General features: G+C 64.5%; 44 protein-coding genes, 2 tRNA genes and 1 pseudogene (2 of these 47 cut by a window edge). 25 read left to right on the top strand and 22 right to left on the bottom strand.

What is annotated here, in order from left to right:
- The 3 genes in view from CXZ05_RS10855 to pknB are tightly spaced (at most 48 nt apart) and all read left to right on the top strand, a layout consistent with a single transcriptional unit that may run on beyond the window.
- Positions 1-832, top strand: partial view of a penicillin-binding protein 2 gene (locus tag CXZ05_RS10855; protein WP_102972610.1) — the 3' portion only. It extends 623 nt beyond the left edge of the window; 832 of the gene's 1,455 nt are visible here — the last part of the coding sequence; its start codon lies off the left edge, out of view; its stop codon occupies positions 830-832.
- The gene (locus CXZ05_RS10850; protein ID WP_102972609.1) at positions 829-2,703 is read left to right on the top strand and encodes a protein kinase; all 1,875 of its coding nucleotides are present in this window, start codon (positions 829-831) and stop codon (positions 2,701-2,703) included. Before CXZ05_RS10855 ends, CXZ05_RS10850 begins: the two co-directional genes overlap by 4 nt.
- Before the next feature lie 48 nt (positions 2,704-2,751).
- Positions 2,752-4,647, top strand: coding sequence for a Stk1 family PASTA domain-containing Ser/Thr kinase (pknB, locus tag CXZ05_RS10845; RefSeq protein ID WP_258006539.1), 1,896 nt, complete (start codon positions 2,752-2,754; stop codon positions 4,645-4,647).
- 18 nt (positions 4,648-4,665) lie between these two features.
- On the opposite strand, the gene CXZ05_RS10840 is transcribed toward pknB, so the two are convergent.
- Both CXZ05_RS10840 and CXZ05_RS10835 read right to left on the bottom strand, forming a co-directional pair.
- Positions 4,666-5,307: an aminodeoxychorismate/anthranilate synthase component II gene (locus tag CXZ05_RS10840; protein ID WP_102972607.1), complete on the bottom strand. Its 642-nt coding sequence runs from the start codon at positions 5,305-5,307 to the stop codon at positions 4,666-4,668.
- 169 nt (positions 5,308-5,476) lie between these two features.
- Positions 5,477-6,277, bottom strand: coding sequence for a class E sortase (locus tag CXZ05_RS10835; protein WP_102972606.1), 801 nt, complete (start codon positions 6,275-6,277; stop codon positions 5,477-5,479).
- A 172-nt stretch (positions 6,278-6,449) separates the two neighbouring features.
- On the opposite strand from CXZ05_RS10835, the gene CXZ05_RS10830 reads away from it, so the two are divergent.
- On the top strand, positions 6,450-6,701 hold the full coding sequence (locus tag CXZ05_RS10830; protein WP_102972605.1) for a cell division protein CrgA: 252 nt from the start codon (positions 6,450-6,452) through the stop codon (positions 6,699-6,701).
- Positions 6,702-6,711: 10 nt separating this feature from the next.
- Positions 6,712-7,308 (top strand): DNA-3-methyladenine glycosylase I, encoded by a 597-nt coding sequence (locus CXZ05_RS10825; RefSeq protein WP_102972604.1) that lies wholly within the window; start codon positions 6,712-6,714, stop codon positions 7,306-7,308.
- A gap of 195 nt (positions 7,309-7,503) precedes the next feature.
- On the opposite strand, the gene CXZ05_RS10820 is transcribed toward CXZ05_RS10825, so the two are convergent.
- The 3 genes from CXZ05_RS10820 to CXZ05_RS10810 all read right to left on the bottom strand — a co-directional run bounded on the left by CXZ05_RS10820 (position 7,504) and on the right by CXZ05_RS10810 (position 10,000).
- Positions 7,504-7,971 carry a carboxymuconolactone decarboxylase family protein gene (locus CXZ05_RS10820; RefSeq protein WP_102972603.1) on the bottom strand — a complete coding sequence of 156 codons (468 nt, stop codon included), beginning with the start codon at positions 7,969-7,971 and terminating at the stop codon, positions 7,504-7,506.
- Positions 7,972-8,568: 597 nt separating this feature from the next.
- The gene (locus CXZ05_RS10815) at positions 8,569-9,450 is read right to left on the bottom strand and encodes a rhomboid family intramembrane serine protease (RefSeq protein ID WP_102972602.1); all 882 of its coding nucleotides are present in this window, start codon (positions 9,448-9,450) and stop codon (positions 8,569-8,571) included.
- A 4-nt stretch (positions 9,451-9,454) separates the two neighbouring features.
- Positions 9,455-10,000, bottom strand: a complete 546-nt coding sequence (locus CXZ05_RS10810) for a peptidylprolyl isomerase (protein WP_102972601.1) — start codon at positions 9,998-10,000, stop codon at positions 9,455-9,457.
- A 156-nt stretch (positions 10,001-10,156) separates the two neighbouring features.
- On the opposite strand from CXZ05_RS10810, the gene CXZ05_RS10805 reads away from it, so the two are divergent.
- Both CXZ05_RS10805 and CXZ05_RS10800 read left to right on the top strand, forming a co-directional pair.
- Positions 10,157-11,122, top strand: a complete 966-nt coding sequence (locus CXZ05_RS10805; protein WP_102972600.1) for a hypothetical protein — start codon at positions 10,157-10,159, stop codon at positions 11,120-11,122.
- Between the two features lie 143 nt (positions 11,123-11,265).
- Positions 11,266-12,138 (top strand): glycosyltransferase family 2 protein, encoded by an 873-nt coding sequence (locus CXZ05_RS10800; RefSeq protein ID WP_102972635.1) that lies wholly within the window; start codon positions 11,266-11,268, stop codon positions 12,136-12,138.
- A gap of 22 nt (positions 12,139-12,160) precedes the next feature.
- Here CXZ05_RS10800 and CXZ05_RS10795 read toward each other — a convergent pair whose 3' ends face one another.
- From CXZ05_RS10795 to dnaA, 12 genes and pseudogenes are all read right to left on the bottom strand, one after another.
- A complete protein-coding gene (locus CXZ05_RS10795) occupies positions 12,161-13,084 on the bottom strand; it encodes a DMT family transporter (RefSeq protein WP_102972599.1) in 924 nt (307 codons plus the stop codon).
- Between the two features lie 108 nt (positions 13,085-13,192).
- Positions 13,193-13,268: transfer RNA gene (locus CXZ05_RS10790), tRNA-Ala, on the bottom strand.
- Positions 13,269-13,339: 71 nt separating this feature from the next.
- On the bottom strand, positions 13,340-13,459 hold the full coding sequence (locus tag CXZ05_RS23275; RefSeq protein WP_219726545.1) for a DLW-39 family protein: 120 nt from the start codon (positions 13,457-13,459) through the stop codon (positions 13,340-13,342).
- Positions 13,460-13,529: 70 nt separating this feature from the next.
- Positions 13,530-13,603, bottom strand: a tRNA-Ile gene (locus CXZ05_RS10785).
- A gap of 98 nt (positions 13,604-13,701) precedes the next feature.
- Complete coding sequence (locus CXZ05_RS10780; protein WP_102972598.1) at positions 13,702-14,349, bottom strand: DUF3566 domain-containing protein; 648 nt, start codon at positions 14,347-14,349, stop codon at positions 13,702-13,704.
- On the bottom strand, positions 14,346-17,081 hold the full coding sequence (gyrA, locus tag CXZ05_RS10775) for a DNA gyrase subunit A (protein ID WP_102972597.1): 2,736 nt from the start codon (positions 17,079-17,081) through the stop codon (positions 14,346-14,348). Before gyrA ends, CXZ05_RS10780 begins: the two co-directional genes overlap by 4 nt.
- Before the next feature lie 58 nt (positions 17,082-17,139).
- Positions 17,140-19,230 (bottom strand): DNA topoisomerase (ATP-hydrolyzing) subunit B, encoded by a 2,091-nt coding sequence (gene gyrB, locus CXZ05_RS10770; RefSeq protein ID WP_102972596.1) that lies wholly within the window; start codon positions 19,228-19,230, stop codon positions 17,140-17,142.
- Positions 19,231-19,591: 361 nt separating this feature from the next.
- Positions 19,592-20,149 carry a DUF721 domain-containing protein gene (locus CXZ05_RS10765; RefSeq protein WP_102972595.1) on the bottom strand — a complete coding sequence of 186 codons (558 nt, stop codon included), beginning with the start codon at positions 20,147-20,149 and terminating at the stop codon, positions 19,592-19,594.
- Positions 20,136-21,338, bottom strand: coding sequence for a DNA replication/repair protein RecF (gene recF, locus CXZ05_RS10760; RefSeq protein WP_102972594.1), 1,203 nt, complete (start codon positions 21,336-21,338; stop codon positions 20,136-20,138). Before recF ends, CXZ05_RS10765 begins: the two co-directional genes overlap by 14 nt.
- Positions 21,338-22,249 (bottom strand): annotated as a pseudogene (gene gnd, locus CXZ05_RS10755) (phosphogluconate dehydrogenase (NAD(+)-dependent, decarboxylating)); the annotation flags it as partial. The pseudogene gnd and the gene recF, both read right to left, overlap by 1 nt.
- Before the next feature lie 25 nt (positions 22,250-22,274).
- A complete protein-coding gene (dnaN, locus tag CXZ05_RS10750; protein WP_102972592.1) occupies positions 22,275-23,399 on the bottom strand; it encodes a DNA polymerase III subunit beta in 1,125 nt (374 codons plus the stop codon).
- A gap of 536 nt (positions 23,400-23,935) precedes the next feature.
- Entirely contained in the window at positions 23,936-25,357 is a 1,422-nt protein-coding gene (dnaA, locus tag CXZ05_RS10745; protein ID WP_102972591.1) for a chromosomal replication initiator protein DnaA, read from the bottom strand.
- A gap of 473 nt (positions 25,358-25,830) precedes the next feature.
- Between dnaA and rpmH the strand changes: the two genes are divergently transcribed.
- The 8 genes from rpmH to CXZ05_RS10705 all read left to right on the top strand — a co-directional run bounded on the left by rpmH (position 25,831) and on the right by CXZ05_RS10705 (position 31,601).
- Complete coding sequence (gene rpmH, locus CXZ05_RS10740; RefSeq protein WP_003800212.1) at positions 25,831-25,968, top strand: 50S ribosomal protein L34; 138 nt, start codon at positions 25,831-25,833, stop codon at positions 25,966-25,968.
- 40 nt (positions 25,969-26,008) lie between these two features.
- Positions 26,009-26,434 carry a ribonuclease P protein component gene (gene rnpA, locus CXZ05_RS10735; protein ID WP_102972590.1) on the top strand — a complete coding sequence of 142 codons (426 nt, stop codon included), beginning with the start codon at positions 26,009-26,011 and terminating at the stop codon, positions 26,432-26,434.
- Entirely contained in the window at positions 26,427-26,822 is a 396-nt protein-coding gene (gene yidD / locus CXZ05_RS10730; RefSeq protein WP_102972589.1) for a membrane protein insertion efficiency factor YidD, read from the top strand. Before rnpA ends, yidD begins: the two co-directional genes overlap by 8 nt.
- 16 nt (positions 26,823-26,838) lie before the next feature.
- Positions 26,839-27,819 carry a membrane protein insertase YidC gene (yidC, locus tag CXZ05_RS10725; RefSeq protein WP_102972588.1) on the top strand — a complete coding sequence of 327 codons (981 nt, stop codon included), beginning with the start codon at positions 26,839-26,841 and terminating at the stop codon, positions 27,817-27,819.
- Positions 27,819-28,382 carry a R3H domain-containing nucleic acid-binding protein gene (locus tag CXZ05_RS10720; RefSeq protein ID WP_102972587.1) on the top strand — a complete coding sequence of 188 codons (564 nt, stop codon included), beginning with the start codon at positions 27,819-27,821 and terminating at the stop codon, positions 28,380-28,382. The genes yidC and CXZ05_RS10720 overlap by 1 nt, the downstream gene beginning before the upstream one ends.
- A gap of 19 nt (positions 28,383-28,401) precedes the next feature.
- Positions 28,402-29,052 carry a 16S rRNA (guanine(527)-N(7))-methyltransferase RsmG gene (rsmG, locus tag CXZ05_RS10715; protein ID WP_102972586.1) on the top strand — a complete coding sequence of 217 codons (651 nt, stop codon included), beginning with the start codon at positions 28,402-28,404 and terminating at the stop codon, positions 29,050-29,052.
- An 85-nt stretch (positions 29,053-29,137) separates the two neighbouring features.
- Positions 29,138-30,190: a ParA family protein gene (locus CXZ05_RS10710; RefSeq protein ID WP_102972585.1), complete on the top strand. Its 1,053-nt coding sequence runs from the start codon at positions 29,138-29,140 to the stop codon at positions 30,188-30,190.
- A 67-nt stretch (positions 30,191-30,257) separates the two neighbouring features.
- Positions 30,258-31,601, top strand: a complete 1,344-nt coding sequence (locus CXZ05_RS10705; RefSeq protein WP_102972584.1) for a ParB/RepB/Spo0J family partition protein — start codon at positions 30,258-30,260, stop codon at positions 31,599-31,601.
- A 6,101-nt stretch (positions 31,602-37,702) separates the two neighbouring features.
- On the opposite strand, the gene trxA is transcribed toward CXZ05_RS10705, so the two are convergent.
- The 5 genes from trxA to CXZ05_RS10680 all read right to left on the bottom strand — a co-directional run bounded on the left by trxA (position 37,703) and on the right by CXZ05_RS10680 (position 43,949).
- Positions 37,703-38,029, bottom strand: coding sequence for a thioredoxin (trxA, locus tag CXZ05_RS10700; protein WP_102972583.1), 327 nt, complete (start codon positions 38,027-38,029; stop codon positions 37,703-37,705).
- A gap of 38 nt (positions 38,030-38,067) precedes the next feature.
- Complete coding sequence (trxB, locus tag CXZ05_RS10695) at positions 38,068-39,024, bottom strand: thioredoxin-disulfide reductase (protein WP_102972582.1); 957 nt, start codon at positions 39,022-39,024, stop codon at positions 38,068-38,070.
- Positions 39,025-39,302: 278 nt separating this feature from the next.
- Complete coding sequence (locus CXZ05_RS10690; RefSeq protein WP_102972581.1) at positions 39,303-41,015, bottom strand: ABC transporter substrate-binding protein; 1,713 nt, start codon at positions 41,013-41,015, stop codon at positions 39,303-39,305.
- 171 nt (positions 41,016-41,186) lie between these two features.
- Positions 41,187-43,328, bottom strand: a complete 2,142-nt coding sequence (murJ, locus tag CXZ05_RS10685; RefSeq protein WP_102972580.1) for a murein biosynthesis integral membrane protein MurJ — start codon at positions 43,326-43,328, stop codon at positions 41,187-41,189.
- 72 nt (positions 43,329-43,400) lie between these two features.
- Positions 43,401-43,949 (bottom strand): NUDIX hydrolase, encoded by a 549-nt coding sequence (locus tag CXZ05_RS10680; protein ID WP_374754647.1) that lies wholly within the window; start codon positions 43,947-43,949, stop codon positions 43,401-43,403.
- A gap of 147 nt (positions 43,950-44,096) precedes the next feature.
- Between CXZ05_RS10680 and CXZ05_RS10675 the strand changes: the two genes are divergently transcribed.
- The 10 genes from CXZ05_RS10675 to CXZ05_RS10635 all read left to right on the top strand — a co-directional run.
- Complete coding sequence (locus CXZ05_RS10675; protein WP_102972579.1) at positions 44,097-45,608, top strand: CCA tRNA nucleotidyltransferase; 1,512 nt, start codon at positions 44,097-44,099, stop codon at positions 45,606-45,608.
- Entirely contained in the window at positions 45,605-46,186 is a 582-nt protein-coding gene (locus CXZ05_RS10670) for a histidine phosphatase family protein (RefSeq protein ID WP_102972578.1), read from the top strand. Before CXZ05_RS10675 ends, CXZ05_RS10670 begins: the two co-directional genes overlap by 4 nt.
- Positions 46,187-46,773: 587 nt before the next feature.
- Positions 46,774-46,947, top strand: coding sequence for a hypothetical protein (locus CXZ05_RS23100; protein ID WP_180987356.1), 174 nt, complete (start codon positions 46,774-46,776; stop codon positions 46,945-46,947).
- A 142-nt stretch (positions 46,948-47,089) separates the two neighbouring features.
- The gene (locus CXZ05_RS10665; RefSeq protein WP_180987355.1) at positions 47,090-48,559 is read left to right on the top strand and encodes a glycosyltransferase family 87 protein; all 1,470 of its coding nucleotides are present in this window, start codon (positions 47,090-47,092) and stop codon (positions 48,557-48,559) included.
- Positions 48,552-49,991, top strand: a complete 1,440-nt coding sequence (locus CXZ05_RS10660; protein ID WP_102972577.1) for an NAD(P)/FAD-dependent oxidoreductase — start codon at positions 48,552-48,554, stop codon at positions 49,989-49,991. Before CXZ05_RS10665 ends, CXZ05_RS10660 begins: the two co-directional genes overlap by 8 nt.
- A 91-nt stretch (positions 49,992-50,082) precedes the next feature.
- The gene (locus CXZ05_RS10655) at positions 50,083-52,068 is read left to right on the top strand and encodes a penicillin-binding transpeptidase domain-containing protein (protein ID WP_102972576.1); all 1,986 of its coding nucleotides are present in this window, start codon (positions 50,083-50,085) and stop codon (positions 52,066-52,068) included.
- 135 nt (positions 52,069-52,203) lie between these two features.
- Entirely contained in the window at positions 52,204-53,886 is a 1,683-nt protein-coding gene (locus CXZ05_RS10650; RefSeq protein WP_102972575.1) for an ABC-F family ATP-binding cassette domain-containing protein, read from the top strand.
- 60 nt (positions 53,887-53,946) lie between these two features.
- Positions 53,947-55,143 (top strand): MFS transporter, encoded by a 1,197-nt coding sequence (locus CXZ05_RS10645; RefSeq protein WP_102972574.1) that lies wholly within the window; start codon positions 53,947-53,949, stop codon positions 55,141-55,143.
- A 63-nt stretch (positions 55,144-55,206) separates the two neighbouring features.
- Positions 55,207-56,709: a bifunctional phosphatase PAP2/diacylglycerol kinase family protein gene (locus CXZ05_RS10640; RefSeq protein WP_102972573.1), complete on the top strand. Its 1,503-nt coding sequence runs from the start codon at positions 55,207-55,209 to the stop codon at positions 56,707-56,709.
- A gap of 143 nt (positions 56,710-56,852) precedes the next feature.
- Positions 56,853-57,671 carry the 5' portion of an ABC transporter ATP-binding protein gene (locus tag CXZ05_RS10635; RefSeq protein ID WP_102972572.1) on the top strand. The gene runs 126 nt beyond the window's last position, so the window shows 819 of its 945 coding nt (coding positions 1-819); it begins with the start codon at positions 56,853-56,855; its stop codon lies off the right edge, out of view.

Raw genomic sequence — 57,671 nt, 5'->3', positions numbered from 1 at the left:
GGTCAGCGGCCCCACGGGTGCGCTGCTGGCACCGGGCTCGGTTTTCAAGCTGGTGGACACGGCAGCTGCCCTGAACTCCGGCAAGTACAACGCCGACAGCGTGTTGCCCAACCCGGCCCAGATGAGCTTCCCGGGCATCCAGTACCAGCTGCCCAACTACGCCGGCGGCAACTGCTACACCCGGAACACCGCGAGTTTCGCGTTCGCGCTGCAGCAGTCCTGCAACACGCCCTTCGCCAGTATTGCCCGCGATCTCGGGGAAAACGCGATAGCCCAGCAGGCCAGCAAGTTCGGCTTCAATTCAGGCCTCGGCGACCAGCTCAAGCTGGACTACGCCCCCAGCGTCTTCCCCTCGGACCTCGACGACGCCGGACTGGCGCAGTCCGCCATCGGCCAGCGTGACGTCCGTGCGACGCCGCTCCAGATCGCGCTGATGACCTCGGCCATTGCCAACAGCGGAGTGCAGATGGCTCCGAACCTGATCAAGGCCGTACGTTCACCGGACCTCCGCGTGATCGACGAACCGAAGCCGGTGGCTTTGCGGACCTCGACGACGCCGGAGATCGCCGGGCAGATCACCGACTGGATGACCAGCGTGGTCAGCGAGGGCATCGGCTCCGGCGCAGCCGTCCCGGGCGTCGAGGTCGCCGGCAAGACCGGCACCGCCGAACTCGGGGACGGCCTGAACAATTCTTGGTTTACGGGGTTCGCCCCGGCTAACGATCCGCAAGTGTCCGTCACCGTCGTCATGCAGGGCGTGGACATCACCACCGGAGCACAGCTAACCAGTCCGAACGCAAAGAGAATTTTTGAGGCGGTGTTGAATAAGTGAGGCCTACATCGGGAATCACCCTCGGCGGCAGATTCCAGTTGACCACGCGTATTGCGATCGGCGGCATGGGTGAAGTCTGGAAGGCCAAGGACCAGATCCTGGGCCGGATCGTGGCCATTAAGGTGCTCAAAGAGGAGTACACGGGTGACCCCGGCTTCCTCCAGCGGTTCCGCGCCGAAGCCCGCCACACCGCGCTCCTCAACCACGTGGGCATCGCCAACGTCTTCGACTACGGCGAGGAGGAAGGCTCCGCCTACCTCGTGATGGAGCTGGTCCCCGGCCAGCCGCTGAGCAGCATCATCGAACACGAGCAGGTGCTCTCTCCGGACCGTACGCTGTCCATCATGGCGCAGACGGCGCGGGCCCTGTCGGTGGCCCACGCCCAGGGCCTGGTGCACCGTGACATCAAGCCCGGAAACCTGCTCATCATGCCGGACGGGCGGGTCAAGGTCACCGACTTCGGCATCGCGCGCCTGGCGGACCAGGTGCCGCTGACCCAGACCGGACAGGTCATGGGCACCGCCCAGTACCTCGCTCCCGAACAGGCCACCGGCCAGACCGCCACCGGCGCCTCGGACATCTACTCGCTCGGCGTCATCGGCTACGAGTGCCTCACCGGGCACCGGCCGTTCTCCGGCGAATCGCAGATCGCCATCGCCCTGGCCCAGGTTAACGACGCGCCGCCGCCCCTGCCGGAGTCGCTGCCCAAGCCGGTCCGGGCGCTCCTGATGTCCATGCTGGCCAAGGACCCGAAGAACCGTCCGGCCAACGCCATCAAACTGGCCGAGGCAGCAGAGGCCATCCGCAACGGTGACATCTCGGCAGCCCACGCCGCTGTTCCCGGCATGCTCCTGTACGAAGGGGGCACCGGCGCCATGACGGCCCCGGTTAATATCGCCACGGCGCCAACCGGCGTGATCGGCTCGGAGAAAAGCCCGACGGCGGCCACCTCGGCGCTGCCCGTGCTCGGCGCGGCAGCCGCCGGTGCTGCCGCCGGCGGAGCCGCTGCTGCTGCCGCCGGGAACCCCTCGGATGCCGCCCCCACGCGGGCGGGGAGCACACTGTCGCGTGCCGATGCCCTGGCCGCCGAGCGCACTTGGGACCAGGAAGAGGACCAGTACGCGGCACCGTACGACGGCGAACCCGCCGATGAGCCCGAGCGGCGTAAGCGCAGCCCGTGGACGTGGCCGCTGATCGCCCTGATCCTGCTGGTGCTGTTCGCCGTCGCCGGCATCCTCCTGAGCCAGGCCGGCTTCCTGTTCCCGGGCCAGAGCCCTGCAGCCACCACGTCGAGCACACCCAGCCGCAGTGTGAGCACCAGTTCCACGCCCACGCCTACCCAGACGTCGGCGACTCCGACGCCGACGCCCACACCGACGCCGACGCAGTCCACTCCCGCAGCCATCAACGTGATTCCGGAGGCGTACCTCGGCAAGCAGTTCAGCGATGTCCGGGCAGAACTGATCGCGCTCGGCCTCAAGGTTGACGGCAAGGCAGTGTCCAACCCGGCTCCTCCCGGCACGGTCACAGACCTCAACCCGTCAGGCCCGCTGCAGGCCGGCGACACAGTCACGGTCACGTACTCCAAGGGCCCGGAACAGATCAAGGTCCCGGACATCAGCACGGGCAGTAGTGAGGCCGAGGTCCAGTCAGCCATCGAGAAGGCCGGTCTGCGCTGGCAAAAGGGTGCTGACGAGGCGGGCGATCCCGGCCAGGACGCTGGAACGTTTGTCCGCTCCGAGCCCGAAAGCGGCCGGGAGGTCGCTGCCGGATCGGTTGTGACCTATCACCTGTCCCAGGCACTGATCCCGACGCCGTCAGCCACCCCCTCATCCACGCCGACTCCAAGCGGCTCGCCCAGCGGACCATAAGCCGTGACCACGCCGCGAACTCCGTCACACCGGGAAGACAACATCCCGGTGACAAGTCAGCGCGTCCTGAGCGGACGCTATGAACTTGGCGATGTCATCGGCCGCGGGGGCATGGCCGATGTGCACCGTGGCCTGGATACCCGCCTGGGCCGGACGGTCGCGATCAAACTGCTCCGCCCCGATTTGGCCCGCGACCCCCAGTTGCAGGCCAGGTTCAAGCGCGAGGCCCAGGCCGTCGCAGCCCTGAACCATCCGTCGATCGTGGCCATTTACGACACGGGCGAACACACCGTGCCGGGAGACGGGCACGACCAGGTCCGCGTTCCCTACATCGTCATGGAGTTTGTGGCGGGCAAGACGCTCCGGGACCTGATCAGGGCAAGTGACATCACCATTGACCAGGCGGTGGAGTACACGCTGGGTGTCCTCTCGGCACTGGAATACAGCCACAAGGCCGGGATCGTGCACCGGGACATCAAACCGGCGAATGTGATGTACTGCGCGAACTCGGACATGGTCAAGGTGATGGACTTCGGCATTGCCCGCGCTGTGGCCGATTCCTCCGCAACCATGACGCAGACCCAGGCGGTGGTGGGCACCGCCCAGTACCTGTCGCCGGAGCAGGCGCGCGGCGAGGCAGTGGACGCCCGCAGCGACCTGTACTCGGCAGGCTGCCTGCTGTACGAAACGCTGACCGGCCGCCCACCGTTCGTGGGTGAAAGCCCCGTATCAGTGGCGTACCAGCATGTCCGCGAGAGGCCGGAACCAGCCAGCAACTTCAATCCGGAGATCTCCGGAGCGCTGGACAGCGTGCTGGAAAAGGCGCTGCAGAAGAACCGTGCTGACCGTTTCCAGGACGCCGCGGCCTTCCGCCGTGCGCTACGGGCCGCCAAGAACGGGATCCCGGTTCCGGCATTGTCGCCAAGCGAAGCGCCGACGGACCCTAATGACATTCCTGAGCCGCACCGCACGCCGCCCACCGAAGCGTTTTCCATGACCGGAGCCAGCTTCCTCGACGACGCTCCAGCGGGCCGGCTGCGTCGCACCCGGGACTCGGACGTTGATGCGTCCGTGCTGCCGACGGAGGCCGCGGCGGTCTACGAGACGGCCGAGCACGATGAACTTCCGCTGGGCCTGCCCCGCGAACGGGAGCGATCGGGCTTACAGAAGTCCCGCCGTCGGGCATGGATTACGACCTTCGTAATCTTCACGCTCCTGGTGCTGGCCGGCGGCGGCCTGTGGTTCTACAACTTCCTCAACCAGCCGCCTGCCGAACCGGCGCGCGTCGCGATTCCCGCGGTGGAGAAACTCTCGGAATCAGAGGCGCTGCAGGCGCTCTACGACGCGAAGCTGCGGCCGCAGATCAAGCGGGTGCAACACGACTCGATCACCAAGGGCACCGCCATCGGCACTGCGCCTCCGGCGGGATCGTCGCTGGAACCGGACTCGGAAATTGTCCTGAACATCTCGTCGGGCCCCAGTGCCGTCAAGATCCCGGAGACGCTGCCGGGACGGACGGAGGCGGCAGCCCGCGACATCCTGCGGCAGGCGGGACTGGTGGGCGCGCCGTCCACCACCATGGCCAACAGCGCCACTGTTCCGGCAGGCCTGGTGATCACCACCAAGCCTGCGCCGGGCCAGCAGGTGGCGGTGGGGAGCACCGTTGAGATTCTGGTGTCCACAGGCAAGGTCGCTATGCCGGAGCTTCGCGGCATGAACCGTGCCGAGGCCGAGGCTGCGCTCAAGGAGCTCGGCCTGGTTGCCGTCATCAGTGAGGTGGAGAACTCCCAGGTCCAGCCGGGCAAGGTGACCGGCCAGAGCGATCCGATCAACTCGCTTGTGGAGCAGGGCAAGGCCATCACCGTGACGGTGGCCAAGGCCCCGGCGCCCCCCGCACCCACCCCGACGCCGACGTCGACGCCGAGCCCCACGAAGGGAAAGTAGGGCTCGCCGAGCCGAATCCTAGTGCTGGATGAGGGGGCTGAGCTTGGCCGCCCGTTCGGCCGCACCCTTCATGCCAAGCGACTCGAGCCAGTTGCCCAGCATCTGGTAGCCGCCCTCGGTCAGCACGGACTCCGGGTGGAACTGGACGCCACACAGCGGCGCAGTGCGGTGCTGCAGCCCCATGATGACGCCGCTGGCGGTTTCCGCCGTGATCTCCAGAATCTCCGGAATCGTGTCCCGGACGGCGGCCAGGGAATGGTAGCGCGTGGCCGTCACGGGGGAGGGCAGGCCGGCAAAAACGCTGGCCCCGTCGTGCTGGACCAGGGAAGTCTTGCCGTGCATCAGCTCCGGGGCATGGGTCACCGTTCCGCCGTACGCCTCCGCAAGGGCCTGGTGCCCGAGGCAGACGCCAAACATCGGCTTCGTCTTCTCCCCGCACCAGCGGATCAGCTCGATGCAGACCCCCGCTTCGGACGGCGAGCCCGGACCGGGCGAGATGAGTATGCCGTCGCGCGCTTCTGCCATTTCGATGGCCTCGTCGAGGGTGACATCATCATTGCGGACCACTGTTGTTTCAGCGCCCAGCTCCTGGAGATAGCCCACCAGGGTGTAGACGAAGCTGTCGTAGTTGTCCACGACGAGAATCTTTGTTGTGCTCATGGGTTTCTTGGCGCACCAATCGTTGAGTCGGTGAATTGGGTGAACTGGGACATCCAGGGGAAAAGAAACTCGACCATCAGGAACACGGCCCCGGCAGCCAGCAGCAGCGATGTGAGGACGCGGAACCAGAGCGGGCCGGGAAGGTGACGGAAAATCCAGCCGTACATGCCTAGCCTTCCCCCCGTGCCCGTGCCACCTGGGCTGCGATCTCTGCGGGCGGCCCCGCCGACGCCGGCTGCCAACGGTCCAGCACCGAATAGGCGATGATCCGTTCCTCCGAGCCGAAGCGGGGATTGCAGCTGGTCATGGTGAGAAGCCTTTCGGTGGGGCGCACTCCGGGCTGGTTGGGCACCGGGAGAAGGACATCGGCTTCGCTGGGCAGAACAATGCGGTTATTGCGGAACACGTAGACGTAGTAACCGTCCCGCGTCTGGACATAGATCTCGTCCCCGGGAACCAGCGTGTGGATATTGTCCAGCACGGCGCCGTGTGTCTGCCGGTGGCCTGCCACGGCGAAATTACCCACGGCGCCGGGCATGGACGTGTTGCTGTAGTGGCCGAGGCCCAGGGTGTCCAGGACGTCGCCGCTGGTGCCCTCGACAATCGGCCGGGTGTAGTTCTCGCCAAACCGGGGAATGTACATGATCCCGATGGTTCCGCCGTGCCCGGGGGCTTCTCCCACCACTGGCGATCCGTAGTCCTTCGGGCCGGAAGCGGCCGTGCCGCCCGTCGCAGCCGGGGTGGGCGCGGGGGCCACCGGTCCACCCAGGTCCCTGGCAAAGTCCTTGACCGCGGCGGTTTGCTTGGCATCGGACTCCACGTTGGTCCACCAAAGCTGCCACGCGACAAACAGGAGCAGCACTATGCCGGCGGTGATGAGCAGCTCGCCGAAGATCTGGACGGCCTTCCGCAGGATTACGACGCCGGTTGCCGGCCCGGCGGTTGCCGTCACCTTCTCCTGCAGTACCACGCGATCTCCTCCAAGGCGGTTGCGGGGCACCGGCGCGGGCTGAACTACAGCTAGAATTGGCTGCTAGTAAGACTTCAGACCTGACCAAGAGTGTGCAGACCGCCGGTAATCCCCTTCCAGCAGGATATCAAGCCCCGGTCCCTCCTCTTGATTCAGCCGCCAAGGAGGACATGTGCCCGAGTCAAAGCCACGTAAGAAGACTGCCCGCCCGGCCGAGCCCGTTTCCACCGAGGCCTACAAGCCGAACCCGGTCTGGTTCAAGCCGGTCATGTTCGGCCTGATGATCATCGGTCTCCTCTGGATCATCACCTTCTACATCAGCGAGGGCCAGCTGCCTGTGCAGGCATGGGAGTCCTGGAACATCCTGGCCGGGTTTGGCATTGCGATCGTCGGCTTCCTGATGACCACCCGCTGGCGCTCCTGAACCGACGCCCATGACCGCAGAAGGCATCATCATCGGCGAGGATGGCCTGGCACGTCCGCTGTGGGCTTCCACGGATCCCCTTCTGCGTGAGTATTACGACACTGAGTGGGGCCTGCCGGTCCGGGACGAGCAAGGCCTGTACGAGCGCATCAGCCTCGAAGCGTTCCAGGCGGGCCTGTCCTGGGCCACGATCCTGCGCAAACGCCCCGCCTTCCGTGCTGCCTTCGACGACTTCCACCCCGAAACTGTGGCCGCCTTTACCGAGGCCGACGTCGATAGCCTCCTACAGGACCCCGGCATCGTGCGAAACCGCCTCAAGATCCGTGCGGCGATCACTAATGCCCGTGCCACCATCGCGCTGCGGGAGCAGGGCGGCCTCGTTGACTTTGTCTGGGCGTTCCAGCCGACCTCGACCCCTGCCCCCGTCACATACGCCGACGTGCCCACCACGTCCCCCGAGTCCGTCGCCCTCTCCAAGGCGCTGCGGAAGAAGGGCTTCGCCTTCGTGGGGCCCACCACCATGTTCGCCCTGATGGAAGCCATCGGCATGGTGGACACGCACCTGGTGGACAGCCACCGCAGGGGAACCTCAGGCGTCTGGGCCTGACGGGTCCGGCGCCGCACCGGTGCCCTGCACCCATCGTCCACGCATGTTGGTAAAGATATCCACAGTGTTGATAACTTCACCGACTGCAGCCCGCTAAAAACACGCTGCGGGCCCGGCTGGCCGCGCCTGGATGACCAAACTTGCATTTTCGAAGTTATTAACAGTTGTGGAAATGACTGTGGAAAACCTGGCGTTTCAGCCCTTTTGAGGCCGGACTGGATGCTGGCTGGTGATGGACACGCGGTTGAAGGCGTTCATCGCGATGGCCAGCCAGCTCACCGCTGAGTACTGCTCGTCGGTGAGGTGTTCCCGCGCGTAGGCGTCCTCCAGCTCGCGGGTGCGGGCATCGGGGAGAACCGTGATGCTCTCGGCCAAGGCCAGCGCCGCACGCTCGTGGTCCTCAAACACGGCGGTGTCGCGCCAGGCTGGCAAGACGGCCAGTCGCTGCGTGGACTCGCCGCCCTTGACGGCATCGGCGACGTGCATGTCGAGGCAATACGCGCAGCCGTTGATCTGCGATATCCGGACATTGAGCAGCTCGATGAGCTTTTCGTCCAGGCCGGCTTCAAGCACCGCCTCCTTGGCCTTCAACCCGAGCCCATTCAGCGCCCGCCAGGCCGCGGGGTGGTGCTTGTCCAGGAAGAGGTGGCTGTGGGTAGTCAAGTCATTGCTCCTTGAGGTCGCACGGGTTGACCCCGGTGGCTGTCAGTCAGACTACACGGGTGCGCTTCGCGCAGCGGCGGGTTATCCACTTAGCAACAGGCGGCTACCCACAAGTTATCCACACATGGGGAAAACTTGTGGGTAGCGGCGACGGGAACGCCAGAATGTAGGCGATATGGAGCTTCCGAACCATCGGCTGACACATCTGTGGGTTATTAACAGTGTGAATAACCCTGTTGAAAGGACGCCTGTTAATCCCCTTCACCGGCGCTGAGGTGCCCGCTTATGCCCAGGACGCCCCGCTCCGGCCTGATTTGGGCAAAGTTGTCCACTTAACCACAGGGGAGGGCGTCTAAGTTATCCACAGGTGTGGACGGATGCGTGCAAAATGACTGAAAGCGGCCCCCCAGCCCGCGATCTCGCGGGCCAGCCGTTGACTTACAACAGTGTAAGTTATTAACAGTGTGGATAACCGCTGTGGAAAACTCGCCCGGCGGCGTGCGTTCCCAGCCGCGGCCAGTGGACACAAAAAATGCCCCCGCTTCGGAAAGCAGGGGCATTAGAGGATGGGCCGCACCATGAGACCGTTAGAAGCCGTCAGGACACCACAAGCACGCGATACCAGGAAGCCACGGCCAGCAGGGCCAGAACGAGCGCCAGCCCTCCGGCCTGCAGGATGTTGCGCCGCGGGCCGCGCGGGGCGTAGGCAATGACGGCTGCGCACATGGCGCCGGTAATAAAGCCGCCCAGGTGGGCCTGCCAAGCGATCTGCGGCACCATGAAGCCGATGACGCCGTTGATGGCGATGAGCACCCAGAGCTGTCTCGTCTCACCGCCCCGGTGCCGCTGGACCACCAGCATGGCGCCGAACAGTCCGAAAATCGCGCCGGAAGCACCGACCAGGCCCACAGGTCCGCCCTCGGGCAGGATCGGCGTCATAAGCAGGTATCCCACCGATCCGCCAATGGCGGACAGAAGGTACACAGCAAGGAAGCGGATCCGTCCCAGCAACGGTTCCAGTGCCTGGCCGAAAATCCACAGGGTGTACATGTTCAGGACGATGTGGAGCAGGAAGCCCTGGGAGTGCAGAAAAGCGGAAGTAAGCATGCGCCATGGCTGGAACACGCCGTACTCGGGCGTTGCGTAAACCGACGCATAAGCGAGGGTCCGGAACACCGCGTTTCCGGGAAGCACCCACTGCAGAACAAACAGGAGTGCACACGCCGCGATGATGGCGAACGTTACTACGGGCTTGCCGGATGCAATGGCGCCGCCATAGACGGTCCGAGCGGTCGGCGTCGTACGCTTTGCTTCGTTGACGCAGTCAATGCATTGGAATCCGACGGCGGCCGCGCGCTGGCACTCAGGGCATGCCGGCCGCCCGCAACGCTGGCAGCTGACATACGAGGGCCGGTCCGGGTGCCGGGGGCACACCGGTGCCTGCGCTGACGGCTCCGCCGCCGGAGTTCCGTAGCTCATGTGGCTAGAGCTGCTCGATGTCGATGCTGTTGATGGTCACATCTTCAACCGGGCGGTCGCCCATGCCGGTGCGGACACCTTCAATGGCGTCCACAACCTTCTTGGATTCCTCATCGGCGACTTCGCCAAAGATGCTGTGCTTGCCCTGCAGCCAGTCCGTGGGGATGGTGGTGATGAAGAACTGTGAACCGTTGGTTCCCTTGCCCATCTGGATGCCGGCGTTGGCCATGGCCAGTTTGTACGGTGCGCTGAAGCTCAGCTCGGGGTGGATCTCGTCGTCGAAACGGTAGCCCGGTCCGCCGGTGCCGCGGCCCAGCGGGTCGCCGGCCTGGATCATGAAGTCCTTGATGATCCGGTGAAAGATGGTGCCGTCATAGAGCGGCGTCCCGGTCTTGTCCTCGCCGGTCTCCGGGTGGGTCCAGGCCTGTTCGCCGGTGGCCAGTCCCACGAAGTTCTTAACGGTCTTGGGCGCGTGGTTGCCGAAGAGGTTCACGACGATGTCGCCGAGGCTGGTGTGGATGGTTGCTTTTGCAGTTGCTGAGGCAGTCATAGGGCCATTCTTTCACGGCGGGTCAACGCGAACCGGGGCGGTAAAGACAGTTCCGCGCTCGGTGAAATCCACCGTGAATCCGCCGGATCGATAGCAGGCTGGCTGTTCGTGCACGTAGGCTAACAACAGAACCGTCACATTAATCGGGAGGTAGTTGTGAAGAAATCGGATCGTATTGCCCGCGAACTGGAGTTGTCGGTCAGTTCTGCAGTTGAGAACGCTAAAGACCGCGTGGAGGCAGCAGTGGACTGGGCAGTTCCCCGCCTGCAGCAGGGCCTCGACACCGCTTCCCCCAAGATCCAGGAGGGGCTCAAGGTGGCGGCACACAACCTTGCCGACGGCGTCGCCACGGTGACGCCCCGGATCCAGGACGGCCTGGCACAGCTTGCACCTAAGATCCACGACGTCGTGGAGGGTGCGACGCCGCGCATGCACGAGGCCCTGGACCGGGCGACGCCCGTCATCACCCAGGCCCGCGACCGAGTCGTGGTGGAATACCTTCCCCGGTTCTCCGACCAGATCGGAACCGCTTCCGAGGTGGTCCACCGGACCCTTGAGGGCACACCGGCACGCATTGACGCGGTGGCCCAGCGGCTCGGCGACGTCGGCATCATCCACACCATCCAGGAACAGGCACAGGTGGCTGGCGGGCACCTGAAGTCAGCCGCAAGCGAGGCCAGCCGGGCAGTCTCGGGCAAGACGCTGGTGGTGGAGCCGCCGAAGCCGAAGAAGCGCGGGCTCCTCATTGTCGGCGTGATCACCGCGGCCGTGGCTGCCGGGGTTGCGGCGTGGAAGGCTTCCAAGCCCGTCGAGGACCCCTGGAAGACCCCCGCACCCGTAACGCCCGCACCGTCAACCCAGGAAGTCACCACCCCCGCGGCGTCCGCCACCGGTGTTGGATCGGCTGCGGAGACGCCGGCACCGGTTCCCGCCGCAACCACGTCGGCTTCCTTGGAAGAGTTGGCCTCCTTGGAAGAGGACGAAGCGGACACTTCCGCTGACAAGGCAAAGCACGTTGCCGAGGACGCGGACTCCGACGCCGGTGAAGTTGCCACCGATGCCACGCCCGCGGTGAAGAACATCGCATCCGATATCGAAAACGGTGCAGACAAGAAGTCGTAGCCACTTGCCTGTAAGGCAGTGCCAGGAGGGGTTCCGCAGTTGCGGGGCCCCTCCTGGCGTCGGTGCGGTCGTATCCGCGCATCGCTCTGCCTGACAGGCACGGTGCCGCCGGGATGGAAAGCATCGGTGCTAAGTTTGACGTGATGTCACCCGATAGATCCGCAGAGGATGCCTTGACTGACGCTGAGCCGCCGCGCGTATCGATTGTTATCCCGGCCTACAACGAGGAAGGTGTCATCCGGCAGTGCCTCATCGCGGCGGTGTACCAATCGGTTCCGGCGCACGAGATCATCGTGGTGGACAACATGTCCAAGGACCGCACGGCGTCGATCGTCACGCAGATGCAGCAGGAGTATCCGGAGAGTCCCATCATCCTGCTCCGCCAGGACAGGGAGCAGGGACTCATTCCCACCCGTAACTTTGGCCTGGACCACGCGACCGGGGACATTCTGGGACGGATCGATGCCGACTCGGTGGTGGAACCCGACTGGGTGGAGCAGGTGCAAAAGGCCTTCGAGGACCTTTCCACCTCCGCTGCCACCGGCCCCGTAGTTTATTACGACATGCCTATGCGGCGTTTCGGCCTCAAAGCGGATGACAAGATGCGCCAGCTGATGCTGAAGCTGGCCAAGCACCAGTACCACTTCCTGTTCGGGTCCAACATGGCCCTCCGCCGGTCCGCATGGGAAACCATCCGCAGCGAATGCTGCCGGGACGAAAGAGACGAGATGCACGAGGACATCGACCTGTCCCTGCATCTCGCTGACCACGACCTCAAGGTCCAGTACTGGCCACAGATGGTCTCCGGGATGTCGGCCCGCCGGCTCGAGGACTCACCCCGCGATTACCGCTACTACGTGACCCGCTTCGACCGCACCTACAAGGCCCACAACGTGAAGAAGATGGCCCTCAAGGCGCCCATGGTGGTGTTTTTCTCCGTGTATTTCCCCGCCAAGCTCCTGCGCGCCATCCACACCGTCAACACCAGCCAGCCAGTTCGCCGCGGAGGCCAGTAGCACCACGGAGGGCCCGGCGCCGTCAGTCAGCCCCCAGCTCCGCCAGCGGACGTTCCTCCGGCGGCGTGCTCCGCCCGGCCTTGCCATTTCTTTGCCCGGTCACCACGACGGCGAGGCCCACGAGAATGAGCGCCAGCCCGGCGTAGGTGCCCGCCGGGAGTGTCTCGTTCAGGAATACTGCGGCGAGAAGGGCCGCACCGGGTATTTCCAGCAGGATGATCATGGACACCAGCAGCGGGCTCATGGTGGCCAGCAGGTGGTTGAATGCCGTATGCCCCACGAGCTGGGCACACACGGTGATGGCCAGAATCCCGAGCCAGCCGCCGGCGTCGAACCCGGACAGGGGCTGGTTGGTGGAGATCGCCAGCACCGCGACCAGGACAGCACACATGCCGTAGCAGAGGGACGTGTAGGTTCCGGTGGTCATGCTCTGGCGGGCCCGGCCGCCGGCGAGGGTGTATATTCCCGCGAGGAGTCCGCCGGCCATGGCCAGGAGGTCGCCCAGCAGGGCATCGGGGGAGGTTCCCATGTCGAAACCCGTGATGGCCACGACGCCGCCGAAGGCGATGCCCAGGCCCACCAGGACCTGCCAGCGGTGCCGCACGCCGCGGAAGAGCTGAATGATGGCGATCCAGGCGGACTGCAGGCAGACGAGGGCCGTAGCGGCTGCCACGGAGGTCAGCTGCAGGGACGTGATGAAGCAGGCGAAGTGGAGTGCCAGGGCCACGGCCGCAACGAGAGACCAGCGGAACTCATAGCGCCCGATGCGGCCGAACTGGCGCGGTTCCCGGACCAAGGTGGGGGTGGCCATGACGGCTGCTGCGATGGCGTTGCGCCAGAAGGCGATGGCAAGGGCCGTGACTGTGGTGGCGCCGAGTGTGGCGGCGATCAGCGGTCCTGACGAGGCCACACCCAGGACGCCCAAGGCAGCAAGGAAGAGATTCACGCTTCCACAGTAGTGTGCCCCGCCGGTTGAGCCACTCGAGACCAAGGGAGAGGCACCTAACAAGGCAAAGCAAAAGGTCCCGGCCGTTTCCGACCGGGACCTTCCTTATGGTGGAGGCACGGGGACTCGAACCCCGAACCCCCTGCTTGCAAAGCAGGTGCGCTACCAATTGCGCCATGCCCCCATAAGAAGCAACCCGTCTATCATACCCTAGTTCCGGAGCCTGGCTTACCAGCCTCCGCACCGGGATCCGGGCTATTCAACCTTGTCGGTTGATTCGCTCCAGACTGTTTTCCGGGCTTCGGATTCCTGCACCTTTTTCTTGTAGAGGAGGGCGCCTGCGATTGCAGCTGCAATGACCAGCAACTTCTTCACATGCACCCCGTTCTGGCTTGATCCCTAGGGAATCCGGCCTAAACCTCGTCTTGAACCTGTGCAGGTTCCGTGGGCGTACCAGGACTTGAACCTGGGACCTCTTCGTTATCAGCGAAGCGCTCTAACCGCCTGAGCTATACGCCCCGATGCCTCATCGGGCCGAGACATGACTCTACAGCACATCCCGGCCCGATCTCAAATCGAGGCATTCCACCGGAGTTTTTCCGCGGAAATACGGGTTTTTAGTCGTCGGTGAGGGTCACGCCGATACCCCCGACAAGCGTTGCCGAGATGTTGTACAGAACGGCCGACAGCATGGACAGGGCGGTCAGCAGGACCACGTTCACGACGGCAATAATGGTCGCGAAGGACGCCACCTGGCCAAGCGATGCGACCTTCTTCAGTTCGAAGCCGCCGCCCTCGGAACCGGCGAGCGTTCCCAGCAGGCTGTCCACCTGGTCGAAGATGCCAGTCAGGTCCAGCACGGTCCACAGAACGATTGCGGCCACGACTGTGACGATACCGAGCGCGACGGACAGCAGGAACGCCATCTTCAGGACGGACCAGGGGTCAACCTTGCTGACCAGAAGCCGTGCGCGGCGCACCTTGGCCTTCGGAGCCGGCTTGACCAGCCCCTGTGCACCCGGCGCGCCTTGGGGGCGCTGTCCGGGGGCTGCCGGGCGCTGGGCCGGCGCCGCCGGCCGCTGGCCTTGTCCTGCCGGCGCCGGGCGCTGTCCCGCACCTGCTGGGCGCTGCCCCGGAGGGCCCGACGGCGTGGCCGGGCTTTGCTGGGGACGCACCGGGGCGTTCACCCGGGGAGCGGACGCCGGCTGACGCATCCCGCCGGGACCATTACTGCTCGGTTTGGGAAATGAGTCGGAATTACTCACTCGTTACCTCCGGTGTTGTCTTCGTTCGCCTCAGCATCGCCGGACGTTCCTTCTGCTTCATCGGCCAGTCCTGAAGCCGCCTCTGCGGATTCCACGCCTGGTCCGGCATCTTCAGCCAACGTTACGTCATCGGCAGCGATAGCCAAGATTTCTGACGCACTCGGTTCATCGGTGTGGTCGGCTTCGGATTCACGCTCTGCGCTGGCTTCAACTTCCTCCTCGAGGCCGCGTTCGGTGTTGCGGGCCACTTCGATGATGCGGTCATTCTTGTCCGGCTTCGCGAAGATGACGCCCATCGTGTCGCGGCCCTTGGCGGGGACGCCGGCCACGGATGAACGGACCACCTTGCCGCCGCCCATGACCACGAGGACTTCGTCTTCCTCCTGCACCACCAGGGCGCCCACCAAATCCCCGCGTTCCTCGGCGAGCTTGGCCACCTTGATGCCGAGGCCGCCGCGGCCCTGCAGCCGGTATTCCTCGACGGCGGTGCGCTTGGCATAGCCGCCTTCGGTCACCACGAATACGTAGGAGCCCTCGGCCACCACGTTCATGGCGAGCAGTTCGTCGTCCTCCCGGAACTTCATGCCTGTCACGCCGGACGTGGCACGTCCCATAGGCCGGAGTGCGTCATCGGTCGCCGTGAAGCGGATCGACTGGCCCTTCCGCGACACCAGCATGAGGTCGTCCGTCTCGGAAACCAGCTGCGCGGAGACCAGTTCGTCCTCATCCCGGAGGTTGATGGCGATGACGCCTGCGGACCGGTTGGTGTCGTAGTCCTCCAGCCGGGTCTTCTTGACCAGGCCGCGCTTGGTGGCCAGCACCAGGTACGGTGCGTGCTGGTAGTCCTTCAGGTCCAGCACCTGGGCAATATGCTCGTCCGGCTGGAAAGCCAACAGGTTTGCCACGTGCTGGCCCTTGGTGTCGCGGCCGCCCTCGGCAAGTTCGTAGGCCTTGGCCCGGTATACCCGACCAAAGTTGGTGAAGAAGAGCAGCCAGTGGTGGGTGGTGGTCACGAAGAAGTGTTCCACCACGTCATCGCCGCGCAACTGGGCGCCCTTGATGCCCTTGCCGCCGCGCTGCTGCGAACGGTAGTTGTCGCTCCGCGTGCGCTTGACGTAGCCGCCGCGGGTGATGGTGACCACGACTTCCTCTTCGGGAATGAGGTCTTCCATGGACATGTCGCCGTCGTAGCCCATCAGGATCTGGGTGCGGCGGTCGTCCCCGTGCTTGGCCACGATCTCGGCGAGTTCCTCGCTGATGATCGAGCGCTGGCGTTCCTCCGAAGCGAGGATCGCGTTGTATTCGGCGATCATCGATTCGAGCTCGGCGTGGCGGTCCTGGATCTTCTGGCGTTCCAGGGCAGCCAGCCGGCGGAGCTGCATGTCGAGGATGGCACGGGCCTGGATCTCGTCGATTTCCAGCAGCTGCATCAGGCCATCGCGTGCTGCCTCCGTAGTGCTCGAGGCGCGGATCAGGGCGATGACCTCGTCCAGCATGTCCAATGCCTTGAGGAGGGCCCGCAGGATGTGCGCTTCTTCCTCGGCCTTGCGCAGGCGGTAGCGCGTGCGCCGGGCGATGACATCCAACTGGTGGGTAACCCAGTGCCTGATGAAGGCATCGAGGCTGAGAGTGCGCGGCACTCCGTCCACGATCGCCAGCATGTTCGCGCCGAAGTTCTCCTGCAGCTGGGTGTGCTTGTAGAGGTTGTTCAGCACCACCTTGGCGACGGCGTCGCGCTTCAGGACGATGACGAGGCGCTGCCCGGTGCGGCCGGACGTCTCATCGCGGAGGTCCGCGATGCCCTGGACTTTTCCGTCCTTGACCAGTTCGGCAATCTTGATGGCCAGGTTGTCCGGATTGGCCTGGTAGGGCAGCTCGGTGACGACGAGGCAGGTCCGCCCCTGCAGCTCCTCGACGTTGACCACAGCGCGCATGGTGACGGAGCCGCGGCCGGTGCGGTAGGCGTCCTCGATGCCCTTGTGGCCCAGGATGGTGGCGCCAGTGGGGAAATCTGGTCCCTTGATGCGCTTCAGCAGTTCCTCGAGGAGTTGCTCGCGGCTGGCGGTCGGGTTGGCCAGGTACCACTGGACGCCGTCGGCCACCTCGCGGAGGTTGTGTGGCGGGATGTTGGTGGCCATGCCGACGGCGATGCCCGAGGACCCGTTGACCAGCAGGTTGGGGAACCGCGCCGGGAGGATGGTGGGTTCCTGGTTCTTGCCGTCGTAGTTGTCCTGGAAGTCGACGGTCTCCTCGTCGATGTCACGGACCATCTCCATGGCGAGCGGCGCCATCTTGGTTTCCGTGTAACGCGGGGCCGCGGCACCGTCGTTGCCGGGTGAGCCGAAGTTGCCCTGGCCCAGCGCCAGCGGGTAGCGCATGGTCCAATCCTGGATCAGGCGCACCAGGGCATCGTAAATCGCCGTATCGCCGTGGGGGTGGTACTGGCCCATGACCTCGCCCACCACACGGGCACACTTGTTGAAAGCACGGTCCGGGCGGTACCCGCCGTCGAACATCGCGTACAGCACGCGGCGGTGGACGGGTTTCAGCCCGTCACGTACGTCCGGCAGCGCACGGCCGACGATAACGGCCATTGCGTAGTCGAGGTAGGAGCGCTGCATCTCCGTCTGCAGGTCCACCTGCTCCACGCGGTCGACCAGCACGTCGCCCTCCAGCACCGGCTCCGTGGCGTCGGGAGACTCGGCCGGGACCTCGGGTGTTTCATCACTCATAGTCTATATTTTCCGTTTCAGGTATATGTCGGTCCTGGAATATCGCAAGCGGAAACCGCTAGATATCGAGGAACCTCACGTCCTTGGCGTTCTGCTGGATGAAGTTTCGGCGCGACTCAACGTCCTCGCCCATCAGCACCGCGAAAATCTGGTCGGCTGCTGCTGCGTCCTCCATGGTCACCTGCAGGAGGGTGCGCCGGTCCGGGTCCATGGTGGTATCCCAGAGTTCGGTGTAGTCCATCTCGCCCAGGCCCTTGTAGCGCTGGATACCGTTTTCCTTCGGAATGCGGCGGCCCGCGGCTTGGCCGGAGACCAGAACGGCGTCGCGCTCACGGTCGCTGTAAACGTAGTCGTGCGGAGCATTCGACCACTTAATGCGGTACAGCGGCGGCTGCGCGAGGTAGACGTAGCCGTTCTCGATCAGCGGCCGCATGTAGCGGAACAGCAGGGTCATCAGCAGCGTGGTGATGTGCTGGCCGTCAACGTCGGCATCAGCCATCAGCACGATCTTGTGGTAACGCAGCTTGCTCAGGTCGAAGTCCTCGCCGATGCCCGTGCCGAACGCGGTAATCATGGACTGGACCTCGTTGTTGCCCAGCGCCTTGTCCAGGCGAGCCCGCTCCACGTTCAGGATCTTGCCGCGCAGCGGAAGGATGGCCTGTGTTTCGGGGTTGCGTCCGCGTTTGGCCGAACCGCCTGCCGAGTCGCCCTCCACCAGGTAGACCTCGCACTTCGAGGGATCCTTCGAGGAACAGTCGGAGAGCTTGCCCGGCATGCCGAAGGACTCCAGCGGGCTCTTCCTGCGCGCATTGTCACGGGCCTTGCGCGCGGCCATGCGGGCCTGCGCGGCGGAAATGGCCTTGCGGATCACGTCACGCGCGGGGCCGGGGTTCCGTTCCAGCCAGTCGCCGAGCTGATCGGTGACCACGCGCTGGACGAAGCCCTTGACTTCGGAGTTGCCCAGCTTGGTCTTGGTCTGGCCCTCGAACTGTGGCTCGGAGAGCTTCACGGAGATAACGGCCGTCAGGCCTTCGCGGATGTCGTCGCCCGTGAGATTCTCTTCTTTTTCCTTGATGATGCTCTTATCCCGCGCGTAGCGGTTGATAAGTGACGTCATCGCAGCGCGGAACCCTTCTTCGTGGGTACCGCCCTCATGCGTGTTGATGGTGTTGGCGTACGTGTGCACGCTTTCGGAGTACGCGGTGGTCCACTGCATCGCCATTTCGACGGCGATGTGCCGCTCGACGTCCTCGGTCTCGAAGGCGATGACGTCCTCGTGGACCACATCCACCTTCTTGCTCGAGTTGAGGTGCTTGACGTAGTCAAGGAGGCCGTCGTTGTACTGGTAAACCACCGTGCGGTGCTCGGCAAGGACCTCACCCTCGGTGAGGACGCCGTCCAGGTCCAGGTCGCCGGCTTCGTCCGTCCCGGCTGCTGCCTGGCGCTCGTCGGTGAGCGTGATGCGCAATCCCTTGTTGAGGAAAGCCATCTGCTGGAATCTGGCGCGGAGTGTTTCGAAGTCGAATTCCACGGATTCGAAAATGCTCGCATCCGGATAGAAGGTCTGGGTGGTTCCGGTCTCGTTGGTCTCTTCACCCTGGACCAGGGCGCCCTGGGGCTTTCCGCCGTCGGCAAAGGCCATCCGCCAGACGTGGCCCTGCCGGCGGACCTCGGTGTTCACGCGGGAGGAGAGGGCGTTGACCACGGAGATGCCCACACCATGCAGGCCGCCGGAAACGGCATAGCCGCCGCCACCGAACTTTCCGCCGGCGTGCAGGATGGTCATGACCACCTCGACGGTGGGCTTGCCCTCGGTCGGGTGGATGTCCACAGGGATGCCGCGGCCGTCGTCGGTTACCTTGACGCCGCCGTCCGCCTGCAGAACAATCTCGATGTGCGTGCAGTAACCAGCGAGGGCCTCATCCACCGAGTTGTCCACCACTTCGTACACCAGGTGGTGCAGGCCGCGCAGACCGGTGGAGCCGATGTACATGCCGGGCCGTTTGCGTACGGCCTCGAGACCCTCAAGAACGGTGATGTCGCTGGCACCGTACTCCCGCGGCGTGGCAGCCGCAGCCGGATTACCGGTGGTTGGGGCATCCTCCGTCACGGGCTCCACTGCCTCGATATCTGTATTGTCGTTAGCCACAGGCGCTTTCGACTCCTCTATGTTCGATGATGGCCGGCCTCCGCCGTCCGCCGAAGCAAAGGGCGGCCGCCAAAAGGCACGTCACTGTAGCGCCAGCTACTTGTCGACCTGCGGAACCGCTCCCGCTCATGAAAAAAGCGCGGGAAAACGGACTCAGTCAACGTTTCACCCGCGCCCAGTTATCTAGGGGAATTCTATCGTGAAACGCGGCCGTTTCCTGCATTGGCGGGGCGCGGAACCGGCCCGATGTGCCTCTCGCTGGCCATTGACTCCGCCTGCAAGGCTCCAGCAGCCCACGTTTTGGGCTCCTATACGGCCGACGGCGGTTCGAGCGCCCTGTACGCCGTTTCCGGTTTCTCTCTTATCCGTAGGTGTCCCGGGGTCCGCGGCCGTTGACGGTACGCCCGCCCTTGCGCCAGCTCGGTGCCGCCGGGCCCAGCACCTGGATGCTCGTGACCACGCCATCACCGAGTTCGGAACGGAACTTTTCGAGCAGGCTCATGCTGAGCAGCCGGAGCTGCGTCGCCCACGCCGTGGAATCACACCTGACATGGAGGGTGGTATCGGTGAAGCTCTCCGGGGTGCAATGGGCAGAGATTTCCGGGCCCACAAGGGCCGGCCACTCGGCCATGACCGAGCCCACGGCCACCGGGGAGGTCCAGCCACGTTCGGCGACAAGTCTCCCCACGACTTTTCCCAGTCCCAAGGGATCGCGTCCGGTGGAGTGGAACTGGCTGAAGCCCCGCGTTCCCCCGGAAGCGGTTCGCGGTTTTTGACTGGCGCCGGCCCGCGGCGCCTTCCGGCGGATTTCGCCGCGGGCTGCCGCTGCCTCACGCATTCTGTTCAGCGCCGCCTGGGCGGCATCGATTTCATCGGGATCGCGGCCCGGCTGCAGGCCGCCGTCCTTATCCCTGTTCATCGATTCCTCCCGGGATTACCTTCACCCGCCGGCCCGACAGCTCGTCCGGAATATCGGCGTCGACTGCGGCGGTGACCAGCACCTGCTCGGCGCCGGCAACTATTGCGGCCAGTTTACGCCGCCGCTGGACATCGAGTTCGGCGAAAACGTCATCGAGGATGAGGATCGGTGCGGAGCCTCCGGTGCGGGCGTCGTCGAGCATGACGTAGTAGGACGCCAGCCGCAGGGAAAGGCACATGGACCATGTTTCACCGTGCGAAGCGTATCCCTTGGCGGGGGCCTGGCCCAACACGAGTTCCAGCTCGTCCCGGTGCGGACCCACCAGTGAGATGCCCCGTTCGCGTTCTTTGCGGCGGGACGCCGCGAAGGCCTGCACGTAGCGTTCGGCAAGCTCATCCACGGACAGCAGGCGCAGATCCTCGGCCGGGTTTCCCGGCCCGGATGGTGCCGTCGAAGCGCTGGCCGGCTCGCCGTCGTCGTCCATCATGTTCTGCAGCGTTGAGCGATAGACCGCATCGGCGGCCTTCGAGCCATCGGTGAGCTGGGCGTAGGCATTGTTGAGGTGCGGCCGCAGTCGCTCGACGAGTTCCAGCCTGGCGTGGAGCAGCTCTGCCCCGGCGCGTGCCATGTGCTGGTCCCAGACATCGAGGGTGGCTTCGTGGCCCGCCGTGAACTTACCGGCCCGTGCAGATTTCAGCAGTGCGTTCCGCTGTTTGAGCACCCGGTCATAGTCGCTGCGGGTGGCAGCGTGCCGCGGAATAAGGCTCACCAAGAGCTCGTCAAGGAAACGGCGCCGGTTCGACGGATCCCCCTTGACGAGCGCCAGGTCCTCCGGGGCAAACAGGACCGTGTGGCAGATGCCCAGCAGGTCGCGCGCACGGACCGGGTTGCTGCGGTTGATGCGTCCGCGGTTGGCCCGGCCGCCGTTGATTTCGAGCTCCAGGATGGTGGACTGTTCGCCGCGGACCAGCTTCGCCCGGATCAGGGCACGGTCGGTTCCGAAGCGCAGCAGTGGCCCGTCGGCGCTGACACGGTGCGAACTCAGTGTGGCCAGGTAGCCGATGGCTTCCATCAGGTTGGTCTTGCCGATACCGTTGGAGCCGACCAGGACCGTCACGCCCGGGTCAAACCGGAGATCCACCTGGGCGTAACTGCGGAAGTCGGTCAGGGACAGGTGTTCTAGGTACACTACTTGGCTGGACGGGTGGCATGCCCGCCGAACTGGTGGCGCAGTGCGGACACCATTTTCATGGCCGGCGAATTGTCCTCGCGGGAGGCGAAGCGAGCAAACAGCGCGGCGGTAATGGCCGGAGCCGGAACCGCATTGGCAATCGCCTCTTCCACGGTCCAGCGGCCTTCACCGGAGTCTTCGACGTAGTCGTCGATCGAGGCCAGTCCCGGATCCTCGTCCAGGGCTTTCACCATGAGGTCGAGCAGCCAGGACCGCACAACCGTTCCCTTCTGCCAGGCGCGGAACGTTCCGGGAAGGTCCGTGACGATTTCCTTGGCGGCGAGGAGTTCATAGCCTTCCGCGTAGGCCTGCATCAGGCCGTACTCGATGCCGTTGTGCACCATTTTCGCGTAATGGCCTGCGCCGACGCCGCCCACATGGACGAAGCTGTCCGCGCGGTCACCTTCCGGGCGGAGTGCATCGAAGACGGGAAGGGCACGCTCGATGTCCTCGGCGTCGCCGCCAGCCATGAGCCCGTAACCGTTTTGCAGGCCCCAGACTCCGCCGGAGACGCCGCAGTCGGCAAAGCGGATGCCCTTTTCGGCCAGGGCCGCGGCATGCTTCTGGTCCTCGGTGAAGCGGGAGTTGCCACCGTCGATCACCATGTCGCCGGGCTGCAGCTTCGCACCGAGCTCGGTGATGACGGCGTCGGTGATTTCACCGGCCGGAACCATGACCCAAATCAGGCGGGGCGCAGGAAGTGCGGCGATGAGCTCGTCCGTGGAGGCGACATCGGTGACCTCGGGGTTGCGGTCGAAGCCAGTGACCTCAATCCCGCCCTTGCGCAGCCGTTCGCGCATGTTGAAACCCATTTTTCCGAGGCCGATCAGTCCGATATGCACCGTGTGAACTCTTTTCTGCGCGGATGGTTAGGGAATCAGTTGGGCAAGTGGCTTAGTTGGGCAGGCGCACCGGCATCACGAGGTAGCGGTAGTCGTCCTGGTCCTCACCGTCGATGTCGTTCTGCGCGGTGATCATGGCAGGCTTCGGTGCCGTGGTGAACGAGAAACGCACAAACTTTGTTTCGATCACGCTGAGGCCTTCAACGAGGTAGTGGGGGTTGAAGGCCACGGTGATGTCTTCGCCGGACAGCTGTGCTTCGAGCTCTTCGGAGGCCTGCGCGTCCTCGCCGGTGCCGGCGTCGAGGTGCAGTTGGCCCTGTGTAAACGCGAGCCGGACCGGGGTGTTGCGTTCTGCAACGAGCGAGACTCGGCGGACGGCTTCCACAAGTTCCTGGGTCTGCACGGTGGCGTGAATTGGTGTGGAATCCGGGAACAGCGAGCGGATCTTGGGGTAGTCGCCGTCGACCAGCAGTGACGTGGTGGTGCGGCCGCCGCTTTCGAAGCCGATGAGCCGGCTGTCGTCGTCGGCGATGGCCAGGTTGATGTCGCCGCTGCCGCCCAAAGTTTTGGCAACTTCGTTCAACGTTTTGGCTTTGACCAAGGCACTGGTGGAGATGCCCGGAGTGACGGGCTTCCAAGGTACTTCCCGCATTGCCAGCCGGTAGCGGTCCGTGGCCAGAAGGGTGATGAGGTCATCCTCGATCTCCATCCGCACGCCGGTGAGGATGGGAAGGGTGTCGTCCTTGCTGGCCGCAATGATCACCTGGGACACAGCCTGAGCGAAGGCGTCGCCGGCAACAGTACCGGTGATGGTGGGCAGCGCAGGCAGGGGCGGGTATTCCGCCTCGGGCATGGTGGCCAGGTGGAAGCTGCTTCGGCGGCAGGTCAGCGTCACTTTGTTGCCGTCGGTTTCGATGTCCACCGGTGCCGACGGAAGGCTGCGGCAGATGTCCGCGAGCAGGCGGCCGGACACCAGGATGGTGCCTTCGTCCCTGATGTCGGCAGGAATCTCAAGCCGTGCTGAGGTCTCGTAATCGAAGCTGGACAGGCTGACGGTCCCGGATTCGGCCTTGAGTAGGAGGCCGGAGAGCACGGGTACTGGCGGCCGCGGAGACAACGACCGGGCTGTCCATGTGACGGCTTCTGCCAGGACGTCCCGTTCGACTCTGAACTTCACGGAAGGGTGCCGCCTTTCATTGCTGCTGCCATTTTCTGAACGGTAACTCACAAGGAGCCCACAAGACCGGTGCCCCCAAAGTCCGGAACCTGCATGGTCCGCGCATGGCCGACCGCAAACAGACCCAGGGATGGGAGCGCTGCAGACAGCTTAGCCGGAACAACGGGGATTTCCCCATCCCCGCCAGTGGTGCCGGCTCTGCCGGCTACCGGTGGCCGATGCTTTGGCCGGTGCGGTGGAGGTGCGGGAACGAGATTGTTATTTGAGGGATTTCAATTTTTTGGGATTAGTAGTGTTAATAACTGCTGTGGAAACTGTGGATAACCCGGTTTCACGGCTCGGTTCCGCGGTTAAGCCCTGTTCATGGACTGTGGGTTCGGCACGTTTTAAACAGGGTGTGGATGGGGACAACATTTTGGGCTGTTGCGGTGATCCACAGACGCCTTAAGGGTTTTAAGCCCATTAACCGCGGTTGTCCCCTTAACTGTCCACAGGGTTATCCACACGCCCCTGTTAATAAGGTTAAGAACCTGGGATCAGGAGTCGCGCTGCTGCTGCTTGATCCGGTTGGTGAGCTCGGTGACCTGGTTGTAAATCACACGCCGCTCGGCCATCAGCTCACGGATCTTGCGGTCTGCGTGGATCACGGTGGTGTGGTCCCGGCCGCCGAGCTCCTGGCCGATCTTGGGCAGCGACATGTCAGTCAGCTCGCGGCACAGGTACATGGCGATCTGCCGTGCTGTCACCAGTGTCCGGGTCCTTGACTTGCTGCAGAGCTCCTCCATGCTGAGCTTGAAGTATTCGGACGTCTGCTGCAGGATCTGGGCCGACGTGATTTCCTGGGCGCCGTCGTCGGTGATGAGGTCCTTGAGCACCATCTCCGCGAGGGCCACGTCCACCGGCTGGCGGTTGAGGCTGGCGAACGCCGTCACACGGATGAGAGCGCCTTCGAGTTCGCGGATGTTGCTGGCGATCTTCGAAGCGATGTACTCCAGCGCGTCGTCCGGGGCGGAGAGGCCTTCGCTGAGGGCCTTCTTCCGGAGGATGGCGATGCGGGTTTCCAGTTCGGGCGGCTGGATGTCCGTCAGCAGGCCCCACTCAAAGCGGGACTTCATCCGGTCCTCGAAGCCTGCCAGCAGCTTGGGCGGCTGGTCCGAGGTGATGACCACCTGCTTGTTGTTGTTGTGCAGCGAGTTGAACGTGTGGAAGAACTCCTCCAATGTCCGGTCCTTGCCGGCCAGGAACTGGATGTCATCGATCAGCAGGACGTCGACGTTGCGGTATGTCGTCTTGAAGCTGGCGCCTTCATCGTCACGGATCGAGTTGATGAAGTCGTTGGTGAATTCCTCGGAGTTGACGTACCGAACGCGGATCCCGCTGTACAGGCGCCGGGCGTAGTGGCCGATCGCGTGCAGCAGGTGGGTTTTGCCCAGGCCCGAGTCGCCGTAGATGAACAGCGGGTTGTAGGCCTTGGCAGGGGCCTCGGCCACGGCGACGGCTGCGGCATGGGCAAACCGGTTGGAGGATCCGATCACGAAGGTGTCGAATACGTACTTGGGATTGAGCCGGCCGAACTCGTGCGAGGTGCTCGGCAGCATGGGCTGCGGCTTCTGCTCAATGGACGGATCGTTTGCGAGGGAAAGCTCGACGACGGGTTCCGGCTCTTCGTGGATGGGCACCAGATCGGTGTCGACGTCGATGGCGCAGCGGATGTCGTCCGAGAAGACGTTCCGAAGCGCGTCGTCGAGAGCGTCCTTGACCTGCGTCTGGAGCACTTCCCGGGTGAGTTCGTTCGGCACTGCGACGAGAAGGGTGGAACCGATGAGGCCCTGGGCCTGCGCGAGGATGACAAAGCCGCGTTGCCGGGGCGAAACGCGGTCGTCCTGTTCGAGAAGATTCACCACGCGCCGCCAGGAACTTCCGACAGTGTTGGCGTGGTTGGCTTCGTCTACTGTCATCAAATTTGGTTCCTCAAAGCTTGCTGTCTGCATTACATGCAGCCGCAAGCCCGGAACCAGGGTGCTGGCCCGGCTTAATCCACAGGGTTATGCACAGTCCGTGGATAATCGGCTACTGGGACACTCTAGGGGATGAAAAGCCTAGAAGATAGCTGGGAAGTGCCTTGTGGATAATTACACCGTTGTGGTTCGAAAACGGCGACCGTGAGCCGCTTCATCCACAGGTTCGGCACCCCGTTAGCCACAGCTGGGGAAACACGCGGGACGGCCTGCCGGTTTGACTCCCGGCGGCCTTTTGCCCTAACGTTGTGGAGTCCTTTGTGCCTGCTTTCTGACCCCATTTTGGACTTTCGGACGCTTCGTGTGTTCCGGAAAAATCCAGGGGAAGCAGACACATACAAAACTTAGCGTCGGCCAGTTCTTCCCCTTTACTGATCGGGTGGGCGCACCTTTGATCCACTGGAGTAACTAACGTGAGCAAGCGGACTTTTCAGCCGAATAACCGCCGTCGGGCCAAGAAGCACGGCTTCCGCCTTCGTATGCGCACCCGTGCCGGCCGTGCCATTCTGGCCGCCCGCCGTGGCAAGGGTCGCACCGAACTGTCGGCCTAAATACTGACTTGTCGGTCTTCTTCCTTCTGCGAGATTAGCGGTGCTTGCCACCCGGAACCGCCTGAGGACTTCAACCGATTTTTCAACAACTGTACGTTCCGGCGTCCGCAATGGACGCCGGAACGTAGTGTTATATACGGCAACTATTGGAGCCGACGAACCAAGCCGCATCGGCTTTATCGTCTCCAAGGCTGTCGGGAACGCTGTTGCCAGGAACCTCGTTAAGAGGAGACTAAGAGAAGCCGGCGCTTTCTCGCTGCGCGAGTACGGCACCGGGTTCGCTATTGTGGTGCGTGCTTTACCTGCCTCGGCAACAGCCAGCTGGGATGAACTCCTGGCGGATTACAACGCCGCCTTGGAACACACCATGAGGCGGCTGGCTGGGCGCGTTCCGGTAGTGACCGGAAAACGGCCAGCCGGAACGCGACCGGACGGAACAACACAGGAGGGGACACAGCGTGCTTGACCCGAGTGCCGCCGTCGTCCGTTCCTTCAAGTCCGCAGCAGCGGCCGCGGGCAGCTTCATCTGGAACCTGCCCCGCAATATCCTCATTCTTCTGCTCCTGGCCTACCGCAAGGTGATTTCCCCCTTATACGGCCAGGTTTGCCGCTTCTTTCCCTCCTGCTCGGCCTATGCGCTTGAAGCAGTCACCGTCCACGGCGCGGTCAAGGGAAGCTGGCTCGCGGCCAGGCGCCTGGCACGTTGCCACCCGTGGAACGCCGGCGGCGTGGACCATGTCCCCGCCGGCCACCGGGAATGGCCTGAAAACCGGACCCCCACAATTGTTGTGCTGAACAATCCGGACAAGTATCTGGCTGCTCAGACTGATGAAGAAGGCCGCGCTGCGGCCTGACGAATAGGGATATCGTATGGACTTCTTTGAAACAATCATGTTTCCGTTCAAGTGGCTTGTGTCCATCATCATGGTGGGCTTCCACGAGGGCTTGAGCAGCATTGGGATGCCGGAGGCTTCCGGCTGGACCTGGACGCTGTCCATCATCGGGCTGGTGCTGGTCATCCGGGCCGCGCTGATCCCCGTGTTCGTCAAGCAGATCAAGGCCCAGCGCGGCATGCAGCTGCTGCAGCCGGACCTGAAGAAGCTGCAGGACAAGTACAAGGGCAAGACCGACCAGCTGTCCCGCCAGGCCATGGCCCAGGAGCAGATGGCCATGTACAAGAAGCACGGAACCAACCCGTTCTCGGCCTGCCTCCCCATGCTGATCCAGATGCCGTTCTTCTTCGCGCTGTTCCAGGTGCTGTCCGGCGTCGCGAACGCCAGCTCCAGCGGTCAAGGCATCGGCGCCATGAGCGCGAACCAGGTCCAGCAGTTCGACAAGTCCAGCATTTTCGGCGCTCCGCTGTCCGCGACCCTGCTTCATGGCACGCCCCCGGGCGGCAATGAGGTGGCCGTGTGGATCCTCTCGATCCTGATGATCCTGGCCATGACGGCCTCGCAGTTCATCACGCAGAAGCAGATCATGGCCAAGAACATGTCCGAAGAGGCCATGGCCAGCCCGTTCATGAAGCAGCAGAAAATGATGCTCTACATCCTGCCGATCGTCTTCGGCGTGGGCGGCATCAACTTCCCCATCGGTGTCCTGATCTACTGGACCACCACCAACCTCTGGACTATGGCGCAGCAGTTCTTCGTAATCCGCCGGATGCCGACGCCGGGATCCCCCGCCGCCAAGGCCCTTGCCGAGCGCCGTGCCGCCAAGGGCCTTCCGGCCCTTCCCATCCTGGGCGGCAAGAAGGCTGACGCCGAAGCGGAAGCTGCTGCCGCCGCGTCGGTTGCCGAGGCCCGGACGCAGCGCATTCAGCCACAACGCAAGAACAGGAAGAAGAAGTAATGTCTGTTGAGAGCTCTGAGCACGCACTTTCCGCTGAAGCCGGCGAAGAACAGGACTCCGTTGCCGCTGCCGCAGATGCGGGCAAGGGCACGACGGCAAGCCGCCTGGAAGAAGAGGGCGATGTAGCCGCCGACTACCTTGAGGAACTGCTCGACATCGCCGACATCGACGGTGACATTGACATCGAGGTCCGCAACGGACGCACCTACATCTCGATCGTGGCCGAGGAAGAATCCGCCGGGCTGGAAAGCCTCGTCGGGCAGGACGGCGAGGTCCTGGAGGCCCTTCAGGAACTGACCAGGCTGTCCGTTCTTTCTGCGACGGAAAACCGCTCACGCCTGGTACTCGACATCAACGGCTACCGGAAGGAACGCGCGGGCCACCTGCAGAAGATCGCTGAAGACGCCGTCGCCTCCGTCAAGGAAACCGGCGACGCCGTCGCGCTGGAGCCCATGAGCGCCTACGAGCGGAAGATCGTCCACGACGCCGTCGCCGACCTTGGATTCGTCAGCGAGTCCGAGGGCGAGGGTGCAGGCCGGCACATCGTCGTTTCCGCCGACTGAACCGTTGGCTGACTTACTGATGGTTGAAATGACGGCAGCCGAGCGACAGGCGGCGGAGAAGATCTTCGGCGACCGCCTGGGCCTGGCTGAACGGTATGTCGAACACCTCGCGACGTCAGGCACCGAGCGAGGACTCATCGGTCCGCGGGAAATCCCCAGGCTCTGGGGACGCCATGTCCTGAACTGTGCGGTGATCGAAAGTGAAATTGCCCAGGGCAGCCACGTCGCCGACGTCGGAAGCGGCGCCGGCCTGCCGGGCCTTTGCCTCGCTATCGCACGCCCTGACCTCGAACTGACCCTCATCGAACCGCTGGAGCGCCGGGTGATCTGGCTGCAGGAAGTGGTTGACGATCTCGGTTTGAGTAACGTCACCGTCATGCGTACGCGTGCTGAACTTGCCGTTGGGATGGTGACGGCCGACGTCGTGACCGCCCGGGCAGTGTCCGCCCTGAGCAATCTTGCTGGCCTCACCATTCCGCTGCTCGGCGGGGAGGGTGAAGTCGTGGCCATCAAGGGTCGCAGCGCCGCCGATGAGATCGACAAGGCGGCTAAGGCCATTCGCAAGCTTGGTGGCGTGGAGACGTCGGTGGTCACTGTAGGCCAAGACCTGCTCGAGGAGCCCACCACGGTGGTGCGCATCGTAGTTAAGAAGACCCAAAAGAGGGCCTAGCCCCGCAAGGTGCCGCGGGTCCTTAGGGTGTAGCGGTTAGGCTAGAGAACGGCAGTGAAAGCCGAACGAGAGTGAGTGTGTCCCAGTGACCAGTAGCGAAACCTCCACGCAGCGGATTCCCCCGTTCGTGTCTCTGGGGTCGGCGCGTGCCTTTGGCGTATCACCGGTCGCTACGACAATAAATCAGTCCAATCCGGTTGCGGGCACGAGCGCCCCCAAGGTTTCACGTGAAACCGCGGCGCGGGGAAACGTCTTGGACACCCTGGATGACTCGAGTCCCATCGCCCGGGAACTCGCGCACGAGAACAGGAGGCGGGAACGGCTCCTCGGCCGCAACCTGCCGAAGCCGGAGAAGACACGCGTCTTCACGGTCTCAAACCAAAAGGGTGGAGTGGGAAAGACCACAACCACTGTCAACATCGCTGCGGCGTTGGCGGCTGCGGGCTTGAACGTCCTGGTCATCGACATCGACCCGCAGGGTAACGCGTCCACGGCACTGGGCATTGAGCACCATGCCGACGTCGACAGCATCTACGACGTCCTGATCAACGATCTGCCCCTCGAAGACGTAGTCGCACAGTGCCCGGACATCAGCAACCTCATCTGCGCCCCGGCCACCATCCACCTGGCCGGCGCCGAGATCGAGCTCGTCTCCCTGGTGGCACGGGAGCAACGCCTCCGCCGCGCCATCGACGTCTATGCCAAGTCGCGGCAGAAGAAGGGCGAACAGCGGCTCGACTACATCTTCATCGACTGCCCGCCCAGCCTGGGCCTGCTGACGGTCAATGCCTTCTGTGCGGCCGGCGAGGTGCTCATCCCCATCCAGTGCGAATACTATGCACTCGAGGGACTGAGCCAGCTGCTGAAGAACATCGAGATGATCCAGAAGCACCTGAATGCAGAACTGGAAGTTTCCACGATTTTGCTCACCATGTACGACGGACGCACCAACCTGGCTGCCCAGGTCGCAGCTGAAGTCAGGCAGCACTTTCCGGAGCAGGTCCTCGGCGCCGTCGTTCCACGCTCTGTGCGGATCTCCGAAGCGCCCAGTTACCAGCAGACCGTCATGACGTACGATCCATCCTCCAGCGGCGCGTTGTCCTACCTGGAAGCCGCAGCGGAAATCGCTGAGCGTTAGAATTTTCCAAACACAGCAACAGCCGGAGCCCGGTATAGCCGGGCTCTTCCGATGGAGGGAATCATCCATGAGCGATAAGCGACGCGGGCTCGGTCGCGGTCTTGGCGCACTCATTCCAAGTTCCGCGTCCGCAAGCGCTTCGGGTAACGGAGCTGCTCCGTCGCGCCCTGTGGATCTGTTCTTCCCCGAGGCGCGCAAGACGGCTGAACCCGTCCCGGCCGTTGAGCCGGATAAGTCTGACCTCGACGAAACGCCTGCTCGCCGGTCCGGTCGGAAGGGTCCGGCCGAGGCTCCGGCTGAGGCGGGTACTGACGAAGGCACTGAGGGTGCCCCGGATGCGGTGAAGCCCTCCCCTGCCACGTCCGCGGCGAAGATCGCCCCTTCCAAGGGAGGTGATTCGGAGGCCGGCGCGGTTTCTGCAAAGTCCGGCACAGCCAGGGCCGGCAAGGATGCTGGGAAGTCCGAAGCTGCTCGCCCGGACACGTCCTCGGCGGATGAGCCCAAGAATGATGCGGCTTCGGCCCAGGCTGCCGCTGAAGGGGAGAACGTAGACTCTGCTGCTGTCTCTGACAACGGTGTTGATCTCATCGAGGTACCGGGCGTCCGTTTTGCCGAGATTCCTGTCACGGACATCCATCCAAACCGCAAACAGCCCCGTTCTGTCTTCGATGAGGATGACATGGCGGAGCTCGTTCACTCCGTTCGTGAAATAGGTGTCCTCCAGCCAATTGTGGTGCGTACTTCAACCGAAAAGGGTGGAGAACCGTATGAACTGGTGATGGGTGAGCGCCGGTGGCGGGCAGTACAAGCCGCTGGACTTTCCACGATCCCCGCGATTGTTCGGGACACGACGGATGATGACCTGCTGCGGGACGCACTTCTGGAGAACCTGCACCGCAGCCAGCTGAATCCGCTGGAAGAGGCGGCCGCTTACCAGCAGCTGCTGGAGGACTTCGGCACGACTCACGAGCAGCTGGCTGACCGCATCGGCCGCTCACGGCCGCAGGTGTCCAACACTCTGCGGCTGTTGAAGCTCCCGCCGCTGGTGCAGCGTCGTGTTGCCGCCAATGTACTGTCTGCCGGCCATGCCAGGGCCCTGCTCGCGCTTCCCGATGCAGCGTCCATGGAACGCCTGGCGCAGAAGATCGTGGCTGAAGGCATGTCGGTCCGCGCCACGGAGGAAGCGGTCACCTTGCACCGTGAACCTGCGACGCCGGCGAAGAACAACATTCCCCGTCCGGGCGCACGCCACGAACGGCTGGATTACCTGGCCTCCTCGCTCTCGGACAGGCTCGACACCAATGTGAAGATCTCGCTCGGAGCCCGTAAAGGCCGCGTGAGTATCGAATTCGCTAGCGTTGAGGACCTCAACCGCATCATGGACGTCCTCGCGCCAGGGGCCGAAAACTAAAGAGTCAGTCGAAAAGGGCCCGTTCAGCCGAACGGGCCCTTTCTGTGTCCGGGTGGTTTATTTCAGTGGGCGACGCCTGTCGACGGTAGTACTGGGCGGTTCATGGCTGCCCTTGCTACCCCTGTGTTGCTCACACGGCCAAGATGGAGGGTGCAGCAAGGACTGCAAGTACGGGTAATGGAGCGGCTGGGCCTCACTAGGCACTTATGCGGGATAAAGTGAACCCTTGCAGTCCCTACGTCTGTGCTTGACTCGGCATGCCTCACATTTTCCGCGCTGACCCCACTTTGCTTCTCATTCCCTCGACGGATGGACTTCGTAGATATGATCGCGGGTAAAGCGTTCCGGTGGTTTCGCGCGGTCCAGCCGTACAGACGAGTTTTCGGGAAAGGGTGCTTGTTTAGCGTGGAGGTTTGCCGGCCTTTAGGGGCACGGTAGACGCTTGTGGTCGCACTAGGCGCCACCTAGGCACTCCTGCAAGGGGTTCTAGGGTTTGCGGGCTTTTGGCACGCCCACTGGCCCTCATGAAGCGAAAAGTCGAGGGGGCCGGCGTCTCCTGGCCGCGGGTCTCAGCGGTGGAAGGGCCACCAGTGCTGTGGTGCTTCTGGAGTACGGCATGGACCCAACATCAGCCGGGTGCCAGTCTTCGTGTGGGCGCTACGCGTTCGGTGTGATGGCCATTTCCCGATCGCTGCTCTGTTTCACGTGAAACATGGGCCGGGGTGGTCCGCGGGCGCGCTGTACATCCACGCAGACCACTATTTCAGCTGTGGCAGTGCTGCCTCCGCCTAGTTGGCAGTTGGCGTGACCAGTGGGTCCGGGATGCCGCCCGGATGCCTCTCTCTGTCGTGCCGCGGACTAGCGAAATTTGATTGGTCCCTGCCCCGCAGCCCATTCTGCGATGCTTGCGTTGCAACCCATTCTTCGTGCTGCGGTAGTAGGCCAATTGCCATGTCTGCTAGGGCCTGACCAAGTATCAGGTGCCGACTGCTGCTCAACGGTGAGCAGATGGCGGGTACCCTAGTTCCTAGGCTCATTTTGCAATGACGAACGCACCGATTAAGTCGTTGCCTCCGCTGCGCTATTTTGCCGATGCGGCTTTCCTGGAGGCGCCGGTGCCGCTTTTAGCACGTATCCAGCGGGCGTTCGGGCGCGACGTTTCGCATACGCACTTCGTTAGGGCATGTTTCACGTGAAACGGCCGGCTCCCGATGGGCACGCATGTGTCGTTCAAGAGAAGTGGACGACCCGGTAGCGGTTAGCTGCCTATTGTTCAGTTCAGGCCAACACGCTCGAATGCCAGGAGTGGGCCGGCGAGTATGGCACATCCACCTCGTATGGTCCTCGGGCTGGGTGCAGAGGGGTTGGACGCGCGTCTTAGCCTGCCCGCGGCTTACTGCTCATCACGGGTGTGTGGAAGCCTACATCGGGATTGCGGCATAGAGAACGAGAACCGGGAACCGAGGGACGCCGCGAGATCGCAGGATCAGGCTACCGGACGGTGTGCAGCGGTGAGCAATTGGTCCTGACCCTAAACCGCAGCTAGTGAGAAGTGCCTCCCGCGGACGGCGCCTCGTGCGGCGCTGGCCCGAGTGGTTGTCCGAGGGCGTGCCTCCGCTCGATCCGGCAGCGGCGACGCCGAGCGGTGTGGCCTCTCGTTGGGCTCGGTATCAGTCGGTCCAAGCCTCAACCTGCGACTACCGTGCGTGTCCGTACCGGTCACATTTCTTCACTCCTTCGTCAGATTCCGCGCCGGGCGGTGGTTTCACGTGAAACGTTCGTAGGGGTGTCGCCGGAATGACGGGCGGTCGCTTGGAGATCTCGGCCCGGGTCGGCCGGTACTGCCCGCCCTGCGACGTGGACAGTCACTTGCTCCGACGGACCGTGTGAAACGACGAGGCTTAGCTGCAGAAACGAGTCTCCCGTGCCGGGCGGAAGCGGAGAACGAGTGGGTCATACGAGCGAGTTCAGTCTGGCTTTAACCGCACCGGGAAGGAAAGGATGGACATGCTCCCCGCCTGAACCGAATGTTCCGGTCAGCCACTTGTGCGGCCCACGCGGTCTCCGCCGTGGCAGGCGCCAGGGTGATGTACTACCCACCCTTGGACAGTTCTCCCCCGCTAGTCGAGGTCCAATCCGTGCGGAGCGACTGCGTGGTCGGCCTGACCGCAGCTCGTGGCGGTGTGAACCTAGTCGGACCTGTAAGGTGTCCGGCGGTCGGTGTTAACAGTCAAGACGACGAGTGCTGTCCGAGAGGAACTGACGCGTGGTTTTGAACATGTTCCCTGAGCTCCAAGGCTTGGTGATAAGTCGGTGGATAAAGCTGTGGATAACCCTGTGGGCAAAAGCGTTCTGGCGGCGTTGGTCGTAGGAGCCGGGGGCTATCTGGTACGAGTTGGTTCTGACTGGATTGGCGCAACGACGCTGCCAGCGCTGTGGGTGTTTCACGTGAAACTGCACGGCAATCGCATGCCCGCCCATGGCCCTTAGCCTGGCTGTGGGTAGCCGACCCGTTTTTCGAATCAAATCGGTTAACTTGTCGATGATTTTTTGCATGATTTGGCTCGCCTGGGGGCTGGCGCATTTCACCAAACGCGGGCGCTGAGCCCGTGCGCGCGGCATCCACCAAGCTGGACTAGTTCAGAGGTTCTTCACTGACAGAGCGGGCGAGCCCGCGGGGCGGCCGAGGGCTGTCGATCAGCTTGTGGATAACGCTGTGGAAACACATGTGGATAAGACTGTGAATAATGTCACCGTGAGTCTCAATACATCGGCCCGTGTGACCCTACAGATCCCCCTGGAGGTGGTCATTAAGGACGCCGAAGGAACTTGCGATCACCGTTCCGACGATGACAACAGAGATTTCTGATCTTGCGCTTTCGCCCACTAATGTCTGGTCCAGCGAGTGGGCCAAGTTTGGGTGCCCATCTAGTCCCCCGGCGTTCCCCTGGCAGGTGCAGGGCACTTATGCAAGCGCTGCATCCGTCTCCTAGGCCGGTCACCTACTGAGCGGCCGGCTGCTGATCAGGGTGGGACAAAGGATCGTGGCAGTACCCATCGCTGAGCTGGCCATCACCGCCGCAAAAACATAACGGCAGACGTGGGTGGGTAGACCAGAGTTGGACGGCGTGCGTCCTACCTTCGTCCTCCTCCAACAACGTGGACCGGGCATGAATTTGGGCCTAACCCCTCCCAGGAAAGCAGTGGGCATCGAGAATTTGCACGCACGACGGCCTCCGGAAGGCGATGGTCCTGGATGGCGCGGAGAATCTCACCGAAGATGTAGGTTCGGTGGGACCCACGCGGGACCTCTGGGCCGCAGTCGAAACATCGTAAGTCTGTGCCGGCAATGGCAGGACACCATTCCGTGGTCATCCGCTGGGGTCGATGGCGGGCGGTCAGTACTACCCGTGCGTTGAAATCAGCACGGCCGACACCAGTAGGGGTATATGTCGTGAGCAGGCCACGGGCCAATGTTCCGCCCTTTCACACTCGATTCTCTTCCGGCACGCATGCGTCGTGCTGCCCGGGGTGCGGGCTGCACAAACCCAGGCCCCGAAGCGGACTGGAATCCATCGTCCCAATCCGGCACGGTAGGCGCCATTGGCGGTCTGGCTGGCAGCAGACGCCTACCGTACGTACGGGATCCGGCGACTACGAACACGCCCCCACGCCGTAAGTAGGAGTTATGGACGGCTTGGTCCTGCGCAGGTCTTAAGTCAGAGCGCGGAGGATGGCCTGCAGAATCCAAGGGGCAGTCGGACGGGGAAAGACCGGAAGTCGCACTGTTCCTTGTTGTTGACCATCATGCCCGGCGTCGTATTACCGTTGTGGAATCGTCCAACGTGGGCACAAGGTCATGGTTTCACGTGAAACCGTTCGCGCCTGCTAGGCAGTTGCAGCCCGTTCGAAACACGGCCGACGTGTCTTGGCAGAAGCACAGGTTCATGGCTGTTGATGTCCGTGTTCACAGAACGGTTCTTCGATACGAGGACGCGGAGGGCTTTTCTGGGGCGATGTGTCGCGCAGCCGGAAACGCGCGACCAACGCCCTATAGGCGCATAACGCGCTATATAGGTTGCACAAACTAGCTCCTAGGCTTCCCGGCCTGAAACGGTGGACACTAGCTTCTCCCAGAAATGGAATGAGTCGTCCGCTCTCCTGTCCCTGTCACGTCATCGTAGAGAGTCGACCTGGAAGCGACAGCAGTGTCACCTGCGGACGATGTTTCATGTGAAACGCGTGTTGCCGGATCGGAGCATGCCGACATGGTCAAGGTCTTCGTTTTACGTGAAACATCCAGGACGCTTCGTCCGCCGGTTCTGCCTGACGCTGACGATGTTACTTTGGGGCTGCGCATGCACCGCGATCTAAAGCGCACAGGCGGGTGGTCCAGGAGCCCGCCTTTGTAATGTGGCGGCGGTGTTCATGATGCTCGTTCTCCCATGGCTGCCACTGTTCACCCGGCACGCACCGCGTCAAGCTCCAGCGCAAGGATAAGGGCGAGCCAGAGATCCCAAATCTTCCTTCAGTACGAGCGTGCTGACCGGCCTTCATTCCGATTCGCATGCCCGAAACGGGGCAGTTGACCGCACTACGCCGGCTGGCCTGGACAGTGGAGTCAGCACCCCGTGCGGCAACTTTCGGTGCTCGGCAGCGATGGGCGTAAAATGATGGGCGGAAAATGTGGAGGAGCCAACGCGTCCGACCAAGATCCCGTACCCCGTCGCCAGTAGAAAATGCCGTGCCCCGTTGTATGGAGAAACGTGCTTCATGCCAGACTCGCAGGCTGTTCGTGACCAGTTGTGCGGAATTTTTCGTCCGACGCCCGTCTCTTGGCCTGATCGCGCCCGACCGAAACTCTTGGATACACTGCCATGCCGCCCTCATTAAGGTCCTGTTCCGTGGCGTCCGCGTAGCGTTGGCGTGTTCGGGAACGAGGAGCAATTGTGCGCTACGTACGGGTGCGCAGCCCAGCGTGTGCAGTCTTTCCACGTTTCATGACGATTAGAGGAGGCCCTGTGCATGACTAGTGGTCGGTCTTCGTGGATGCACCGACGGGCCAGTTGGTAGCCCGCTCGGTATCGGCTGATTGGCAGGAGGGTGCGTAGGAAGACTTGGCCCGCACGTTCCAGGGATTGAACAATGCTTTCGGAGCCCGCTAAATCGCTGGTCCCCGCACCGCCATTCGACCACCACGATCGGACAGACTGTTTCACGTGAAACCGGAGCGGCCTCGGGGGTAGCTGGGGAGCTCGTGGTCTGTCTGGTCCTACGCAAAGGCTGGGTCTCTAAGGAGTAGATGAACATTGGTCGCTTGCCGTGGATGCTGCCTAGGGGGCTGCAGCTGAGGCTGCATTCGGCATCGAAACCGGACTGCCAGGTGATCCCTTGTGGGGATCGTTGGTGTCCTGCATCGAGTTTGGCGGGGTGGCCGGCGATAGAGTTTGCCGTCGGGAGGCATCCAGCGGGACAACCGTCGTCAACGTTCATTGCTATCCTTACGGGCGGGCAGCCTACTGCTACGCATATAGCGCTCCCCATCCGAGACGCACCATTAGTACTGCGTTGACCACGGGGAGTTCACGAGTCGGACAATGAGAGCGCCAGTCACTGCACTGAGAAGGTTTAGTCACGAAGCTGGATTGGGAGGGATCTGCGGGCCTTGGTGTGGCCTTCCTTCCAGAGAGTCCGGGGACCGGCCCTGTTTCACGTGAAACACTCCGCAGGTCAAGCCGGCCGCCAGCAGGGGCCTCGGCCATTCGGCGCTAGCCGGGTAGTGCGGCAATGTCGAGCCACCCGGATCTTGAACGACTCAGATTCTGTAGGCCGCGGTTCGCGGTGGTCGTAGCCACAGACCGCCGGTATCGCTAGTTCGGGATGGCGGAGGGATCTTGGGCGAGGAACCACGTAGAACGAGACCGTGAAAGGTTTCCTTCTGCCGGCTCCCCAAGATGTCGCCCTCAACGAGGAGCCCATGACCACCGAGGTCCATCTGGGGAACAAAAAGGTGGCCACCGCTCCCCTAGGAGTGATGACCACCTTCTGGCGACACCTGTCGCCGGAGTTGCCTGTCTGGTATCGCGCCAGGCCTGTTGGGGCTAGGACAAGACTTCCGCGAATTCCTTCTCGAAGAACTGCTTCGGCTTGGCACCGATGACAGTGCTCTTCACTTCGCCGCCCTGGAACAGGTACACGGCAGGAATGGATGTGATGCCGTACTCGGCGGCGATGGCAGGGTTGTCATCAACATTTACCTTGACGACGTTGACCTTTTCGCCGTACTCCACAGAGATCTCATCCAGGATGGGACCCAGCTTGCGGCACGGACCGCACCATTCGGCCCAGAAGTCAACGATTACCGGCTTGTCGGCGGCGAGTACGTCTGTGCTGAAGCTTGCGTCTGTTACGTCTTTTGCGTTGCTCATAACCCTTGTCTCTCTCTTCGAATGATTCTCAGCGCCGGTCAGGCGTGAAGGTCTGCGAGGTAGTGCTCGACGTCGATCGCTGCGACACAGCCGGAACCAGATGCAGTGATCGCCTGGCGGTAGGTCGGGTCCACAACGTCGCCGGCGGCGAAGACGCCCTTGATGCTGGTGCGCGAACTGCGGCCTTCGACGGCGACGGTCCCGGCATCCGTGATCTCCAGGCTCCCCTTGACTAGCTCGGTGCGCGGATCGTTGCCGATAGCCACGAAGACGCCGGTCACGGCAAGTTCGGACTCGGTGCCGTCGACCAGGTTCTTCAGCTTCAGGCCGGTGACCTTGTCTTCGCCGAGGACGTTCTCGACGGCGGTGTTCCACACGAAGTTGATCTTCTCGTGGGCCTGTGCCCGGTCACCCATGATCTTGGAGGCCTTCAGCGTGTCGCGGCGGTGGACGACCGTTACGGACTTGGCGAACTTGGTGAGGAAGAGCGCCTCCTCCATGGCCGAGTCGCCGCCACCGATCACTGCGATGTCCTGGTCCTTGAAGAAGAAACCGTCGCAGGTTGCGCACCAGCTGACGCCGTGGCCGGAGAGCCGCTTTTCGTTTGCCAGGCCGAGCTCGCGGTACGCCGAGCCGGTGGACAGGATGATGGCGCGGGCGCGGAAGGTCTCCCCCGTTGCGATGGTGACGGTCTTGATGTCGCCGTCCAGATCCAGGGCGGTCACGTCCTCAAACTGGATCTCGGTGCCGAAGCGGGCAGCCTGCTTCTCGAAGTTCTCCATGAGGTCAGGTCCCATGATGCCCTCGGGGAAGCCAGGGTAATTCTCGACGTCGGTGGTGTTCATGAGCTCACCGCCCGCGGTGACGGAGCCAGCCAGAAGCAGCGGCTTCAGGTTGGCGCGGGCCGTGTATACGGCGGCCGTGTAGCCTGCAGGGCCGGAGCCGACGATGATGACATCACGTACTTCTGACGCGCTGTTTTCTGCGGTGCTCACTGAACGGTGAACCTCTTCCTTTGTCGATGCGCCAGCCTTCCGGCCGGCCACATGGCACAACTGATTGGCAGTGTGGAATATTCCAAACGTATTTGCAGGCAGGCGGAAACGCCCGTGCCTGCAAGAGAACACCGCCCACGGGACTTCCCACAAGGGTACCGTCTCCGGCAACCTCAGGGCATGCCGGTTACGTCCGCAAGGAACGTGACCGGTGAACGCAGCGTCCCTTGCAAGCCCGCGTCCCCTGCCGGGCGGGGTCCACTATTGGCCAGGGTCCTCTACTGGACCTTGATCTCCGCGAGCCGCAGGCCGTAGCCAAAGCGGGTCTTCGGAGCTGCGAGCTTGGGCAGGTTCTTGATCGAGACGATAACGTACTGGGCAGTCACCGGTTCGGCCAGAGGCATGGTGAGGTCAGGCGAGGTGAAGCTGTTGGTTCCCACCTGCTTTGCACCGTCCAGCGACGGGCGGTCGTTAGTGAAGACCGTGATGCTTCCGCCCGAGGCACCCAACTGGTTCAGGGTGATCGAGGAAACCTTGGAAGGGCTCTTGAGCTTGACCACCAGCGGGACACCCTCGGGAGCAAGGCCGCCCCAGTCCTCGGTGGCGAACTCCATGTCGGACCAGTAGCTCGCCGCGTTGCCGTCGGACGCCTTGCCGAGGTCGCCGTCGTACGTCGAAGCGAAATCAAAGTTGCCTTGGCGGGTGATTCCCTCGATGGCCGGCGGCCCTGCTGCCGGAGCGGTGCTTTGGGTCGGCGTACCGGTACTCGGCTGGGTGGCAGCCGACGGCGGTGCGGTGGCTCCGGGGGTTGCTTCCGTTTGCGGTGCGCTCTTGAAGAGGCTGCCGAGGTTGGTCACGGCAAAGATGAGTCCGACGATCAGGACGGCCGCGAGAAGGCCGCCAACGAGCCAACGCATGGAACGCGGCTCCTTCTGTGGCTCGTCGTCGTCATCGTCGTAGTAATCGGCTGCGGGAGCAGCGCCGGTGCGGGCGACGGGAGGGAAATTGCCTGCACGGCGGTCCGGCTCGTGCGCGTCGCTGCCCTCGTCGTCATACCCGTCTTCGGGGACGTAGTCATAGTCGTTCTCGGACCACAGCGACACCTTGGACGAGCTGCGGCCGTCGCCGGACGCTGCGGCTGCCGCACCTGCACCGGCGGCTCCGCGTGCGGCGTTTCCGGAGCGGTTGTGGTCGCGCTGCAGGAGCGCCTGCTCAACGTTGTCGTGCTGGCCCGTTTCCTGGCCGGCGTCCTGCTCGTAGCCCCGGTCCGGCTGAACCGGCTGCGGCGCAGTGGTCTCCGGGACGCCCTGCCGGTTTCCCCGCGAACCAGACGCGCCTGCGGCGGCCGCGCCGGCGGCACCTGCTGCCGGACCCGCGAGGGGGCGGGCAGCGGGAAGCGGCGGCACAACGGGAGCCTTCCGGACCGGCGCCGTGGGTGCCTGCGCAGCAGCCTGCTGCCCGCGTCCCTGCGGAGCCGTGGCCCCGTGGGCGGACCGGCCGCCGGCAGGGGCCGGGGCGGTGGCAGGGTACTGCCCGCCCGGCCCGGACTGGCCTTCGCTGTAGTTGATGTACCCGGCTTCGACCTCGTCGTCTTCGTCGTAGGTTTCGGGTTCGTGGGAGCGCGCCTGGCCGAAGATCTCGCTGCCCAGGGTGTCCGTGAAGAAGGGCTCCACGTAGGGCGGGTTGGAAGCAACCACGAGGTCCAGCAGGTCAGCGGCGGAGGTGTGGTTGGTGATCAGGTAGGTCGTGGCGTCGCTGACACCAAGGTCCAAAATCTGCACGTTCCCGGGGCGCTCCCCAGTGGCCACTTCCCGGGCACTTTGCGCCACCTGGTCGGCGTTATACGGGCCGGCCACCAGGATGCTGACCGAACGGTTCAGCACCTGGTCCACACCGTCCAGCACCAGATCCTGGTCATGTGAGCTCAGCACTGTGGCCGTGACCTTGTAGCGGCCGCCAAGTACTGATCCAACATCGATCGGGTGGGACACGTGTTCCTCCTAGCCTGTCCGGGAAATGCTTCTGGTCCTGGCGATGCATTGCCCTGGAAGGCCTCCGGCGCGCCGGCGGACCCGTGGTCTGCAACTACCTTTGTTCCCCTCGATCCTAGCCGATGCTGTGCAACGGCCGCGGAAGACGGGGCTGACCGGCTCCCTCCCGGGTTACTTTTTCTTCCTCCGCCGTGACGGGAAGTGGGGGTTCTGGCCGGGGGGTCCCTGGTAGGTGCGGCGGCCCGGGAGCGGGATCTCCCCGCGCAGGCCTTTCCCGCGGGCCGTCCCGGGGACGTCCTCCTCAGGAAGGTAAGTGGCGGCGTCGTAATCTTCCGGTTCCGGCTGGGGCGCGGGCCCGGCACGGAAGGAGGCAGAATCGAACTCGCCGGAAATCCGTGGAATCAGGCCGGTGTCCGAAGAGACCGTGGCGCGTTCCGGCGTCGGACGGCGCAGTGCAGCAGTGCCAGCGGACGCTCCGGCGGCCGAAGCACCGGCGGTAGCCGCGGCGGCGGGAGCAGCCGCCGGTGCGCCGGAAGCCCCGCCGGAACCCCCGCCGGAACGGCGGCCCAGCCGCCCCAGCAGCGGCCGCAGCAGGTCGCGCAGCTCGGTGACCCGGAACAGCTTCAGCAGCAGCAGGTACACGGCCAGCATGACAGGCCCGACGACGATGATGGTCGCCAGGGCGGCGGGCCGGCTGCTCCAGGCGAAGCCCACCGGGCTGTAGCTGCCCATAAGCCACAGCGCACCCACACCGGCGATGGCCGAACCGAGGGCGGCGTAGCCCATACGGATGTATGAGTTGATGATCCGCGGACCGTCCAGGTGCCCCAGCAGGCGGCGCAGGAAGATGGCGGAGACGACCACCGAGAGGATGTTCCCTGCGGTATAAAGGACGGCTATGGCGAAAATGATCTGGTCGAACGGGAGGAACTGAATGAAGAACGCGGCCACCACATTCACCAGGGCCAGGACCAGCTGGATGTAGAACGGCGTGCGCGCGTCCTCATTGGCATAGAAAACCCGGGACATCATGAAGTTGGCGCTCATGAACGGGGTGCTGAGCGCCAGGATGGTGAGCGTCTGCGCCAGCAGGATGCCGTCCGTGGGGTGTCCGCCGGAGAAAAACATGCCCAGCGGACCCGCCAAAGCGAAAAGCGCTAAGGCTCCGAAAACAGTCGCCACGGCCATGGTCCGCAAGCCGTGCGACAGGGCCTCGCGGAGCTCTGCACGGTTCCCGTCCTGGGAAGCACGGGTCATCCGGTTGAACAGCACGGTGGCCAGGGAGAGCGCGATGATCGAGTGCGGTAGCAGGTATAGCTGGCTGGCCACCTCGAGCACGGCGTTGCCGGGCAGCATGGCAGCGGCGCCGTGGTCACCCGCCTTCTCGAGGCGAAGCCGCTGGGCACCGGGGATGGTGGCGATGCGCATGACATAAAGGAACGCCAACTGCCCGACGGCGGCCGTCAGTAGCGTCCACACGCTCAGCCTTGCGGCGTGGCCGAGTCCCACACCGCGCCAGCCAAAGCGCGGGCGCAGTCCCAGCTTCAGCCGGAGCACGGGAATCAGCAGAATGGCGGTCTGGGCAACCACTCCGATGGTCGAGAAACCGGCGACAAAAAACGTCTGGGACGCGCCCCAGTTGTCCAGCGAATGCGGGTTGGCAGCGCCGTTGGCACCGAAGATCCAGATGAACATGCCAAGACCGGCAATGGCCACGATGTTGTTGAAGATTGGTGCCCACATGGCCGGACCGAAGGCCCCGTTGGCATTGAGGATCTGCGTCAGCAGCGCGTAGAGGCCATAGAAGAAAATCTGCGGCAGGCACCAGAAGGCGAAGGACACGGCCAGCAACTTTTGCTGCGGCGAGTAGCCCTGCGTGGTGAGTTCGATGACGGCCGGCGCAAACAGCGTGACCAACAGGGTCAGGGACAGAAGCACGAGAACTGCCAGCGTGAGCAGCCTGCTGATGTAGTCCGCTCCCCTGTCCGGAGCCTTGCTGGCTTTGATGATCTGCGGGACCAGCACGGCATTGAACACGCCGCCGGCCACCAGCAGGAAGATCAGGTTGGGCAGGTTGTTGGCGTTGATGAAAGTGTCAGTGACGGTGGAGCCCAGGCCCAGCGCCGCGGCGAGCATCCAGGTCTTGCCGAAGCCCAGCACACGGGACACCAGCGTCCCGGCAGCCATGATGGCGCTGGAACGGGCCTCGCCGGGCTGCACGGCACTGGAGGCTGCCTCGCTGGCGGGCGTCACACCGGGCGGTGTTTCGCCCGGCTGTGCGGGCTGGTCGGAGGACGGATTGGCTGCTGACATCGTCTTCATCGTCTCACCCGGGCGCTGATATTGCGGCACGCAAAGGGGTATCCGGCAGGCATTGCCGGACGGTCAGAGGTGCTCGGGAAGGACTTCGCGGGCCAGGTCGGCGATGCGGCGTTCATTGGGGAACGAAAGCTTGCGCGCAAGCTCGTGGATGGGAACCCAGGCAACATCAACCGCTTCCTTGTCAGGATCGTTTTCGATGGTGAGTTCGCCGCCGGTGGCGCGCAGCAGGTAGTGGTGCACTGTCTTGTGCACCCGGTGCCCGCTGACGGTAAACCAATAATCGATGCTGCCCAGCGGGGCCAGAATGTCACCGTCGATGCCGGTTTCCTCGGCAATCTCACGGACCGCGGCTTCCTCGTTATTCTCCCGGCCCTCGGGGTGGCCCTTGGGCAGGCACCACTCCAGCCGTCCGCCCCGGTTAAGGCGGGCAATAATCGCTACCCTCAGTTCGTCGTCGGACGTGTCCACCACGACGCCTCCGGCAGAGACCTCCTCAACGGTGGGGAGGGAGGCCGGGGCCGAGTGCGGTGCAGGCGCGACGTGGGCACCGATTGCCGACGGCAACGGTGCGTTCGTCCTCCTGCCGGGAGCGCTCGGTACTGGATGGGCCATGCAGTCCACTCTAACGACTCTTGCCCCGCCGTGATGACCGGGACATGGCTTCCAAGTGGACTGCATGTGACGGGCTTTGCCGGCGGCGTCGCACAATGACGGGATTTGGTGCGGTGGGGGTTGGTTTTCTGACAAGCTTAAGTAACTATGGCGCACGCACATCAAAAGACTGATCTTCACACCGTTGACTTCCAGGTGGACCCGGTGGTCCTGGAGCTCGGGCAGCGGTTCGTGGACGCCGGTCATGAGCTGTCGCTCGTCGGCGGCCCGGTCCGGGACCTCTTCCTGGGCCGCACCTCCCCCGACCTCGATTTCACGACGGATGCGACGCCGGACCAGACCGTGGCGCTGATCAAGAAGTGGGCGGACAACTTCTGGGAGATCGGCCGCGCCTTCGGAACGATCGGCATGCGCAAGGCCGGCTTCCAGATCGAGATCACCACCTACCGCGCCGAAGCCTACGACCCCGAGTCCCGGAAACCCGTGGTGGCCTTTGGTTCCTCCCTCACGGACGACCTGCTGCGCCGCGACTTCACCATCAACGCCATGGCCCTGCGGCTGCCCTCCCTGGAATTGGTGGACCCCTTTGGGGGCGTCCGCGACCTGCACGCCTCCGTGCTGGCCACCCCGGGCGCCCCCGAGGCATCCTTCTCGGACGATCCCCTGCGGATGATGCGGGCCGCGCGGTTTGCGTCCCAGCTGGGAGTGTCCGTGCGGGACGACGTCCGCGTCGCCATGACCAGGATGGCCGAGCGCATCAGCATTATCTCGGCCGAGCGCGTCCGCGATGAGCTGGTCAAACTCGTGTGCGGGCAGCATCCCCGCGTGGGCATCGACCTGCTGGTGGATACCGGCCTCGCCGAGTTCGTACTGCCCGAGGTGTCCGCGCTCCGGCTCGAAGCAGACGAACACCACCGCCACAAGGACGTCTACCAGCACTCCCTCCAGGTCCTGGAGCAGGCGGCCGCCCTGGAGACTGATTCCGACGGCGCCGTCCCCGGCCCCGACTTCGCCCTGCGGTTTGCGGCACTGATGCACGACGTCGGGAAGCCGGCTACGCGCCGGTTTGAACCGGGCGGCGCGGTCAGCTTCCGCCACCATGACATGGTGGGGTCCAAACTGACGACGAAGCGGATGAAGAACCTGCGCTTCGACAACGACACCATCAAGGCGGTGGCCCGCCTCGTGGAACTGCACATGCGCTTCTACGGCTACGGCGATGCCGGCTGGACCGACTCGGCTGTGCGCCGCTACGTGACCGACGCCGGGCCCCTGCTGGAGCGCCTGCACCGACTCACCCGCTCCGACGTCACCACACGCAACCAGCGCAAAGCTGACCGGCTATCCTTTGCCTACGATGACCTCGAATCCCGGATTGCGGCCCTCCGCGAGCAGGAATCCCTGGACGCGGTCCGTCCGGACCTGAACGGCGCCGAGATCATGGCCCTGCTGGACCTCAAGCCCGGGCCGGTCGTGGGCAGGGCGTACAAGTTCCTGCTGGAGGAACGGATGGAAAACGGCCCGCTCGACCCGGCCGACGCCGAGTCCCGGCTCCGGGCCTGGTGGGCTGAGCAGCCCGAAGCCGTTGCTCCCGCTACTTCTGTGTCCCCCGGCTCTCCCGCCGCCGTCGAATCTTCCCTAACCGAGGAGTCCAAGTGAACGCCGCCAACATCGCCCGACCCCAGCTCTGGATCCTGCGGCACGGCGAAACCGAATGGTCCAAGAGCGGCCAATACACCGGGCTGACGGACCTGCCCCTGACGGTGGAGGGCGAGCAGCAGGCGGTCGAGGCGCGCAGGATCCTGGACAGCGTTGATTTCGACCTGGTCCTGACCTCGCCTCTACGCCGCGCCCGGCGCACCGCGGAGCTCGCCGGGTTTCCGGATGCCGTCCACGAACCGCTGGCCGTGGAATGGGACTACGGCGACTATGAGGGCATCAGCTCGGACCTGATCCGCAAGGACAACCCCGACTACCTAATCTGGACGCACGGGGTTCCCAACGGCGAAAAGCTGCATGATGTGGCTGCCCGGGCAGACAAGATCGTGGCCCGGGTCCTGGAGTCAGGGCTGGACAACGTCCTGATTGTGGCCCACGGCCACTTTTCGCGCATCCTCACCGCCCGCTGGCTGGAACTCGAGCCTGAAGAGGGCCGGCACTTCATCCTGGGAACAGCAAAAGTCTGCACCCTGGGCTGGGACAAAAGGACGCCCGCCATTGTCCGCTGGGGCCTGTAAAAGGCGCCTTTTGCATTTGTTTTTCGGATTTTCGGAAAATTAGTAGTCAACCAGATCATTCCTGGTGTACTTTTATTCCAGACCCCAGAGCGATTAGCCAGGGTCATGGCGCACGTTGTCCGGCCAGTCAGCCGGCACCGGCAGAGCAGAAAAGGAGGTTGGGAAAATGATTACTTTGACTAGCGGATGGAAGATGACCATTACCGCGTTCCCCGCCTCCGTTGCTGAGCCGCGCCCTCTTCATGGACTCGCCCGAGCTTAATTCTGACGGCCCTGCCGGTCTCCCACATGTGATGGGCGAGCAGGCGGGCCAGCGGCAGGCAATTCTGCCGCTTTCGCAGAAACTCTGACCCCGGCGGTCTGTCCTAGCGGAACCACGCGGTTGCGCAGCCCCCCCATAGTTCGGAACCCTGCTTCCTGTTGGGCTTGCCGCGCTGCCGTTTCGTGGGACATTTCCGCTTTTTCGGATCTTATTTCCTTGCCGGGCATTTCTCTGCCTTTTGCGGCCATTTCTTTGCATCCCCGAATGGCTCTAATCACCATGCCCGGATTCTTTTCATCACTTTCTGAAGGGAGGTGCAAAAACTATGCTCCGCAAACTACAGGAGGTTTTCTCCGGCCTTGGTTCCAGCGGTGATGCCGGCCTTTCCAGCCCCGATGCAGCAACGGCCCAGCAATCACGGTTCGACGGCCAGCTGCTGGACCAGAAACGGGAAGACGTCTACATGCTCATGCATCAGCAGGTGAGCGGCATGCGCTGAACCCAGACCCTTCGCAGTTCTCAATCCGTGCCTTCGATGCAATGAGGAGGATCCGGTGGGCCACATCGGTCAGAAGTCTCCGCAGGCAGCCCGCGCGGCTACGCGCGGGCTGCCGCCTTTTAACGTGGGTAAGCTCGAGACCATGCAGGAGACACAGCCGCCGCCCGACCGAAAGCTCGCGCGCCTGGTGGTGCCGAGCCGCAGCGACCGGCTCCTGCGCAACTTCACCGAAGTCATCGGAGGTCCCCTGGGCCAGCGGTCTGCCCCGGGGGTGGTCGCGCCCGGCTTCTTCACCGTGGAACGCGTGCTGATCATCCTGACCGTGCTCGCCGCCCTCGCTGCCATCGCCGTCAAGGACTACTGCCGCGTGAACGGATGGGAGACACCGTCGCAGTTCTACGCGACCTGTTATTCGGACTTCCCGGAGCTGTTCCGCAACCGGGGCCTGGGCGACGGGGCCTTTCCGTTTTTCACCCCGGATGCCTTTTTCGAGTATCCGGTCCTGATGGGCCTGATTGCCGGCATCACGGCCCGCCTGGTGCCCGGCGAGGGAGTCACCGACACCCGCGTCCTCGGTTACTTCGATGTCAACGCCACCCTGATCGCCGCCGTCTGGATTATCACCGTGCTGGCCACGGCCCGCATGGCCCGCCGGCGGCCCTGGGACGCAGCCATGGTGGCCCTGGCGCCGGGCATCGTCCTCGCCGGAGTGATCAACTGGGACATGTGGGCTGTGGCAATGCTGGCCCTCGGCATGTACTTCCTCTCCCGGGAGCGGCTGGTCCTGGCCGGCGTCCTGATCGGCCTGGGCACTGCCACCAAGCTCTATCCCGTCCTTGTTTTCGGCGCCATCTTCCTGCTGGCCCTGCGCACGGGGAAGATCCGTGCCTTCCTGGTCCCGGCAGCATCCGCCGCTGCAGCCTGGCTCGCCGTTAACCTGCCCATTGCCGCGCGGGACCCCGCCGGCTGGAAGTACTTTTTCGAGTTCACGCAGGACCGTCCCGCCGGCTACAGCTCGCCATGGTTCGCGTACAACCTGGTGGCCGGGCGCGTGCGCTGGACGCTCCTTACGCCGGAGGCCATCAACATGCTGGCCCTGAATGTGTTCATGCTTGCGTGCGTCCTCATTGCGGTCCTGGCCCTGACCGCCCCGCAACGGCCGCGGATTGCACAGCTGACCTTCCTGATCGTGGCGGCCTTCATCCTCACCAACAAGGTCTACTCACCCCAGTTTGTCCTCTGGCTGGTGCCGCTGCTTGCCCTCGCCCGGCCGAAGTGGCGTGACTTCCTGGTCTGGCAGGGCATCGAGGGGCTGCATTGGGCCGCCATCTGGATGTATCTTGGCCAAGTGACCAGCGGCGGCTTATCACAGCACAACATCGACATGCCCTACTACGTCCTGGCCGTCGCCGCCCATATGCTTGCAACTGCATATCTCATGCTGCGGGTCGCCTGGGACATCTGGGACCCCCGCTACGATCCGATTCGGCGGCACGGCATGGACGACCCCCATGGCGGTCCCTTCGACAACGCCGCGGACAGGCTACGGATCGATCTGCTCCGTCCCTCTGCGTCCCTGGTCCCGTGGCGGACGGTGGCCCGCGATGCCTGACGTCGCCGTCGTTGGTTCCGGACCCAACGGACTCGCCGCCGCCGTCGTCATGGCGCGGGCGGGGCTCAAGGTGCACGTGTATGAGGCCGCGGACCAGCTCGGCGGGGGCTCCCGGACGTCCCAGGTCATAGAGGAAGGGCACTGGCACGACGTCTGCTCGGCCGTTCACCCGATGGCACTGGCCTCGCCCTTTTTCCGGGCGTTCGAACTGGCGCGGCGGGTGGACCTGCAGCTTCCGCCGGTGCAGTTCGGGTCCCCGTTGGACCGTGGCCGCTCGGCCCTCGCGTACCGGTCGCTCGACCGTACTGCCGACGAGCTGGGCAGGGACGGCCGCGCCTACCGCAGGCTTCTCGCTCCGCTGGTGCGGCACATTGACGGCATTGTGCAGACCACGTCCGACCAGTTGCTGAAGGTTCCCGGCCACCCGCTGGCCGCCGCCGTTCTGGGTCTGCGGACGCTTGAGCAGGGATCGCCGACGTGGAATTTGCGGTTTCGGGAGGACCGGGCACCTGCGCTGGTCAGCGGTGTGGCCGCCCACGTCGTGGGGCGCTTGCCGTCACTGTCCGGTGCGGGCGCCGGCCTATTGCTCAATGCTTTGGCGCACAGCGGGGGCTGGCCCATTCCGGTGGGCGGATCGTCCGCGATCGCGGAAGCGATGGCCACGGACATCGAAGCCCACGGAGGCGTTCTACAGACGGGATTCCGCGTCACGTCGCTGGCGGAGCTCGAGCCGGCGAAGGCGGTGCTGCTGGACGTTGCGCCTCCCGCCCTCTCACGCATCGCCGGCAGCCGGCTGCCCACCTCCTACCGCCGCGCGCTGGAGTCCTTCCGGTTCGGCAACGGCGCGTGCAAAGTGGACTTCATCCTGTCCGGACCTGTGCCGTGGGCCGCTGCGGGACTGGCAGGGGCCGGGACGGTGCACATGGGGGGCACACGGGCGGAGATGAGGGAAGCAGAGAACGCCGTGTCTGAGGGCCGGCACCCGGAGCGGCCCTACGTCCTGGTCTCGCAGCCATCCGTGGTCGACCCCGGCCGCGCGCCGGAGGGCAGGCAGATCCTCTGGACCTACTGCCACGTGCCGGCGGGGTCCACGGTGGACATGGGCCAGGCTGTCATGGACCAGCTGGAGCGCTTCGCACCCGGGTTCCGTGACCTGGTGGTCCGGCACAAGGTCACGACGGCGGCCGAACTGGCGGCCTACAACGAAAACTACGTCGGCGGCGACTTCAGCGCCGGCCTCCTGGATCCCCGGGGCCTGGTCCAGCGGCCGGTCGTCTCGCCCGTTCCATGGCGAACTCCCGCACGCGGCGTATACCTGTGCTCCTCCTCGACGCCGCCCGGACCCGGCGTCACCGGCATGCCCGGGTTCCACGCGGCGAAACACGCGCTCAAGGAAATATTTGGGTTGGACGTCCCTGCCCTCGGCCTTTAGCCCTCGCTTCTCCCACAAGCCCGAACGGGTGTTGCTGTGGCGTGGCTGTGTTGTGGCTCGCGCCCCGCGGCCGGCGGGGGATAATAACGCGGTGGGGAACACTAAAAAACTTTCACTTGTCCTTGCCGGTCTCATACTCAGCGGCTCACTGGTGGCCTGCGACGACGGCCGCGGCGGCGCGGAAGCCGCGGCGAAGCAACTGGCCTCCGCCGTCGCCGGCCTGGACCTCCGCCCGGTGGCCTTCGACGGCCGCGACTCGTCGGTGGCCAACGACCAGCTCAACCAGGTCTTCAAGGCGCTGGCGCCGGCCAAGCCAACCGTCGAAGCGGGCGACCTGACCCTCGACGGGGACACGGCCCGGATCCCGCTTAACTACAGCTGGAAGATTTCCACCGGCGAGTGGAAGTACACCGTCTCGGCCGACCTGCGGAAGTCCGGCGACAAGTGGCTTACCGTCTGGTCGCCCGGGCTACTTGTCCCGAACCTGGCCGAAGGGGAGATCCTCAGCAAGGCCACCCAATCATCCCCGCGCGCCGATATTCTCGGTGCCGGCAAGCAAAAGCTCGTGACGTTGCGCCCGGTGATCAACGTAGGCATCGACAAGCCCCAGCTGGGCGGGGCCGATGCCGCAGATTCCGCCACCAAGCTCGCCAAGCTGGTGGGCGTGGACCCCGCGGCCTACGTGCAGCAGGTGGCGGCGTCCGGTGCGGAAGCGTTCGTTCCGGCCATCACCCTGCGCAACACCAGCGACCGCGCCGTGACCGACGCCGAGATCGAGGCCATCCCCGGCGGGCGGGCCATCCCGGACGAATTGCCGCTGGCACCGACGCGGAACTTCGCCCGGGCTGTCCTCGGCACCGTGGGCGAAGCCAGCGCAGAGCAGATTGAAAAGTCCAACGGCGCCTTGACCGCCGGTGACGTCATCGGCACCGGCGGACTCCAGCAGCAGTACGACGCCCAGCTCCGCGGCACCGACGGCACCGTCGTCCGTGTGCAGCGCGCCGATCTGACCCGGGAAGAGATCCAGGCCGCCCCCACCGACCCGCGGCGCACCGTCTTTGAGGTGCAGGGAGTTCCCGGCACGCCGTTGCAGACCACCCTCGACACGAAGCTGCAGCAGCTCGCCGAGGACACCCTTGCCGACATCAAGCCGGCGTCCGCCATCGTGGCGATCCGGCCGTCCTCGGGAGCGGTTCTGGCCGCCGCGTCCGGGCCCGGAAGCAACGGCTACAACACCGCCATGCTCGGCCAGTACGCGCCGGGATCCACCTTCAAGGTGGTGGACTCCCTCGCCATGATGCGCAACGGATTCACCCCCGATTCCACCGTTGAATGCACGCCCACGCTCACCGTCGACGGCAGGAAATTCAAGAACGCCGAGGGCTATCCCAAGGACTCCCTCGGATCCGTGACCCTGCGTGACGCCTTCGCCCATTCCTGCAACACCGCCTTCATTGCCGCCCGGGACAAGGTCACCCAGGCCCAGCTGGAGTCGGCCGCCACCTCACTCGGGGTGGCCGTGGAGGCGCCGAAGCTGGGCGCCGAGGCGTTCCTTGGCTCCGTTCCCGGCGAGGCCGAAGGAACTGAACATGCGGCAGCCATGATCGGCCAGGGACGGGTGCTGATGTCACCGCTGTCAGCAGCCGTGATGGCAGGCTCGGTGGCGAAGGGATCACCCGTGTCCCCGGTCCTGGTGGAGGAGACGGCTCCGGCAACGTCGTCGGCCAGCCCGGCGCCGACCCCGGAAGGTTCCGCCCCGTCGTCGACCGTCACAGCTGAAGCCCCGGCCAAGAGCGCCCAGACACCCGTCACCAAAGCGGAGGCCGCGGCCCTCACGGACCTAATGCGGGCGGTGGTGACTTCCGGCCACGCCGGATTCCTGGCCGAGGTCCCCGGCGAACCCGTCGGTGCCAAAACGGGAACCGCCGAGTTCGGCAACGCCAACCCGCCCAAGACCCACGCCTGGATCATCGCCGTACACGGGGACCTGGCGGTGGCCGTCTTCGTCGAGGACGGCGGGCTCGGTGCCACCACCTCCGGCCCGCTCCTGAAGAAGTTCCTGACCGCCGCCGGCTGACGCTTCGCGCTGACGCCCAGCGCATCCATCCGCGCCCCGGCCGGAGTTTTTGTCCACTTGTCGCGACTTTAGGGCACATTTGGGCGTGATATCTGGACAAAAACTCCGGCGTGCGGGGCGTGGGAGAATTGCCCGGTGGCCCATATTGACGTTTCCGGCATTGACTACTTCCTCTCCGACGGCACCCAGCTGCTGAACGGGGTGACCTTCAAGGTCCCGGACGGCACCAAGACGGCGCTGATCGGACCCAACGGAACGGGTAAAACCACCCTGTTCCGTATCATCTCCGGCGACCTGACTCCGGACGAAGGCGTGATCGGCCGCTCCGGAAACATGGGCATCATGCGGCAGTTCGTGGGGCAGGTCCGGGACGACTCCACGGTCCGCGACCTCCTCGTATCCGCCGCACCTCCAACGCTTGCGGACGCCGCCCGCGCCGTGGATGAGGCGGAGCTCGCCATGATGGAGCACGACGACGAGCCCACCCAGATGCGGTACGCCCAGGCGATCGTCGACTGGGGAGACGCCGGCGGGTACGACGTCGAGACGGTGTGGGACGAGGTGTGCATGGCCGCTCTGGGCCTGCCCTTTGACCGCGCGCAGCACCGCCGTGCGTCCACGCTGTCCGGCGGCGAGCAGAAGCGGCTGGTGCTGGAGGCCCTCTTTGCCGGTCCCGACGAACTCCTGCTCCTCGACGAGCCGGACAACTACCTCGACGTCCCGGGCAAACGCTGGCTCGAGGACAAGCTCAACGAATCGAAGAAGACCGTCTTCTTCATCAGCCACGACCGGGAGCTGCTGAACAACGCCGCTGGCCGCATCGTCACGCTTGAACCCGGAATCAATGGGGCCGGGGCCTGGATCCACGGCGGCGGCTTCGGCTCCTACGTTGATGCCCGCGCGGACCGTAACGCGCGCTTCGAGGAGCTGCGCAAGCGCTGGGACGAGGAGCACGCAAAGCTCAAGGAACTCGTCAACATGTACAAGAACAAGGCCGCCTTCCGCTCGGACATGGCCAACCGCTACCACGCAGCCCAGACCCGCCTGGCCAAGTTCCTTGAGGTCGGGCCGCCCGAAGCCCTGCCGATCGAGCAGAACGTCCAGATGAGGCTCAAGGGCGGCCGCACCGCCAAGCGCGCCATCGTGGCCGAAAAGCTGGAGCTGACCGGCCTCATGAAGGCCTTCTCCACGGAGATCTGGTTCGGGGACCGGGTGGGCGTGCTGGGCTCGAACGGCTCCGGCAAGTCGCACTTCCTGCGGCTGCTTGCCACCGGCGGCACGGATCCGGAGCGGGAACACCTTCCGGTGTCCGACGTCGAAATTGCCGAAGTACCCCACGAGGGCACTGTGAAGCTTGGTGCCCGTATCCGTCCCGGGTTCTTCGCGCAGACCCACGTCCGGCCCGACCTGATGAACCGCACTCTGCTCGAAATCCTGCACCGCGGGGACGAGCACCGTTCCGGCCTGGGCCGCGAGGCCGCTGCCGGGGCACTCGACGGTTACGGGCTGGCGGGACAGTCGGAGCAGAAGTACGAGTCGCTATCCGGCGGCCAGCAGGCGCGGTTCCAGATCCTGCTGCTGCAGCTCTCCGGTGCAACGCTGCTCCTGCTGGACGAGCCCACTGACAACCTCGACCTGCACTCGGCCGAGGCGCTGGAGCGGGCCATCGACCACTTCGAGGGCACGGTCCTGGCCGTCACCCACGACCGCTGGTTCGCCCGCACCTTCGACCGCTTCCTGGTCTTCGGCTCCGACGGCAGGGTGTACGAGTCCGCCGAACCCGTCTGGGACGAGAAGCGGGTGGAGCGCGCCCGCTAGGGGTTCGACGGGCTCAACCAGCGGCGCAGGCCCAACCGCCGGCGGCATTAGAGTTGTCGAATGACCTCAACCCAGCAGCTCGCCGGCCGGCAGGTCTCCGCCGCCGCCCTGGCAACGTTCATCATTTTCGGCGCGAACGGCCTGGTTTTTGCCAGCTGGGCTGCCCGCATTCCTGCCGTCACGGAGATCCTGCGCATCTCGTCGGGCCAGATGGGGACCCTGCTGCTGTGCACTGCCGTCGGCTCGCTGATCGCGCTTCCCACCGCCGGGCACGTCATCAACCGGATAGGCACCGCCAACACCGTCCGGGCCAGCGGCTTCCTGGCCGCGCTTGCGGGCGTGGGAATCGCCGCGTCTCTACTCGCTGAGTCGGTGCCCGGAACCGCGGCCGCGCTCTTTTTCTTCGGCATCGGCATCGGGCTGTGGGACGTGTCCCAAAACGTTGAGGGGGCCGACGTCGAGCACCGGCTCCGCAAGACGGTCATGCCCAAGTTCCATGCGGCCTTCAGCGGCGGCGCCTTCCTGGGTGCCCTGATCGGGGCAGGTCTGTCAGGACTGGGGGTTGGCCTGCCTCAGCACCTGCTGGTCATCGCCGTATCGGTAGCCGTGCTGACGTTCGTGGTCCCCCGCTACTTCCTCCCCCACACCGCCCCTGAACCGCCCGCCGACGGCGAAGCCAAGGCGCCCCGCGGACCCTCGGCATGGAGGGACGGCCGCACCCTGCTGATAGGCGTGGTGGTCCTTGGTGCCACGCTGACCGAGGGTGCGGGCAACGACTGGATCGCGAAGGCGTCCGTGGACGGTCTGGGAACCTCCGAGTCGACCGGCGCCCTGCTTTTCGCACTCTTCGTGCTGGCCATGACCGCCATGCGCTTCTTCGGCGGCACCGTCATCGACAAGTACGGCCGGGTGGCAGTGCTGCGGGGAAGCATGGCTGCCGCCGCAGCCGGCCTAACCCTGTTCGTATTCGCCGGAAACCTCTGGCTCGCCGCTGTTGGAGCAGCGCTGTGGGGAATGGGGGCTGCCTTGGCGTTTCCGATGGGAATGTCGGCCGCGGCGGACGATCCGCGGCACGCAGCGGCCAGGGTGTCGGTGGTTTCCACCATCGGCTACGTCGCCTTCCTGGCCGGTCCCCCGCTGCTGGGCTACCTGGGGGACCTGACCGGAATCCACCTGGCACTGCTGGCCATCGGCGTGCCCATCCTGGTCGCCCTGCTGCTCGCCGGCGCCGCCAAACCCCTTCCCGTCAGGGAATGACCTTCCAGGAAGAAATCTGCCGATGCGCGAACACACCCTTGTACCGGGCGGTAGGGTGGGGAAATGCGACGAATGCTGCGCCGCGGACCCGGCTGGGTCGCCGCCCTCGACCGGACGCTGATGCGGGCCGTCTCCGGCTTCCCGGGCGGACACCATGACACATTTTTCCGGCGGCTCTCGGCTTCGGCCAACAAAGGAAAGCTCTGGTTTGGCGTAGCGGCCGTGGCTGCCGCCATTCCGGGACGCACCAGGCGCGCCGCGGTCCACGGGTTGCTGGCACAGGGTGTGGCCTCCGCGGTGACGAACCTCGTCTTCAAAACCCTGCTTCCCCGCGCCAGGCCGCTGCCTGAGCATTTGCCGGTCTTCCGCTTCGTCCATCCCCAGCCCACCAGCTCGTCCATGCCGTCCGGCCACTCCGCCTCGGCGGTGGCGTTCGCCCTCGGCACCGCAATGGTACAGCCGGTGCTGGGAGCGGTCGTGGCACCCGTGGCCGCAGGCGTTGCATACTCCAGAGTGCATACAGGGGCCCACTGGCCTTCGGATGTGCTGTTTGGTTCCGCGATCGGCGCCGGCGCAGCGCTCGTGACGAGGAGATGGTGGCCTGTCCGGCCGCCCATGCCTGCCACCTCCAGACGGCGGGTGGACGTGGCCAAAGTCCCCCACGGGGAGGGGCTGAGCATCGCCGTGAACACCTTGGGCGGCTCCTTTACCGAGGAAACTGCAGCAGCCCTGAAGAAAGTATTCCCGCTTGCACATATAACTCTCATGGCGCCTGAGGACGATGTGGCCGAGCGGATGGCGGAGGCAGCCACCATTCCGGGCATCCGCGCACTCGGGGTGTGGGGCGGGGACGGAACTGTGGGCACTGCCGCGGCGGCCGCCGTCGAACATGATCTTCCATTGCTGGTTCTGGCGGGTGGAACCCTGAATCACTTCGCCCGGGACGTCGGCACGCCCTCCCTGGTGGAGGCGGTAGCCGCAGCGGAAAGTGGCGAGGCGGCGCTGGCGGATGTGGGCGCCGTCGCTGTTGAACGCGGACTCGCGGACGATCCCGAAAAGGTGGAGCTCATTATGCTCAACACCGCGAGCATCGGGTTGTACCCGAATTTGGTGCGGCGCCGCGAACAGCTGCAGCCCGCCCTGGGGAAGCCGCTCGCCGGCGTCGTGGCGATGTTCCGGACCTTCGCCGTGGAAAAACCGATCACGCTGACCGTCAACGGCGTACGGCACAGGCTCTGGATCATGTACCTGGGCCGCGGCCGCTACTACCCGAGGGACCACGCCCCGCTCGTCCGGCCGGTGCTGGACGACGGCGTGCTCGACGTCAGGATGATGACTGCCGACGAGTCCTTCGCCCGGCTGCGCATGCTGTGGTCCGTGCTGACCGGAACGGTGGCGACGTCCCGGATCACCCACCTTGCCGAGGCCACCAGTGTCCGGGTGGAGTGCGGCACCGTCCCCATGGTGCTTGCGGTGGACGGCGAAGCCATGCCCGGGGTCCGGGCCGCCGAATTCACCCTGAAGCGGGCCGCCCTGCGCTACTACTCACCCAGGGAAGACAGCTGAGGGCCTCATCCCACCGGATGACGCCCGGAAACCCTGATTAGCCCCTGAATCATCCCTGAGACCGGCGAATTCGGCAGGCCGCGTGGGTAGCGTGGAACGTGCACACCAGACAGCACGCCAGCAGCTATGCAAAGGAAAGCTCCATGATTGAGGCAGAAGGCCTGACAAAGGTCTACGGCGACAAAACCGCCGTCGGCGGCGTCAGTTTCACCGTCCAAGCCGGCCAGGTCACCGGCTTCCTGGGACCCAACGGGGCCGGCAAGTCAACCACCATGCGCATGATCATGGGCCTGGACACCCCGACGGCGGGAACGGTCACCGTCAACGGTGTACCGTTCGCCCGGCACGCGGCTCCGCTGCGGGAAATCGGGGCGCTGCTCGACGCCAAGGCAGTCCACACCAGCCGCTCAGCGTACAACCACCTGCTGGCCATGGCCGCCACGCACAGCATCCCGCGGAAGCGGGTGCACGAGGTCATTGATATGACAGGCCTCGCGGAAGTGGCCCGGAAAAAGGTCAAGGGCTTCTCCCTTGGCATGGGCCAGCGGCTGGGCATCGCCGCCGCCCTCCTGGGCGACCCGCAAACCATCATTCTGGACGAACCCGTCAACGGCCTCGATCCGGAAGGCGTGGTCTGGGTGCGCAACCTCGTGAAGTACCTGGCCTCCGAGGGGCGCACCGTGTTCCTGTCCAGCCACCTCATGAGCGAGATGGCCCTGACCGCTGACCATCTGATCGTGATCGGCCGCGGAAAGATCATTGCGGACGCACCCATCAAGGACATCATCACCGGCAAGGGCCACAGCCGGACACGGGTGCGCTCGGACCAGCCGGACAGGCTCATGCACGTCCTCGCCGGAACCGGGGTCTCCGTGGAACTGCAGGACCACGAGCTTCTTGAGGTCACGGGCCTGGACCCGCGCCAGATCGCCCGGAGCGCACTGGACAACCAGGTTCTGATC

This window comes from Arthrobacter sp. AFG20 (genome assembly GCF_002892795.1).
Classification (GTDB): Bacteria; Actinomycetota; Actinomycetes; order Actinomycetales; family Micrococcaceae; genus Arthrobacter.
This window is presented reverse-complemented; position numbering and strand designations above follow the sequence as displayed.

Bases quoted from the DNA above. Each gene is read 5' to 3' on its own strand.
- CXZ05_RS10840 (WP_102972607.1), bottom strand. From the start codon at position 5,307: ATGAGCACAACAAAGATTCTCGTCGTGGACAACTACGACAGCTTCGTC.
- CXZ05_RS10825 (WP_102972604.1), top strand. From the start codon at position 6,712: ATGACCGCAGAAGGCATCATCATCGGCGAGGATGGCCTGGCACGTCCG.
- CXZ05_RS10815 (WP_102972602.1), bottom strand. From the start codon at position 9,450: ATGAGCTACGGAACTCCGGCGGCGGAGCCGTCAGCGCAGGCACCGGTG.
- CXZ05_RS10810 (WP_102972601.1), bottom strand. From the start codon at position 10,000: ATGACTGCCTCAGCAACTGCAAAAGCAACCATCCACACCAGCCTCGGC.
- CXZ05_RS10800 (WP_102972635.1), top strand. From the start codon at position 11,266: ATGTCACCCGATAGATCCGCAGAGGATGCCTTGACTGACGCTGAGCCG.
- gyrA (WP_102972597.1), bottom strand. From the start codon at position 17,081: ATGAGTGATGAAACACCCGAGGTCCCGGCCGAGTCTCCCGACGCCACG.
- CXZ05_RS10765 (WP_102972595.1), bottom strand. From the start codon at position 20,149: ATGAACAGGGATAAGGACGGCGGCCTGCAGCCGGGCCGCGATCCCGAT.
- dnaA (WP_102972591.1), bottom strand. From the start codon at position 25,357: ATGACAGTAGACGAAGCCAACCACGCCAACACTGTCGGAAGTTCCTGG.
- yidC (WP_102972588.1), top strand. From the start codon at position 26,839: ATGGACTTCTTTGAAACAATCATGTTTCCGTTCAAGTGGCTTGTGTCC.
- CXZ05_RS10720 (WP_102972587.1), top strand. From the start codon at position 27,819: ATGTCTGTTGAGAGCTCTGAGCACGCACTTTCCGCTGAAGCCGGCGAA.
- rsmG (WP_102972586.1), top strand. From the start codon at position 28,402: ATGGTTGAAATGACGGCAGCCGAGCGACAGGCGGCGGAGAAGATCTTC.
- CXZ05_RS10705 (WP_102972584.1), top strand. From the start codon at position 30,258: ATGAGCGATAAGCGACGCGGGCTCGGTCGCGGTCTTGGCGCACTCATT.
- trxA (WP_102972583.1), bottom strand. From the start codon at position 38,029: ATGAGCAACGCAAAAGACGTAACAGACGCAAGCTTCAGCACAGACGTA.
- murJ (WP_102972580.1), bottom strand. From the start codon at position 43,328: ATGTCAGCAGCCAATCCGTCCTCCGACCAGCCCGCACAGCCGGGCGAA.
- CXZ05_RS10680 (WP_374754647.1), bottom strand. From the start codon at position 43,949: ATGGCCCATCCAGTACCGAGCGCTCCCGGCAGGAGGACGAACGCACCG.
- CXZ05_RS10675 (WP_102972579.1), top strand. From the start codon at position 44,097: ATGGCGCACGCACATCAAAAGACTGATCTTCACACCGTTGACTTCCAG.
- CXZ05_RS23100 (WP_180987356.1), top strand. From the start codon at position 46,774: ATGCTCCGCAAACTACAGGAGGTTTTCTCCGGCCTTGGTTCCAGCGGT.
- CXZ05_RS10665 (WP_180987355.1), top strand. From the start codon at position 47,090: ATGCAGGAGACACAGCCGCCGCCCGACCGAAAGCTCGCGCGCCTGGTG.
- CXZ05_RS10660 (WP_102972577.1), top strand. From the start codon at position 48,552: ATGCCTGACGTCGCCGTCGTTGGTTCCGGACCCAACGGACTCGCCGCC.
- CXZ05_RS10645 (WP_102972574.1), top strand. From the start codon at position 53,947: ATGACCTCAACCCAGCAGCTCGCCGGCCGGCAGGTCTCCGCCGCCGCC.
- CXZ05_RS10640 (WP_102972573.1), top strand. From the start codon at position 55,207: ATGCGACGAATGCTGCGCCGCGGACCCGGCTGGGTCGCCGCCCTCGAC.